This window comes from Streptomyces sp. Act143, from assembly GCF_003143935.1.
GTDB lineage: Bacteria > Actinomycetota > Actinomycetes > Streptomycetales > Streptomycetaceae > Streptomyces.
Genome location: NZ_QFRX01000001.1, coordinates 3,423,481 through 3,481,151 on the forward strand (window position 1 = coordinate 3,423,481; position 57,671 = coordinate 3,481,151).

Sequence of the window (57,671 nt, forward strand, 5' to 3'; positions counted from 1 at the left end):
GACGAAGACCGTGCGGCCCTCCACCGTGCCCCAGCCGGTGATGACACCGTCGGTGTACGGCTTCTTGGCCTCCAGACCGAAGCCGACCGCACGGTGCCGGCGCAGCTGCTCGACCTCCTGGAACGACCCCGGGTCGAGGAGGAGTTCGATGCGCTCCCGGGCGGTCAGCTTGCCCTTGGCATGCTGCGCCTCGGTCGCCTTCTCACTCGGTCCGGCCAGTGCCTGGGCGCGGATCTCGTGCAGCTCGGCCACTCGTCCGCGTGCGTCCGTCGGCTCACCCGGCGCGTCATCCAAAACGGTCATGTAGTGACCTTACGAAGCACGGCAAGGAAAGCGGGCCGTCGACTCCGTACAGTCTCCGGCCCGTTTTCCTGGTACCCCTGAACAGAACCTGAGCGGCATGCAGCCGTTCCGACTGCTCAGGGGGCGTCCCGCTTGTAGGGGTCGCACAAAGCGCTCAGCCGAGAGCCACCTCACATTCGTGTGTGGCGCATGCCCTCCCCGGAGTGACGCGCAGGCGCAGCCGGCGGCCCGTGCCGAGGATCTCGACCGAGTCGTCGGCCCGCAGGACGTTCTGTACGGGGTGGTCCCAGGTGATCTCCAGCGGCTCGCCCGTGCGCGGCGGCTCGCTCACGCAGAGGGTAGCGGCGCGGCCCCGGCGGCGGACGAGCACGCTCGCGCCCGCGGAGGCGGTGAGCGGTCCCGCCGTACCGGCCCGCCAGAAGACGGCCGCCGTCAGGCCGAGGGAGGGGACACGGACCGCTTGCCGGGTGCTGTCGTTGGCGAGGACCGACAGCCAGTGCCGGTCGACGGCGCGCAGGGCGGTCTCGTGCCGGCCGGCGCCCGGCAGCAGGAGATAGAGGTACGTGGCGTCGACCGGGTCGGTGCCGTGGTCGAGCCAGAGGGTCTGCCAGCGCCGGGTGGCCCGTTCCGTCGTGCTGGTGGTGTTGATGTCGGACCAGGCGCCGGTGCGGTCCTCGCGGAGGGCGCGGAGTTCGCCGTACGGCACGACGTAGCCGCCGTGGCCTTCGAGGTGGGCCCAGCCGTGGCCGCGTACGAAGGTCTGGGTGCCGTTCTCGCCGAGGTTGCGGTTGTCGACGACCGTCTCCACCGGCACGCCGTCGGCGCAGGTGATGCCGGCGCCCAGGCAGATCACGGCGTCGTCGACGCAGAACCAGGACTTGCGGGCCTGGAGGGTGGAGCCGAGGCCCTTCAGGTGCTGGCCGATCGCGGCGTACTCGCCGTCGGTCGCGCCCCCGACCCAGCGCACGTCGGGTCTGGGTTCGCCCCATTCGCCGCCGGCCTTGTCGGGCAGTCGGCGGGTGGAGACCGTCGTACCGGGGAGGCGGTACCAGTCGACGGTCGGCCAGTACCAGTCGGTGTACTGGCCGCCGTTGCCCGCGGCCCACCAGGAGAGCATGCCGGCGCCCGTGTGCCAGCCGCGCGGGTTCTCGCCGTTGCCGCACTCGTAGTGGGCGATGCGGTCGCTGGCCATGGCGATGTTCGCGACGAAGCGGGGGCGGCGGTGGACGGCGCGGTCCATGGCGGCGAAGAGGTGGTGGCCGACGGGGGCGGGGACGGCGGGCACCGGTGACTCCGCCACGGCCCGGAGCCGGGCCAGGTCCGCCACGTCGAACTGACGTGCCGTCAGGACGGGTGTCACGGTGTCCCGTTCGATCCAGTCCTTGACCCGGCCGTACCAGCGCTGTCGCTCCGCCGGGCTCGCGCCGGCCGCGAGGAGGGTGATCGCGGCGATGATGCCCTGGCCGTGGAAGTGGTCGCTGCGCATCACGTGCCGGTCGTCGCTCTTGAGGTGACCCCGGCTGATCGCGCGGCCGTTGACGCTGTCCATCATCAACCCGTCGTGGATCAGCGGCGCGTAGGCATGCTCGACGCTGTCGAGGACGATCTGCCGGTTCGGGTCGGTCACCTCCCACTCCGATCCCGCGAGGAGGGCGAAGAGGCGCCCCAGGCCGTCGAGGAGGACCTGGCCGTAGGTCCCCGAGTAGGCGACCCAGGTGTGCTGGACGAAGGAGCCGTCGGCGTAGGGGCCGTCGCCTCGGGTGACGTACGGGAAGACCGGCGAGAGCGCGTCGCGGGCGAGCGCGAGGCGGTCGGGGGCGCGGCCGAGGATGCCGCGCAGGGCGACGGACCGGCACAGGTCGACGCGGTTGGCGCCGGTCGAGATGCCGGAGTAGTCGGTGAGCACGGCGTCGGGGATGAAGTGGTCGACGGCGGCGCAGGCCGCGGCGCGCCGGTCCTCGGTGAGGTGGTCGTGGAGGGCCAGGGCGGTGTCCATCAGCAGGCGGGGGCTGCCGATCTGCCATTCCCACCAGTTGCCGTAGCGGGTGGTGGCCGGGCTGTAGACGGTGGCGGAGAGGTGGTCGAGGCCGTGCACGACGTCCGCGAGGAGGGTTTCGTCGCCGGTGGAGCCGGTGCCGGGCTGGAGGCAGGCCTGCGCCATGGTCCACAGGCGGCTGTAGCTCTGGGTGATGCCCGAGGGCGGGTCGTAGGGGCGGTCGGGCCAGAGGGAGGTGGCGGTGGGGGCCATGGCGGCGCGGAAGGCGCGGGCCAGTTCGCCGGTCTCGGCGAGGCGGGAGGCGTAGGGCTCGGCGGTGGGGTCGTAGCCGGTGCCGAGGGCGATGCCGAGCCAGCGGAGGCGGAGCGCGGTGTAGGGGTCGGCCTCGACGGCGGCCACCCGGCTCAGCGAGGTGTCGGTGGCGACGAGGGTCGCCGCGAGTAACAGGGCTCTGCGGGTGAGTCTCCTGGAGGCGCCGTGACGTGGGTTCATGCCCTGGGCATCTACCACCTCGGCGTCACCACGCCAACACATTGCGGATGATGTTGAAACTTGAATGGAATAGGTCTACCGTCATCCGTGTTGGGTAGTTCAACGTTCAACTTACTCACTCCGAAGGAGCACACCATGGCGACCACCGACCTGACCGCCCTGACCGGTGACTACACGATCGACACGGCCCACTCCACGATCGGCTTCACCGTCCGCCACGCCATGGTCACCAACGTCAAGGGGAAGTTCGGCGACTTCAGCGGCTCGCTGCACCTCGACGGCGGCGACCCGTCCGCGTCGTCGGCCTCCATCGACGTCAAGATGGAGAGCATCGACACCGGCTCCCCCGACCGTGACGGCCACCTCAAGAGCGCGGACTTCTTCAAGATCGACGAGTTTCCGACCATGACCTTCCGCTCCACCAAGGCGGAGTCCCTGGGCGGCGACGACTACCGCATCACCGGCGACCTGACCATCCTCGGCACCACCAAGCCGCTCAGCATCGACCTGGAGTTCAACGGCGCCGCGAAGGACCCGTTCGGCAACGAGCGCGTCGGCTTCGAGGGCAAGGCCGAGATCCTGCGCTCGGAGTGGGGGCTGACGTGGAACGCCGCGCTGGAGACGGGTGGCGTGCTGGTCTCCGACAAGATCAAGCTGCACTTCGACATCTCGGCGATCAAGAACGCGTGAGGTTGCCGCGGCGGCGCCGGTGAGTCCTCGGGACTCGCCGGCGCTTCGCGCTGTGCTGCCGTCGATCCCTCCGCGGGCGCCCCCGGGACGCGCGGCCCGGGCGTGGCCGGATCGCACCCCTTGCCCCGGGCCTCACAGCGTTCTCATAATCCACCGACAGATTTGACTTGCCCATGTCACTCAATGGGCACTTCTTTGCTGTGCTGCCTGGCATGTGCACGTCACTTCTGTGATCCGAGCACTTCCACCCCCCACGGAAGGCATCACGTTGAAGAGACTCCTCACGGCCCTCAAGAGATGCGCGGCCCTCGGTGCCGCCGCCCTCGCGATCGCCAGTCTCCAGCCCGTCTCGGCCGCGCAGGCGGCCCCCGCGCCCGTCGTCGGCGGAACCCGGGCCGCGCAGGGCGAGTTCCCGTTCATGGTCCGGCTCTCCATGGGCTGCGGCGGGGCGCTCTACACCCAGCAGATCGTGCTGACCGCCGCGCACTGTGTGAGCGGCTCCGGGAACAACACGAGCATCACCGCGACCGCCGGGGTCGTCGACCTCCAGTCGACCAGCGGGCGGGTGCAGGTGCGGTCCACGAAGGTGCTCCAGGCACCGGGCTACAACGGCACCGGCAAGGACTGGGCGCTCATCAAGCTCGCGCAGCCGATCAGTCTGCCGACGCTGAGGATCGCCACGAACACGCAGTACAACGCCGGTGACTTCACCGTTGCCGGGTGGGGTGCGGCGCGCGAGGGCGGGGCCCAGCAGCGGTATCTGCTGAAGGCCACGGTGCCATTCGTTAGCGACGCCACCTGCAAGGCGTACGGCGGGTCCTACGGCGACCTGGTCGCGAGCGAGGAGATCTGCGCCGGGTTCGCGTCCGGCGGCGTCGACACCTGCCAGGGCGACTCCGGTGGGCCCATGTTCCGCAAGGACGACGCCGGGGCCTGGATCCAGGTCGGGATCGTCAGCTGGGGCGAGGGGTGTGCGCGGCCCAACGCGCCCGGCGTGTACACCGAGGTGTCCACGTTCGCCTCGGCGATAGCGTCGGCCGCGTCGACTCTCTGACGGCGGCTGCTTCCCGTACGGCCTGACACGGGCCCGGCGTGTGGTGCGCCGGGCCCGTTTCGGCGCGGGAAGGCAGTGACCGGACCTGGGTCGAGAGGCGAGGCCCCCGTCCCGTCCTCAGAACCCGCCCCCGAAGTCCCCTCCCCCGCCCCCTCCGAAGTCGCCCCCGCCGCCGAAGTCCCCGCCCCCGAAGCCCCCGCTGAAGTCGTCCGAGTCGAAGTTCGCGCCCGAGATGTCGCCGCCCTCGTAGCCGCCGTAGGCGTCCGTGCCGAAGTCGCCGTAGCCCGTGCCGTAGTCGGTCGCGTAGGCGGGGGTCGCCATCATGCTGCCCAGGACCGTGCCGACGAGGAGGCCGGGGAGGATGCCGCCGCCGAAGTAGCCGCCCGCCCAGGGGCCGTACGCCGGGCCCGCGTCCCAGTAGGGGCGGCGGCCCGCGTCCGTGTCGACCTCGCGCATCACCGGGTCGCGGCCGTCGGCGAGGCGGGTGGCGTCGGCGGCGCAGACCGGGACCTCGCGCGGGGTGCCGGACGGGGGCGTCCAGGTGGCGTCCGTGACCGAGGGGCCGTGGCGGGGGTCGAAGAAGCAGGGGACCCGTCGTTCCGGGAGCGGTCGGCCCTCCCGGCGGGCCGCCAGTTGGGCGAGGGAGAAGCGGCCGTCCTCCAGGGCCTGGGTGACCGCCCGCACCTCTTCCGGCCTGCGCACCTCCGCCATCAGGCGCTTCGCCTCCTCGTAGGCGTCCAGGGCGCGCTCGTAGTCCGCGCGCATCGCGTCGTCCGCGCCCTGCTCGGCGGGGTGGAAGTCGAGGCGGTCGAGTTCCTCGCCGAAGGCGGTGATGTCCTCGTCGACCACCACCCGCAGCTTCTCCAGCGCCGCCCGCTGCTCCTCCGCGTGGCGCCGCCGGTTGCGGCGGACCAGGGCGTACCCGCCCGCCCCGCCGGCCACCAGCACCGCGCCCACCGTGATCAGCGCGGCCGTCGGGACGCCTCCGTCGTCCGGGGAGGAGCCCCAGCTCGCCGGGGCCGTCCCGCCCAGATTCGCCAGCGCCCGGCCCGTGAAGTCGTTCAGCTGGGTCGTGGTGTCCTGCTCGCCCTGGACGCTCGTCACCAGGTTGCGCACCGCGGAGCGGGAGAGGACGGCGGAGTCGGCGCGCGCGTCGAAACGGTCGCCGAGGCGGATCGCGTACAGGCCGGTCACGCCGGTGGCGGTGCGCAGGTTCCGGAACAGGTCCTGCGTCGGGTAGCCCGCCGGCAGGACCGCCACGAAGAGCGGCTTGTCCGCGTCCTCGATCTGCCGGGTGAGTGCGGCGGCCGCCTCCGACGGCAGTTGTCCGGATGCCGCCGGATCGACGTAGACCGGGCTCTCGCGCAGCGCCTCGGCGATCGTCGAGACGCTGGTCGCCGCGGAGGCGGACGGAGCGGCCGGCCACAGCGTGGTCAGGACCGCCAGCACCAGGGCTGCCAGCAGTCCCGGGAGGCTTCGGGTCCGTGCGGCGGACTTCATACTTCGAAGCTACCCGAAGCCTCCCGTAACGGCCTCAGCCCGCCGTCGCCCGAAATGCCTCGGCCAGCTTCTCCACCGCCTTTCCGTACCGCCCGGTCAGCAGCAGGTGGTCCGCCTCCGCGAAGGGCTTCGCCAGCGCCGCCGTCACCGGCCGCTGCTGCACGATCAGCCGCGCCCTGGTCACCAGGTCCCGGCCCGCCTCGTCCGCCCCGGCCTTCTCGGCCACGGCCGCCGCGACGGCGAGGGCCTTCAACGTCGTCGCGCCGCCCTCGGGGACCCTGGTCAGGGTCGTCAGACCCCAGCCGTACGGGAACTGCGGGTCGTACGTCGCGTCCCCCACGTTGATCGGCAGCTGCGCCTCCGACTTCGGCCAGGTGACGGGGAGTTGCCCGGTGAAGGGCCGCCTGCCGTAGAGCACGTCGGCGACTCCGGCGCCCTCGGTGCCGGGCAGCCAGGACGCCACCAGGGCGTCGATCGCGCCGAGCCGGTCGCCGATGAGCTGCGGGCGTCCCGAGACGAGCAGCACCGCGCACTTCATGGCCGCGCACACCTTGTCGACCGCCGCCTTGTCGGCCGCGGACAGCTCCAGGTCGTGGCCGTTGCCGACGTCACCGACACCCTCGGCGTACGGGGTCTCCCCGACGACGACCACGCCGACGTCGTAGCCGGTCGTGGGCGCGGAGGCGTCCTTGGAGTACGTCACGTCTCCCCCGGCCTCGCGCAGGCCCTCCAGGATCGTGGTGCCGGGGACGATGTCGCCGGAGGAGCCCTGCCAGGTGACGGTCCAGCCGCCGGACTGGTTGCCGATGTCGTCGGCGTCGGAGCCGGCGACGTACACCTTCTGGGACTTCTTCAGGGGCAGCACGCCGCCCGCGTTCTTCAGCAGCACCTGCGATTCGGCCACCGCCTGCCGGGCCACGGCGCGGTGTTCCGGGGAACCGATCCGCGCGGCGCCGCTCGTGTCGGCGTACGGCTTCTCGAAGAGGCCGAGCCTGAACTTCTGGGTGAGGATGCGGGAGACGGCGTCGTCGATCCGTGCCTCGCTCACCCGGCCGGCCTGCGTCTCGGCGACGAGCGCGGTGCGGAAGTCGCGGTAGGCGTACGGGGCCATGACCATGTCGATGCCGGCGTTGACCGAGGTGCGGACGTCCGAGGTGTAGTCGCCGGGGATCTGGTTGATGCCGTCCCAGTCGCTGATGACGAAGCCGTCGAACCCCATACGTGATTTGAGAATGCCGTTGATCATGTCGCCGCGGGCGTGCATCTTGACGGGGCCGAGGCCGTCGCCCACCACGTCGAGGGAGGAGTACGACGGCATGACCGTGCCGACGCCGCGGTCCACGGCGGTCTGGTAGGGGGCGAGATGGATCGCCTCCAGTTGCTGCCGGGTGACCGTGGTGACGCCCTGGTCGATGGTGTAGGTGCCGGTGGTGGAGGAGCCGTAGGCGGTGCCGCCGTCGCCGACGAAGTGCTTGGCGGTGGCGAGGACCTTGTCGTCGTCCTTCAAGTCCGCGCCGTTCCGGGCGCCTTGGAGGCCCTGGATGATCGTCTCCATCGAGTCGACGAGGGCCGGGTCCTCGCCGAAGGACTCGTAGGAGCGGCCCCAGCGTTCGTCGCGGGTGACGCAGAGGCAGGGGGCGAAGTCCCAGGGGATGCCGGTGGCGCGGACCTCGGCGGCGGTCACCGCGCCGGTGCGCTGGGCGAGTCGGGGGTCGCGAGTGGCGCCGAGGCCGATGTTGTGGGGCATGACGGTGGCGCCGACCAGGTTGTTGTGGCCGTGGACGGCGTCGACGCCGTAGATGAGGGGGATCTGGAAACGGGTCGCCTGCGCCCGGAGCTGGAAGGAGTCGATCATCTTCGCCCAGGCCTCGGGGGTGTTGGGCGTGGGGGTGGAGCCGCCGCCGGAGAGGAGTGAGCCGAGGGCGTAGGCGGCGATGTCGCCGCCGGTCCCGACGGCTCCGCGCTCGGCCTGGGTCATCTGGCCGGCCTTCTCCTCCAGGGACATCCGCGAGAGGAGGTCGGCGACGCGCCGCTGCACGGGCAACCTGCTGTCGAGGTACGGCAGTCCGTGGGCGTCGATGACGATCTGCGGGGTCTCGGCGGGGGGCTTGGCGCCGGTGACGGTGAGCTTGAGCGGGATGGTCTCGGCGGCCTCGGCGTCCCGGTCCTTCGCCGTCCGGACCTCGATCCTCCGTGTCGTGCCGGATGCGGTGCCCGCGGGGAAGGTGAACTCGCCCTCGACAGGCGTGTAGTCGCCGGTCGAGGCGCTGCCGCCCACGGTCGCGTAGGCGACGGTCACGGGCTCGTCGAGGGGGGCGGAACCGGTGGTGGCGACGGTGACCGCGACGGAGGCCGTCTTGCCCTCCTGCACGGGGTACACGGCGGCGTCGGTGAGGACGTTCGCGCGCAGGGATTGATCGGCCTTGCCGTACAACTCGACGCCGTCCATGGCGAACCGGCCGGGTGTGCCGACGGGCAGGGTGACGGCGTACCCCCAGGTCTCGGTGAGGCCGAGGACGTGGTCGATGCCGCCGACGGGCTGGTAGTCGGTGCGGTACACGAAGTCGGTGAAGGGGATCTCGATCTGTTTCCAGCCGCTGAAGTCGTCGGTGAAGGAGGTCGTCCAGAGCTCGGAGGCCTCGCCGTTGGCGCCGCCGTCCTTCAGTTCGAAGGCGATCTTCTTGCCGTTGTCCTGGCCTTCCCACCAGAAACGGATGCCTTTGTGGGCCGACCAGTCGTGGGCGGGCTCGGCGAAGGCGAAGTCGTGGGTGAAGCCGCCGTAGCCGCTGATGTCGTAGGTGCCGGAGAGGACCTTGCCGCCCTCGGGGGCGTCGTCCCGCGCGTCGAGTCGGAGAGCCGGCGGGTCGTCGGTGTCGCCGCCCCAGGTGAAGAGGCCGCCCTCCGGCGGGTTCGCGAAGGGGACTTCGCCCTCGAAGCGGTCGACGGGGACCGGGGCGGGATCGTCGGCGGCCTGTGCGACCACGGCCGGCAACAGGGCCGCCAGCAAAGTGGCGGAGGTGAGCAGGGCGGTTCTTCGCATGGAGCTTCCCCCTTGGCTCGCGTGGGTCTCATCGTCCACTCATGACTTACCTCACGCCGTGAGTTAAATGGTGCCCCGCGAGCCCGTCAAGGCATCGCGTCAGCCATTCGGGCTCCCGGGGCGCACCTTCAACTCTCGCCCTCACCAGGCATGTTGTACGACCGCAACGAGACCGGTGCCGAACGGTGGTGGTGCGGGCGCATGCCGGATGATGTCGTCGGTACGACGGTGGAGGGGGCGGGGCGTGCGACGTGTGGAGGTCACAGTGGCGGGTGCGGTGGCCGGGAGGCTGCTGCTGAGCGGGTGCAGTCCGGCGCAGCTGTCGCTGGTCGGCGTCTGGCCGGACACGGACGGCCGGGGCCACCGGGCCGCGAACGGCTGGACGGCACCGGCCGTGCCCGCGCTCGCCGACACGACGTTCCCGCTCTTCACCCCGCCCGGCACCTGGCACCCGGAGACGGTCGGACCGCGGCGGATGCTCTCCGGCGCGGCTGCCACGTGCAGTTCACGGCGTACGAGCACAAGGACTTCGTGGACTACGTCGGGGAGGTCACCTTCCGGGGCGAGGACCTGGCCGCGCCGGCGGCCGGTGAAGTCCGGACGGACGGGCGGGCGATGAGCCGGGAGGACTTCGACGAGCTGGTGGGGGACGGGTGTTGAGGCGGCGGGTGGCAGCTCTGGCGGGTGCCGTGGCGGGGGCGTTGCTGCTCGGTGGGTGCGCGGCCGTCGACCTGCCGTTGGCGGCGGTGCGGGTCGGCGCGGACGGGCGGCCATGGGCGCTGATCCGGCCGTGCGGTGACGACAGCTACCGGGAGCCGGATCTGGAGGGCCGGGCGGGCCGTACCGAGGCGGGTGCCGTCGCCTCGGGGTGGAGCACGGACGGCGAGGCCGAAGGGGACGACGAATTCCCGCTGTTCGCGCCGCCGCCCGCCTGGAAGGCCCGGCCCGTCGGCGCCCAGCGGCTGCTGCCGGACCACACCTACGTCCTGGCCTTCGGCCACTACATCACCGGGGACTCGTACAACGGCATCGTCAGCTTCACCGCCGCCGACCTCACCGCCCTGAAGCCCGGCCAGGTCTGGGCCGACGACCGCCCCATGAGCCTCGGCGAGTTCGAGGAGCTCGCCGAGGACTCGTGCTGAGCGGGGTTACTCGGCGGGGGTGACGCCCGCTCGGAGCAGGCCGTAGGTGTACGCGTCCTCCAGGGCCTGCCAGGACGCGGCGATGACGTTGTCCGCCACGCCCACCGTGGACCACTCGCCGGAGCCGTCCGAGGTGGAGATCAGGACGCGGGTCGTGGACTGGGTGCCGTGGACGCCCTCCAGGATGCGGACCTTGTAGTCGACCAGGTCGAGCTTGGCCAGCTGCGGGTAGATCTTCTCCAGCGCGACGCGCAGGGCGCGGTCGAGGGCGTTGACCGGGCCGTTGCCCTCCGCGGTGGCGACGATGCGCTCGCCCTTGGCGAAGAGCTTGACCGTGGCCTCGTTGGCGTGGCTGCCGTCGGGGCGGTCCTCGACGATCGCGCGCCAGGACTCGACGGCGAAGTACTTCAGCGGCCTGCCCTCGACCTCACCGCGCAGGAGGAGTTCGAAGCTGGCGTCGGCGGCCTCGTAGGTGTAGCCCTTGAGCTCGCGCTCCTTGACCCGCTCCACGACCCGGCCGACCAGCTCGCGGTCGCCGCCGAGGTCGACGCCGAGTTCCTTGCCCTTCAGCTCCACCGAGGCGCGTCCGGCCATGTCGGAGACCAGCATCCGCATGGTGTTGCCGACCAGCTCGGGGTCGATGTGCTGGTACAGGTCGGGGTCGACCTTGATGGCGGAGGCGTGCAGGCCGGCCTTGTGGGCGAAGGCCGAGACGCCGACGTAGGGCTGGTGGGTGGAGGGGGTGAGGTTGACGACCTCGGCGATCGCGTGGGAGATGCGCGTCATCTCGCGCAGCTTGCCCTCCGGCAGCACCTTCTTGCCGTACTTCAGCTCCAGCGCCGCCACCACCGGGAACAGGTTGGCGTTGCCGACCCGCTCGCCGTAGCCGTTGGCCGTGCACTGGACGTGGGTGGCGCCCGCGTCCACGGCAGCCAGCGTGTTGGCCACCGCGCAGCCGGTGTCGTCCTGGGCGTGGATGCCGAGGCGGGCGCCGGTGTCGGCGAGGACGGTCGAGACGACGGCCTGGATCTGGGCGGGGAGCATGCCGCCGTTGGTGTCGCAGAGGATGACGACGGAGGCGCCCGCATCGGAGGCGGCCCGTACGACGGCCTTGGCGTACTCGGGGTTGGCGCGGTAGCCGTCGAAGAAGTGCTCGCAGTCGACGAAGACCCGGCGGCCCTGCGCGACCAGGTACGACACCGTGTCGCGGACCATCTCCAGGTTCTCGTCCAGCGTGGTGCGCAGGGCGAGCTCCACGTGCCGGTCGTGGGACTTGGCGACCAGGGTGATCACCGGGGCGCCCGAGTCCAGCAGCGCCTTGACCTGCGGGTCCTCGCTCGCCTTGGCACCGGCCCGGCGGGTCGCGCCGAAGGCGACCAGTTGCGCGTGCCTGAACTCGATCTCCGCCTGCGCGCGGGCGAAGAACTCGGTGTCCCGCGGGTTGGCGCCGGGCCAGCCGCCCTCGATGAAGCCCACGCCGAAGTCGTCCAGGTGCCGTGCGATGGCCAGCTTGTCCGCGACGGTGAGGTTGATGCCCTCCCGCTGGGCGCCGTCGCGCAGGGTGGTGTCGAAGACGTGGAACTGATCGTCGAGCTCGCTGGTTGCGGTCATGGTCTCAAGGCTCCTGAGGATGAAATCGCGGTCTGTACCGGAATGACCGGCTCCACCGTCCCCACATACTCCCTCGCGCTCTCGCCTCCGGCTGCGGGTGGGCCAGAAAAGCGAAAAACCTCTCGCGGGTGCGAGAGGTCTGCGCGCGGGTCGAGGACGACGGTGTCCGCCCGTACCTGGTCGTACGAGACGGTCACTGCGGACCGGCGCGCCTGCTGCCAATAATCATGGCGAACGAGAGCACGGGGGCAGTCTGGCACAAGTCGCCCCCGCGCTCACCGTCCGTCTCAGGATGCGAACCGTGCGCTGGTCACCGCAGGTGGCGTACGAAGCCGTCGGTGACCCCGTTGGTGTCGTCCGGCACCAGTTGCGTCGAGCCGGACGCGAGGCCGACCTCCTTGCCGCCGCGGGTCACGGAGTAGAGGGTGACGGACTGGTCCTCGACGGTGCCTCCGGTGGCCGACTGGCTGACCAGGCGGACCGAACCGGTGCGCAGGTCGCGCAGATAGACGTTGCCGACGCCGAAGTAGCCCGTGTCCCGGTTCCGCGGGGTCGCCTCGTAGGCGACGTACCGGCCGTCGGGGCTGATCTCGGGGCTCTGGGTGCCGAAGGCGGTCTCCGCGTCGTGGGAGATCCGCCGGATCTTCCCGGTGACCAGGTCACGGACGAAGACGTCCGTCTCCGTGCCGTTTGTGTCGTCCGGGACCAGGTCCGGGGCGCCGGAGCTGAAGGCGACGTACCGGCCGTTCGCGGTGAGTGAGGCATCGACGGCCATGACGGTGGTCGGGGTGCCGTCGGGGGTGACGTTCAGCTGCTGCCGGGTGCCCTCGCGGATGTCGTACGCCCACAGCGCCGAGCCCGGGCCCCGGTACTGGAGCTGGTTGTAGACGATGCGGCTGCCGTCGTCGCTGACGTCGTACAGGACGGACGTCCAGTCGGGGCGGGTGCGCTCGCTGACGCGTTTCACCGTGCCCGTCTCGCGGTCGAGGAGGTAGAGCATCCGGTAGCCGTTGGGGTCGTCGGCCTCCATGCGGTTGGGGCGGGCGGTGAAGGCGATCCAGCGGGCGTCGGCCGACATGGCGGCGCCGCCGGCGTCGACGGAGCGGCCGTCGAGCCCGAAGCTGAGCCGTTCGGTGGTGCCCGTGCGGCGGTCGTGCAGATAGACGTCGTCGACCCACTCCTCGGCGGGCGGCGGGGTGTCCCGGTGGACGAGGTTGCGGGCCTGGGAGGTGAACAGGACGTACCGGCCGTCGCGGCTGATGTCGAAGGAGGTGGACGTGTTGTCGGCCTGGGCGCCGTCCGAGCTGACGTTCACCCGCTCGACGGTGCCCTTGCGCAGGTCGCGGACGAAGACGTCCCGCTGTCCGTTGGTGTCGCCGGGCACCAGGTTGGCGGCCTCCGAGGAGAAGACCGCGAAGCGGCCGTCGGCGCTGAACTCCGGGCCGTAGGTGTAGCTGTCGCCCTGCTCTCCGGTGGGCGACACGGCGAGGCGTTCGGTGTGCGGGGCCCGGGCCGACGCCGGGGCGGACGACGCCGTGGTGGCGGACAGAGTGAGGAGGCCTGCGGCGATGCCGATGGCGAGTGCGGTGCGGGTGCGTGTGCGAGTGCGTGTGCGGGTGCTGGCGTACAAGTGCTTTTCCCCCTGTGCTGGTTCGGTCGGTGCCGGCTCGCGGGTCCTACGGTCGGTGCAGGCGCCGGGCGAAGACGTCCGCCACCCCGTTGGTGTCGTCCGGCACGAGGTTGGTGGCCTCCGAGGAGTAGGCGACCCGGCGCCCGCTCAGCGCGGTGCCGCCCGTCGCCGGGCCGTCCGCCTGGGTGCCGTCGGCGGCGGTGGCGACCCGCTCGATCGCGCCGGTCCGCAGGTCCTTCACGAAGACGTCGGCGACGCCGTTGGTGTCGTCCGGCACGAGGTTCGTGGCCGCGGAGACGAACGCGACCCGGCGGCCGTCCCCGCTCACACACGCCCCGGAACTCGCGCCGTCGCCCTGGGTACCGTCGGCGGCGGTGCTGACCCGTACGGTCGCCTGGAGCTCCCGGTCGAAGGCGAAGACGTCGGTGACCCGGTTGGTGTCGTCCGGCACCAGGGAGCGGACGTGGGAGGCGAAGGCGAAGACACGGGCGCCGGCGCTGAGCGACGAGTCGAACGACCCCTCCTTGTAGACGTACTTGGCGGGGCGGCTGACCTGTTCCGTCGTCCCCGTCACACGGTCGCGCACATACACGTTCCGGGCGTGGGTGTAGTCGTACGCCGGGTCGAGGCGGTCGGCCGACTCGAAGGCCACGTACCGGCCGTCGGCGCTCAGGGCCGCGCCGAGGGAGTCGGCGTCGCCGAGGGTGCCGTCCGTGCGGTACTGCACCAGTTCGTCGCGTCCGGTGCGACGGTCGTGGACGATCACGTCGTCCCGCCCGTTGGTGTCACCGGGCGCGGCGTCCGGGGCCGACGTGGTGTACGCGACGACACGGCCGTCGGCGCTGATGGCAGGCGAGTAGTTCAGCAGGTGGCGCGGCGGCGCGTCCGGGTGGCCGTGGCTGATGCGCTCGGTGCGGTGGGTGCGGCGGTCGACGAGGTAGATGTCGTCGAGGCCGTTGTCGTCGTCCTTCGTGAGCGCGGCGGCGGTGGCGACCACCACGCGGCGGCCGTCGCCGCTGAGCGCCACGTCCGTCGCCGGCCCCACGCCCACGCGTTCGGTGCGGCCGGTGCGCAGGTCGTGGACGAAGGCGTCGGCGACGCCGTCGGTGTCCCCCGGGACGAGGTCGGTGGCGGCGGACACGAAGGCGACGTACCGGCCGTCCGCGCTGAGCACGGGGCGGCCGGAGGCACCGTCGGCCTGACGGCCGTGGGTGTCCACGCTGACCCGTTCGGTGCGCTGCGCGGTGTGCGGGCCGGCGTGGGCCGGTAAGACGGTCACGGCGAGCGCGGCCACGACGGCGGCGCTCAGGGCGGTGCGGCGTGCGAGACGCATGGAAGATCCCCCCGGAATTCCCCTGCTGTGCTGCGGTTTCCCGCGCTTTCCCCTGCCTGCGAGGGAGTTCGGCGCGCACGGCGGACGAAGACCTCGCGGATGTCGTGGGTCTCGCCCTGCGCATGTCCCCCGTTGACACGGTTTCCCCCCGGCCCTGTGCCGAGGGCTCTCCACGAGGCAAGCGCATCACGAGGCCCAGGGCAATCCCCCGAATTGCGTACAACCCGGACGTGGGCTCAGGCGTCCGCGAGGAGCGCCTCGTCCAGGAACTCCCGTACGTGGCCGAGAACCTGCGCCCGGTCGGTGCCGCGCAGGCCGATCGCCACGTGGATGGAGAAGCCGTCGAGGAGCGCCCGCAGCCGGGCCGCGAAGCGGTCCGCGTCGACCGGCCTGAACTCGCCCCTCGACACCCCCTCCGCCAGCAGGGCCACCAGGTCGCGGTGCCAGGCGCCCTCGATGGCGGCCTGCCGGTCGCGGGCGTCGTCGGCGGCGTTCTGCGAGCGGTTCCAGACCTCCAGCCACAGGGTCCAGTGGGGGTCGCGGTGGCCGTCGGGGACGTACAGGTCGACGTACGCATCGAGCCGTTCCCGCGCGGGCCCGGTCCGTGCCAGCAGCCGGCCGCGCTCGGCGCCGAGCCGGCCCTCGCTCCACTCCAGGGTCTGCAGCAGCAGCTCGTCCTTGGAGCGGAAGTAGTAGAGGAGGTGGCCGCTGCTCATGCCGACCTCGCGGCCGAGCGCGGCCATGGTGAGCTTCTCCAGACCGCGGTCGGCGATCATCTCCATGGCCGCGGTGAGGATGCGCTCGCGCGGCGGGGCCGGGGTGCGGCGGGGGGTGGTCATGGGGCGGCCACCGGTACCGCGGCGGGCGGGAGCTGAGTCAGCACGTTCACCCGTACGTTCTACCTGACGCCCCGCTTCGGCTGCTGCTGGGTGATGCAGTGGATGCCGCCGCCGCCCGCGAAGATCGCCCGCGCGTCGACGAGGGTGACCGTCCGCTCGGGGAAGAGGCGGCGGAAGATGCCGGCGGCGCGTTCGTCGTTCGGGTCGTCGAAGCCGCACAGGACCACGCCGCCGTTGCAGAGGTAGTGGTTGATGTACGAGTAGTCGACCCAGTCGCCGTCCCCGTCCGTCAGCACCGTGGGCGCGGGGATCTCGACGACCTCCAGGCGGCGCCCCTTCGCGTCGGTCTCCCCGCGCAGGATCTCCAGGTACTCCCGCGAGCGGGCGTGGTCCGGGTGGGCCGGGTCGCGCTGGCTGTGCACGACCACGACGCCGGGCCGGGCGAAGGCCGCGACGATGTCGACGTGCCCCTGGGTGCCGTACGTGCCGTAGTCGCCGGCCAGTCCGTGCGGGAGCCAGATGGCCTTGGTGGTGCCGAGCCGGGCGTGGATCTCCGTCTCGACCTGCTCGCGGGTCCAGCCGGGGTTGCGCCCGGCGCCGAGCTGGACGGTCTCGGTGAGCAGGACCGTGCCCTCGCCGTCCACGTGGATCGCGCCGCCCTCGTTGACGAGGGGCGAGGGGTACGACGGGACGCCCGCGAGGTCGGCGACCTGTCCGGCGATCTTGGCGTCGTGCTCCCAGCGGGCCCACTCCTGCCCGCCCCAGCCGTTGAACGTCCAGTCCACGGCCGCGAGTTGCCCCTGCCCGCCGGTCACGAACGTCGGCCCGATGTCCCGCATCCACGCGTCGTCGAGTTCGCGCTCCACCAGCTCGACGTCCGGGCCGAGCAGTTCACGGGCCACCGCACCCTGCCCCGGCCCGTGCACCATCGTCACCGGCTCGAAGCGGCGCACGGCACGGGCGACGGACGCCCAGGCGGAACGGGCCTCGGCCAGCTCCTCGTCGTTCGTGAACGTCGGGTTGGGGCCGGGCCAGGCCATCCAGGTGCGCTCGTGCGGTTCCCACTCGGCGGGCATGCGGAAGTCGGTCATGAAGGAGTCCTAGAGGAAGTAAAGGCGGTTGAGGGACACGGACTCGGCGGGTTCCGAGTGCAGCGGCTCGCCGTCGAGGGTGACCAGGCCGGTGCGCTGGTCGACGTCGACCGCTCCGGTACGGGAGTTGCGGCGCAGGTCGGCCGGACCGATGCCGCGGGTGCCGCGGACGGCGACCCTGCGGCGGCGGGTCGGCATCGAGTCGTTGCCCTGGTCGACGGCGGCCTGCGCGACGAAGGCGACCGAGAGGTCGGCGGGGGTGGCGCCGTACGCCCCGAACTGCGGTCCGAGGACCAGCGGTTCGCAGGTGTCGGTGGCCGCGTTCGGGTCGCCGACGACCCCGTACGCCGGGAACCCGGCCTTCAGGACCAGCTGCGGCTTGGCGCCGAAGTACTCCGGCCGCCAGAGCACGATGTCGGCCAGCTTGCCGGCCTCGATGGACCCGACCTCGTGCGAAAGGCCGTGGGCGATGGCGGGGTTGATGGTCAGCTTGGCCATGTAGCGCAGCACGCGCTCGTTGTCGTGGTCGTCGTTCCCGGCGCCGAACTCGGCCTTCATCTTGCCGGCCATGGCGAAGGTGCGGCGGACGGTCTCGCCCGCGCGCCCCATGCCCTGGGCGTCGGAGGAGGTGATGCCGATCGCGCCCAGGTCGTGCAGCACGTCCTCGGCACCCATGGTCCCGGCGCGGATGCGGTCGCGGGCCATGGCCGCGTCGCCGGGCAGGTCGGTCTTCAGGTCGTGGACGGAGACGATCATGCCGTAGTGCTCGGCGACGGCGTCCCGGCCGAAGGGCAGGGTCGGGTTGGTGGAGGAGCCGATGACGTTCGGCACGCCCGCCATCTTCAGCACGTTCGGGACGTGTCCGCCGCCGCAGCCCTCGATGTGGAAGGCGTGGATGGTGCGGCCCTCCAGCACCCTCAGGGTGTCCTCGACCGACAGGCACTCGTTCAACCCGTCGCTGTGCAGGGCGACTTGGACGTCGTGCTCCTCGGCGACCCGCAGGGCCGTGTCCAGTGCCCGGGTGTGGGCGCCCATGTCCTCGTGCACCTTGAAGCCCGAGGCGCCGCCTTCCGCGAGGGCCTCGATCAGGGGCGCCTCGTGCGAGGACGAACCCCGGCCCAGGAAACCGATGTTGACCGGCCAGGCGTCGAAGGCGTTGAACGCGTGCCGCAGCGCCCAGGGCGAGTTGACGCCGACGCCCCACACCGGCCCGAACTCCTGCCCGATGACGGTGGTCACCCCGGACGCCAGCGAGGCCTCCATGATCCGCGGCGACAGCAGGTGGACGTGGGTGTCGACGGCGCCGGCGGTGGCGATGAGCCCCTCGCCGGACACGATGGACGTGCCGGTGCCGACGACGACGTCGACGCCGTCGAGGGTGTCGGGGTTGCCGGCCCGTCCGATCGAGCAGATCCGCCCCTCGCGGATGCCGATCGACACCTTGCGGATGCCCAGCACCGCGTCGATCACGACGACGTTGCTGATCACGACGTCGCAGGTCGCGCGGACGGCGGCGGCCTTGAGGTGCAGTCCGTCACGGGCGGTCTTGCCGAAGCCGGCGAGGAATTCGTCGCCGTGGCGCTGGGAGTCGGCCTCGACGCGGATCACCAGCCCCGAGTCGCCGAGCCGGACCCGGTCGCCGGCCCGGGGGCCGTGGGTGGCGGCGTACTCGTGCGGGGTGAGGCGCCGGGCCTCGGCCGGGTGGCCTCCGGGACGGCTCATCGGTCGGTCTCCTCGGTGCGTACTCCCAGATATCCGCAGGCGGCGGCCCTGCGCAGCGCTTCCTCGCGGGCGCCGGGCGCGTCCAGCGGCCCGTCCACGAGCCCGGCGAACCCGATCGCGACCCGGGCGCCCCCGATCGGCACCAGCCCGACCTCCAGCGACTCCCCCGGCCCGAACCGCACGGAGGAGCCGGCGGGGACGGCGAGCCGCAGGCCGTAGGCGGCGCCCCGGTCGAAGTCCAGCCGCGGGTTGGCCTCGAAGAAGTGGAAATGGGAGGTCACGGAGACCGGGACGGTCGCGGTGTTGGTGACGGTGAGCCGCACGACCGCGTCCGGGTCGGCATGCTCGGGCCCGGGCAGCAGCGCACCCGGCGCCTGATCGCCGAGGGTGCCGCCCCCGATGGGGTCGGAGACGACCGCGAGCCGCGAACCGTCGTCGAAGACGGCCTCGACATGCACTTCGGTGACGACGTCCGCGACGCCGGGCAGCACGTCGTCCGGCCCGAGGACGGACCGGGCGCGCTCGACGGCCTGGGCGAGCCGGGCGCCGTCCCGGGCGGCCTCGCACACGGTGTCCGCGATGAGCGCGGTGGCCTCCGGCACATTGAGCCGCAGCCCGCGGGACCGGCGGGCGCGGGCGAGCTCGGCGGCTCCGAAGAGCAGCAGCCGGTCGCGTTCGGTGGGGGTCAGCCGCATGTCACTCCTTCGATTTAGAGCACCACTCTAAACCTTGAATCGCTGGAGCCCAAGGGTTGACGACCGTCACCCGTACACATCACATTGAACGTCACTCAAACCCCTGGGAGACGAACCATGCCGATGGAACAGCGCGGAGTCGACACCATCCCCGACGAGGAACGCACCAGCGGGCCGCGGGACCTCGTCTCGATCCTGCTCGGCTCGAACCTGTGCCTGGGCGTGATCGTCTTCGGCTGGCTGCCGCCGTCCTTCGGCCTCGACTGGTGGTCGTCGGTGAGCTCGATCGTGGCCGGCACGGTGGTCGGCACCCTGCTGACGGCCCCGCTCGCCCTGGTCTCGCTGCGCACCGCCACCAACCTCTCCACCTCCTCCGGCGCCCAGTTCGGCGTCCGCGGCCGGCTGGTCGGCTCGGTGGTGGGCCTGCTCCTCGCCCTCGGCTACACCGCGCTGACGGTGTGGATCGGCGGCGATGTGATGGTGGGCGTACTGGGGCGTCTGGTCGGGCTGCCGGCGAACGGATGGTCGTACGGCGTGGTCTACGGCCTGCTCGCGGCGGCGACCGTGGCGGGCGCGGTGTACGGCTACCGGGTGCTGCTCACGATGTCGCGGGTGCTGGCGATCGGCATGACGGCCCTGCTGGCCCTGGGGATCGCGGCCTACGCCCCCGACTTCACGACGGACGCGCTGCCCGAGGCGGGCGGCTATCTGCTGGGCGGCTACTGGCCCACCTGGCTCCTGGCGGCCGTGGCCGCGGGCCTGTCCGGACCGATCGCCTTCATCACCCTCCTCGGCGACTACACCCGGTACATCTCCCCCGCCCGCCACTCCGACCGCCGTGTCCTGCACGCCACCTGGCTCGGTCTGCTGCTGGGCCTGCTGGTGCCGCAGCTCTTCGGCACGTTCACGGCCTACGGGGCCCGTGCGGCGCTGGACTACGCCGGGCCGCTGGTCGACGCCTCCCCCGGCTGGTACCTCATCCCCCTCCTGCTGGCCGCCTCCGCGGGCTCGGTCGGCAACGCGGGTCTGATGCTGTACTCCATGGGCCTCGACCTGGACGCGATCCTGCCGCGCGCCTCCCGGGCCCGGGCCACCTACACGGTCGCGGTGGTGGCGACGGCTTGCGTCTTCGTCGGCCACTACGCCTCCAGCGCCCAGGACGCGATGACGTCCTTCGTGCTCCTGCTGACGGCGATCGGCACGCCCTGGGCGGTCATCACCCTCATCGGCTTCGCGCGCTGCCGGGGCGGGTACGACGCGGACGCCCTCCAGGTCTTCAACCGGCGCGCGCGGGGCGGCGTCTACTGGTTCCGGGGCGGCTGGAACATCCCGGCCACGGTGTCGTGGGCGCTGGGCGCGGTGGTCGGGCTGCTGGCGGTGTCGCTGCCGTCGTACGAGGGTCCGCTGCTGTCGCTGACGGGCGGGGTGGACTGCAGCTTCCTGCTGTCGGGCGCGGTGGGCGGACTCGGCTACGTCCTGCTGACCGGCCGCAGCCCCGCTCAGGCGCCGCTGTCGTCACCGGACGGGACGGAGACCCAGCGGGCCTCGGCGGCGTCGTAGCGCAGCGTGTCGTACCGGAACTGCGAGAGGTCGAGGGAGCGCAGTTTGCGGTACGCCTCCTCGTCGGCCTCGGGACCGAGGACGACACGGATGCCGGTGGCCGTGTCCTGGAGGACGAAGGGGGGCGCCGACGGCGCCTGCGGGGTACGGCGGGTCAGCTCGCGCAGCCTGCGGTACGTGTCGTCGGCGAGCCTGCCGCCGAAGCCGCCCAGGAAGGCGTGCAGGGGCAGGGCGACGAGGAACAGCCAGTCGAGGGCGTCGGTGCCGCGGCGGGCGGGCCAGGCGCGGACGCGGACGTGGACGCCGGGGGCGGTGAAGGCGTCGACAAGGGGCTGTTCGGCGGCGGGCGGGGTACCGGAGGTGACGTAGATGTCGATCTGCGCGTCGGGGGCTTCGTCGTCAGGCACGGCGCTCCTTCGGAACGGGGATCAGCCAGGCCTTGCCGCCGCCGACGGTGGCCAGCCGGGTCCCGTCGGGGCTGTAGGCGATCTGGAGCAGGGACACGTCGCCGAAGTCCCCGTCCAGTTCGAGGACGGTACGGCGGGTGGACAGGTCGAGCAGCGTGACCGTCGAGCCCCACACCATCGCGAGGGTGTCGCCGTGGGGGCCGAAGGCCACCCCCCGGACGCGGTCGGGGAGTTCGAGGCGCATGCGGCAGTCGCCGGTCGCCGCGTCCCACACCCGGGCGGTGTGGTCCAGGGCACCGGTCACCAGGCGGGTGCCGTCGGGACTGAAGTCGACGGCGAACACCATGGGGTGGTAGTCGACGCACAGCACCTGCTCGGCGGTGCCGGTGTCCCATACCCGCAGGGAGGAGTGACCGGCCGTGGCGATCCGGGTCCCGTCGCGGGTGGCGGCGAGGGCGTAGACGGCGTCCTCGTGGTCGAGGGTGCTCTGTCTGGTGGGTTCCGGCAGGGACCACAGGCCGACGGTGTGGTGATCCGCCACGGCGAGCAGCCGGCTGCGGCAGAACGCCAGCGCCGTCACGTCATGCCGGCCCGCGATGAACCGGGAGAGCCGGGCCGGATCGTTTCTGTCGCGCAGGACGACCTCGGTGGCGTCCGCCAAGGCGAGCCGTCCGGTGCCGGGCTCGAACGCGACGGCCCGGACCCGCCTGCTGTCCGCGGGCCTTTCCCGACCCCCCTTCGGCTTCCGGTACCTGGACGTGATCAGGTTGGCCATCGCGACGTACAGCACCGCGGGGGAGGGCGGCACGACGTCGGGCTGCCGGGCCGGGAGGTCGAACACCCGGGACTGCCCGTGCGTCCCGCCCACCGCCACGCGGGTGCCGTCCGGGGCGAAGGCGACCGACCAGGCGGCCATGGGCGTCGCCAGCTCGGCCACCCGGCGGTTCTCCGGCCGCGCCGCCGACGCCTTCTCCGCACCGGGCGGGGCGGACGCGCGCGGCGCCTCCTCCCGCGCCGCATGCGCTCTTCGTCGCGCCTCCCCCACCACCCCGTCGGGATCGGCGTCCTCCGGCACCAGCTCCGCCAGCCGCTCCCCGGCCGCCAGCACCGCCGCCCACTGCCCCGCGGCGTACAGGGCCCGCGCCTCCGACCGCAGCGACGCGGCCTCGCTCTGTCTGCGAGCCGTCTCCAGGCGCTCCCGGGCGTCCCGGTACCCCGGCTCCTCCGCGAGGACGGCTGTCAGATGGGCCACCGCGTCGTCCCAGTGCCCGGCGTCGGCGGCGCCCACGGCTGCCGTGTACAGATGCTCCAACCGGCGCCCCCGCAACGCCTCTTCGAGCTTCGCGGCCGCGTTCTCGTAGCCCGGGTCCGCGGCCAGCACGGCCCGGAAGGCCGTCACCGCGTCGTCCCAGCGCCGCGTGTAGAGCGCCGCCAGACCCTGCACGTACAGGTCACCGGCCTGAGTCGGCCGTGCCGCCGGCGCCGTCCGCTCGTGGTCGATGGCGAAGAGCGTCCCGTCGAGCGAGCGCATGTACAGCACCGGCGTGCCCCACTCCAGTGTCCCGGGCAGCGCCAGCCGTATCGACTGGCGGGCGTCGGTCACCGCCGCGTCGACGGAACGTCCCTGCGCGAGCTCCTCGTAGAAGCTCTGGCTGAACTCGACCGCCGCCTGGTCGGAGATGGGGTACTGCATCACCAGCGCGGCTGCCAGCCCGGCCCGCATGAGTGCGCCGCCGACGCTGGAGAACGGGTCCGCCGCGCTGGCCCGGCCGGTCTCGCAGGCGTTGAGGACGACGAGGCGCAGCGACGGATGCCCCTGGAGGACCATCGCCAGGTTCTCGGCGCCGAGGTGGTAGGTGCCGCCGTTGCCGTCGTCCAGTGCCAGAGCGCCCTCCCCGGCCGCCCGGTCGAAGCTTCCGTGGCCGATGAAGTGCAGGACGTGCCAGGGCCCGCGTCCGGGACGCAGGGCTCCCTTCAGCTCACGCCATCGCCCGCCGTCGACCCAGGCGAGCTCGATGAGCCCCGCCCGCCGCAGTCCTGCCAGCGCCGCGGCGAGCCGACGCCGCTCCGCGTCCACGGCCAGCGGCTCCTGGTCTCCGGGGCGGGCGATCATGCACAGCACGCGCAGCGGCGGTTCGACCCTCAACGGCCTTTGTGGAAGCGACACCTGAGGGCGTCTGACGAGCGGGGTCGTGGTGCAGAGATAGCCGCTGTGCGCGGGGTCGAACAGGAACTCCCAGGGGAGGGCGGCCAGTTCCGGGGGCTGGACGCGCAGCACCATGCGCAGTCGCGCCTCCGCGCGTGCCGCCGTGTGCCGGGCCGCGGTGAGCAGGGCCCGCCCGTCGCCCGCGGTGAGGGTCTCGAAGAGGGCGCGGCCGAGGAGCTGCACGGGCTGTTCGTCGGGGCTCGCGCTGCGGCGGACCCGCGCCGAGGAGGCGAGGACGGCGTCGGGGATGCGCTCGCTCAGGGTCCGCAGCTCGTCCGGGGAGAGCGGCAGGCGGGTGCGGGCGGTGGTCTCGGCTCCGTCCGGACCACGCAGCGTCACGGTGTAGACACCGTGCTCCGCGGCCGCGATCTCGGCCTCGAAATCGAGGACATCCATGGACGCCCCACCCCCCGCCGGACGCTCCTGACACCATCCCACACGGCCCCGGGGCCCGCTCCTGCCTTGCAGAAACGGGCCCCGGGTGAATGCCGCGAGGGGCTCAGCCCAGCTTGTGCATCCAGCCGTGCCGGTCCTCGGCGGTGCCGCGCTGGATGTCGAGGAGCGCCTGGCGGAGCCGCTGCGTCACCTCGCCGGGCTCCCCCGCGCCCTGCGTCCACTCGGCGCCGGTGCGCTTGACCGTGCCGACCGGGGTGATGACGGCGGCGGTGCCGCAGGCGAAGACCTCGGTCAGGGTGCCGTTCGCGGAGTCGGCCTGCCACTGGTCGACGGAGACGCGCCCCTCCTCGGCCTCGTAGCCGAGGTCGCGGGCGACGGCGAGCAGGGAGTCACGCGTGACGCCCTCCAGGATGGAGCCGGTCAGGGTCGGCGTGATGATCTTGTTGCCGTACACGAAGTACAGGTTCATGCCGCCGAGTTCCTCGACCCACTTGCGCTCGACCGCGTCGAGGTAGCAGACCTGGGCGCAGCCCTGCTCGGCGGCCTCGGCCTGGGCGAGGAGCGAGGCGGCGTAGTTGCCGCCCGTCTTCGCGTCGCCCATGCCGCCGGGGACGGCGCGGACGTGGTCCTCGGAGACCCAGATCGACACCGGCTTGACGCCACCGGGGAAGTAGGCGCCGGCGGGCGAGGCGATGACCAGGAACAGGTACTCGTTGGCGGGCTTCACGCCCAGGCCGACCTCGGTCGCGATCATGAACGGGCGGAGGTAGAGGGACTCCTCGCCGCCGTGCGCCGGGACCCATGCCTCGTCCTGCTTCACCAGCGCGTCGCACGCCTCGATGAACGTCTCGACCGGCAGCTCCGGCATGCCGAGCCGGCGGGCGGAGGCCTGGAAGCGCTGGGCGTTCTTCTCGGGGCGGAAGGTGGCGACGGTGCCGTCGGGCTGGCGGTAGGCCTTCAGGCCCTCGAAGATCTCCTGCGCGTAGTGCAGGACCATCGTCGCCGGGTCGAGGGAGAGCGGCGCGTACGGCACGAGCTGCCCGTCGTGCCAGCCGCGGCCCTCCGTCCACTTGATGACGACCATGTGGTCGGTGAAGTGGCGGCCGAACCCGGGGCCGGCCAGGATCGCGGCGCGTTCCGCGTCGGAGAGTGGCGAGGCCGAGGGCTTGAGCTCGATCGTGGGCGTCGTCATGAGTGGTTGTCCTTCACCGGTTGTGTAGTGACACGGGCCGCGCTCACGCCCTTTTACTGTCAGTGACCAGTGCTAGGACGTCCGAGCATTCCCTCATTCCGCGGCTCCGCGTTCGATTATCGCGCGCGGGGGGCCGAGGAAGAAAACGGCGTGAATGCGACCCAGGGGATGATGGTGGCACCCGGCGGGGACATGTGGAAGCCGCCGGGTGCGGTTGCGACCCGGCGGCTTCGAAGTGGTGCAGGTGCTTCGAGTGGCGGCGGGGTCAGCCGGCTACTCGTACGGCCAGCGCGTCGCCGATCTCCGACGTGGAGCGGGCGGGCTTGCCGGCGCGCTCGCCGAGGTCGGCCGAGACGGCCTCCTCGATGCGGGCGGCCTCGGCCTCGTAGCCGAGGTGACGCAGCAGGAGCGCGACGGACAGGACCGTGGCGGTGGGGTCGGCCTTGCCCTGGCCGGCGATGTCGGGGGCCGAGCCGTGGACGGGCTCGAACATCGACGGGAACTCGCGGGAGGGGTTGATGTTGCCGCTCGCCGCGACGCCGATGCCGCCGGAGACGGCCGCGGCGAGGTCGGTGATGATGTCGCCGAAGAGGTTGTCGGTGACGATCACGTCGAACCGGGCCGGGTCGGTGACCAGGTAGATGGTGGCCGCGTCGACGTGGATGTAGTCGGTGGTGACCTCGGGGAACTCCTCGGCCACCTGGTTGAAGATGTTCGTCCACAGGTGGCCCGCGAAGGACAGCACGTTGTTCTTGTGGACCAGCGTGAGCTTCTTGCGCGGACGGGCCTGGGCGCGGGCGAAGGCGTCGCGCACGACACGCTCGACACCGAAGGCCGTGTTCACGGAGACCTCGGTGGCGACCTCGTGCGGGGTGCCCTTGCGGATGGTGCCGCCGTTGCCGGTGTACGGGCCCTCGGTGCCCTCGCGGACGACGACGAAGTCGATCGCCGGCTCGCCCTTCAGGGGCGTGTCGACACCCGGGAGGAGCTTCGACGGACGCAGGTTGACGTGGTGGTCGAAGAGGAAGCGGAGCTTCAGCAGGAAGCCGCGCTCCAGGACACCGGACGGGACCGACGGGTCGCCGATGGCGCCGAGGAGGATGGCGTCGTGCTGCTTGAGCGCCTCCGCGTCGGCGTCGGTGAGGGTCTCACCGGTGGCGTGGTAGCGCCGGGCGCCGAAGTCGTACTCCTTCGTCTCCAGCTTCACATCCTGCGGAAGGACGGCGGAGAGGACCTTCAGACCTTCGGCCACGACCTCCTGGCCGATGCCGTCACCGGGAATCACTGCGAGATTGATGCTGCGAGACATGTACGGCACCCTACTCCCGCGTCCCATGGGATGACACGACATGTCCGCCATGCGGACACCGTCGGGAGCGGGCGGCCGGCCCGGGCGTCAGCCCTTCTCCCTCCGTTCACCCGTATGTATGGCGCACGTTGGGGTTCGCTGGGAACTTCACCGGCATGGACCTTCCCGACGTAGGCATCCCGCCGCAGCTCGCACGCCGGATGAGCATGGCGGAACAGCACGAGTACCTGCGCACGAGGCTGACCCGGCGGCGCACGCTGGTGACGGCGGGCGCGGTGGCGGGCGGCCTGCTGACCGGCTGCTCGGCCGACGGGAAGGGCACGTCGGCCCGTACGACCGCCTCGGCGTCCGCCACCACCCGGGCGCCCGGCTCGGCCGTCGTCCCCTTCGGCCGCCACCTCGCCTTCGGCGCCGACCCGAAGACCCGGATGCGGATCTCCTGGCAGGTGCCGGCGGCGGTCCGCAAGCCGTACGTCCGGATCGGCACCCGCCCCGACGACCTGGGCCGGAAGACCGCGGCGGAGGTGCGCGCCCTGCACACCCCCGGCGTCACCGGCGTCCGCCTCGCCCTGGACCAGTACTACGTGCACGCGGCCCTGGACGACCTGCTCCCCGGCACCACGTACTACTACGGCGTCGGCCACGACGGTCACGACCCGGCCGCGCCCGAGCACCGCTCGACGATCGCCTCGTTCCGCACGGCACCCAGCCGTCCGGAGAAGTTCGTGTTCACGGCCTTCGGCGACCAGGGCGTGAGCAAGGCCGCGACCGCGAACGACCACATCCTGCTGAAGCAGGACCCGGCCTTCCACCTCCACGCGGGCGACATCTGCTACGCCGACGTCAACGGCCGGGGCGAGAAAACGGACGGCTACGACCCCGGGTACTGGGACCTGTTCCTGAAGCAGAACGAGGAGGTCGCGCGGTCGGTGCCGTGGATGGTGACGACCGGGAACCACGACATGGAGGCCTGGTACTACCCCGACGGCTACGGCGGCCAGCTCGCCCGCTGGTCGCTGCCGGACAGCGGCTTCGACCCCCGCCGGGCGCCGGGGGTGTACTCCTTCGTCTACGGCAACGTCGGCTTCGTGGCGCTGGACGCCAACGACGTGTCGTACGAGATCCCCGCCAACCTCGGCTACACGGGCGGCAGGCAGACGGCCTGGCTGGACGACAGGCTCGGGGAACTGCGCAAGGCGGTCGACTTCGTGGTCGTCTTCTTCCACCACTGCGCGTACTCGACCTCGTCGCACGCCTCGGACGGCGGGGTGCGCGAGGAGTGGCTGCCGCTGTTCGACAAGCACCAGGTGGACCTGGTGATCAACGGGCACAACCACGTCTACGAGCGGACCGACGCCGTCAAGGACGGCGAGGTGGGTCGCCGGGTGCCGATCGGGGCGTCGACCGACCCGACACGGGACGGCACGGTGTACGTCACCGCGGGCGGCGGCGGCAAGGAGCTGTACGGCTTCCCGGCGGGGGTGACGGAGAGCTACGAGGGCCATGTACGCGACCTCGACTCCGTCGACACCTTCCAGTGGACGACGTCACGGTCCTCGAAGGCGGAGACCGTGGAGTGGTCGCGGGTGCGCTACCGGGGCTTCTCCTTCCTCAAGGTGGAGGCGGAGAGCGGCGGCGCGCCGCGGCTGAAGGTGTCGGCGCTCGCGCAGAACGGCGACCGGATCGACCATTTCGAGGTGCGGCGCGGCGCGTGAGTCCGCGCCGCACCCCGGCGGGTGCGGCTCCCGGCGGTGGGGTGTCTCAGTGGCCGGTCGAGCCGCCGTTGTCACGGCGGTCGAGGGCGCGCTGGAGGGCGGCCGCGGCGTTCTTGCGGTCGGACTCGCTCGTGCGGGAGATGTGACGGACTCGACGGCGGGCGGTCGTCTCGGCCATGAGGGATCGACTCCTTCGGATGCATGGAGGCAACAAGGGGGTTGCGAGACGCCGGAAGGGGCGGGGAGCGGTGGCCGCAGGGGTTGCCTGCACGGGGCCCGGCTCACGACCGCCATTCGCTTGATCGAGCGAGACGTTCGGCTCCTACAAAGCTAAGGGAGGAGGCCGTGCCTGTCTCCACAATTACTCGGACTTCCTACTATCTGAGACGGTGGATTGAGTCACACGCCTCTGACCTGGGGTTTTGATCAAAACATCAACGATCACACCTAACCCCTCACAAGCACTTGACCGGTTGGGGCGGTGCATGCTGAACTTGGCTAACCACTAAAGAGCAGTTAAGGGGTTAGCCATGGCCCGTGTCACCGCCACCGCCCACCGGACGACCACCGTCCGCGGCCTCGACATCCACTACCGCGAGGCCGGCCCGGCGGACGCCCCCGTCCTGCTCCTGCTGCACGGCTTCCCCACCAGCTCGCACATGTTCCGCGGCCTGATCCCCCTCCTCGCCGACCGCTACCGCCTCATCGCCCCCGACCACATCGGCTTCGGCCGCTCGGCCGCGCCGGACGCCGCCGCCTTCCCGTACACCTTCGCCGAACTCGCCGACATCACCGACGAGTTCACACAGCAGCTGGGCATCGAGCGGTACGCGCTCTACATCCAGGACTACGGCGCCCCCATCGGCCTGCGTCTCGCCCTCGCCCACCCCGAGCGCGTCACGGCGATCGTCACCCAGAACGGCAACGCCTACGAGGAGGGGCTGGGGAAGGAGGCCTGGGCACCGGTGCTGGCGCTCATCGCCGGGCGGACGCCGGAGACCGAGGCGCCGGTGCGGGAGATCAGCTCACCGGACGGCATCAAGTGGCAGTACCTGCACGGCGTACCGGAGGAGTACCGGGACCTCGTCGCCCCGGCAGCCTACGAGCACGACGCCGCCCTGATGGCCCGTCCCGGCCAGCCGGAGATCCAGCTCGACCTGATCTCCGACTACGGCTCGAACTTCGCGCTCTACCCGGCCTTCCAGGAGTACTTCCGCGCCAGTCAGGTCCCGCTCCTCGCCACCTGGGGCGCCCACGACGAGATCTTCGTCCCGGCCGGGGCCCTCGCCTACCAGCGGGACCTGCCGAAGGCCGAGATCCACCTGCTCCCGACGGGCCACTTCGCCCTGGAGACGCACGCGGCGCAGATCGCGGCCCTCGTCCGGGACTTCCTGGGCCGCCACCTGCCGGTCTCGCCGGCTGCCTGAACGCGGCGGAGGGGCCGGACAACCGCCCGGCCCCTCCTGTCCTGCGATCCGACGTCAGCCCATGTGCGGGTACGTGTAGTCGGTCGGCGGGACCAGCGTCTCCTTGATGGCGCGGGTCAGGGTCCAGCGCATCAGGTTCTGCGGGGCGCCGGCCTTGTCGTTGGTGCCGGAGGCGCGGCCGCCGCCGAAGGGCTGCTGGCCGACGACGGCGCCCGTGGACTTGTCGTTGATGTAGAAGTTGCCGGCCGCGTAGCGGAGCTTCTCCATCGTGTACGCCGCCGCCGCGCGGTCACCCGCGATGACCGAGCCGGTCAGGGCGTAGTCGGAGACCGACTCCATCTGGGTCAGCATCTCGTCGTACTTCTCGTCCTCGTAGACGTGCACGGCGAGGAACGGGCCGAAGTACTCGGTGGTGAACACCTCGTTCTCCGGGTCGGTGCACTCCACGACGGTCGGGCGGACGAACCAGCCCACCGAGTCGTCGTACGAACCGCCCGCGACGATCGTGCAGGTCGGGTCGGCCTTGGCGCGGTCGATGGCCGCCTTGTTCTTGGCGAACGCGCGCTCGTCGATGACCGCGCCGATGAAGTTCGACAGGTCGGTGACGTCACCCATGGTCAGGTAGTCGACCTCGGCCGCGAACTCCTCCTTGAAGCCGGAGTTCCAGATCGACGCCGGGATGTAGGCGCGGGAGGTGGCGCTGCACTTCTGGCCCTGGTACTCGAAGGCACCACGGGTCAGGGCGGTCTTGAGGATCGCCTTGTCGGCGCTCGGGTGGGCGACGACGAAGTCCTTGCCGCCGGTCTCGCCGACCAGACGCGGGTAGGAGCGGTACTTCTCGATGTTGTTGCCGACCGTCTTCCACAGGTACTGGAAGGTCTTGGTGGAGCCGGTGAAGTGGATGCCCGCGAGGTCGCGGTGCTCCAGCGCCACCTTGCTGACCTCGATGCCGTCGCCCGTGACCAGGTTGATGACGCCCTTGGGCAGGCCCGCCTCCTCCAGGAGCTGCATCAGCAGCACGGCGGCGTGGGTCTGGGTCGGGGACGGCTTCCAGACGACGACGTTGCCCATGAGCGCGGGCGCGGTCGGCAGGTTGCCCGCGATCGCCGTGAAGTTGAACGGCGTGATCGCGTAGACGAAGCCTTCGAGCGGGCGGTGGTCGAGGCGGTTCCAGACGCCCGGGGAGTTGGCCGGGGGCTGCTCGGCGAGGATCTGCCGGGCGTAGGCGACGTTGAAGCGCCAGAAGTCGACCAGCTCGCAGGGGGTGTCGATCTCGGCCTGCTGCGCGGTCTTGGACTGGCCGAGCATCGTCGAGGCGGCCAGCGTCTCGCGCCAGGGGCCGGCGAGGAGTTCGGCGGCGCGCAGGATGATCGCGGCACGGTCGTCGAAGGACAGCGCGCGCCAGGCGGGCGCGGCGGCGAGCGCCGCGTCGATCGCGTCCTGGGCGTCGGCCTGCGTGGCGTTGCGGTAAGTGCCCAGCACCGCCTTGTGGTTGTGCGGCTGCACGACCTGGAAGGCGTCGCCGCCGCCCATCCGCTTCTCGCCTCCGATGGTCATCGGCAGGTCGATCGGGTTCTCGGCCAGCTCCTTGAGCTTGGCCTCCAGGCGGGCGCGCTCGGGCGAGCCGGGGGCGTAGCCGTGCACCGGCTCGTTGACGGGGGTGGGGACCTGGGTCACAGCGTCCATGGGTTCCGTAACTCCTTGTACGTGAGCGGGTGTTCGGTCAGCCCTTGGTGAGGATCGAGCGGACGAAGAAGAGGAGGTTCGCCGGCTTCTCCGCCAGCCTGCGCATGAAGTAGCCGTACCAGTCGGTGCCGTAGGCGGTGTAGACGCGCATGCGGTGGCCCTCCGCGGCGAGGCGCAGGTGCTCGTCGCTGCGGATGCCGTACAGCATCTGGAACTCGTACTCGTCGAGCTTGCGGCCGGCCTTGCGGGCGAGTTCCTGGGCGATGGAGATCAGGCGCGGGTCGTGGGAGCCGATCATCGGGTACCCGTCGCCCTCCATGAGGGTCTTCAGGACGCGGACGTACGCCTTGTCGATCTCGTGCTTCTGCTGGTAGGCGACCTCGGCGGGTTCCTTGTAGGCGCCCTTGACCAGGCGGACGCGGCTGCCGGCCTCGGCGAGGCGGCGGGCGTCGGCCTCGGTGCGGAAGAGGTAGGCCTGGATGACACAGCCGGTCTGCGGGAAGTCCTTCCGCAGCTCCTCGTGGATGGCGAACATCGAGTCGAGGGTGGTGTGGTCCTCGGCGTCCAGCGTCACGGTCGTGCCGATGGCGGCGGCGGCCTCGACGACGGGACGGACGTTGGCGAGGGCCAGCTCGTGGCCGCCCTCCAGGGCCTGCCCGAACATCGACAGCTTCACGGACATCTCGGCGCGGGTGCCGAGCTCCAGCTCCTTGAGCCGGTCGACGAGCGCCAGGTAGGCGTCGCGGGCGGCCTCGGCCTGCGCGGGGGTGGTGATGTCCTCGCCGACGACGTCCATCGTCAGCTCCAGGCCCTTGCCGGTGAGGTCCTTGACGATCGGCACGATCTCGTCCACGGTCTCGCCGGGGATGAAGCGGTCGACGACCTGCTTAGTCACCGGCATCGCCGAAATCAGACGTCGCATCCTGTCGCTGCGCGACGCGGCGAGAATCACGGGACCCAGCACGGGGCACCTCCACAAACCAGCAGGAACATGCCGGAACCCAACAACTCGGGAACGGCACGGAGAACCACCGTGAAACCTAAGGATCCCTCCGATCGTCGGCCATCGACAGCTGTCACGCATCCGTGCCGCAGATCTCAGACAGATGTATGAAGGGCCCGATCTTTTGCGGCAGAATGCCCGAGTGACGTCGGCTTACAGAAGTGACTACCAGGAGCTGGTCGACGAGATCTCCGAGCTCCTCGGCGTCCCCGCGACCCTGGAGAACCGCGACTTCGAGCTGATCGCCTTCGGGGCCTACGACAGCGAGGGCGACCTCGATCCGTCGGCCCTGGACCCGGTCCGCACCCGCTCGATCCTGACCCGGCGCTCGACGGCGGCGGTCCGCACCTGGTTCGAGGGCTTCGGCATCACCCGCGCGACCGGCCCGGTCCGCATCCCGCCGACCCCGGAGGCGGGGGTGTACCGCGGACGGATCTGTCTCCCGGTACGCCATCGGGGTGTCGTCCTGGGGTACGTCTGGCTGCTGGAGTCCGACCCCGGCCCCACCGACGCCCAGCTGACCGCCGCCATGGAGGTGACCGTCCGGATCGGCGCGCTGCTGGCGGACGAGGCGCAGCACGGCGCGGACCTCAGCCGGGAGCTGCGGGCGGCGCTGACCGCCGGGCGGGGCTGGCAGGGCGACATGGCGGTGGCGGCACTGCGCACGGCCCTGGGCCCGCGCGGCGACGGCCCGCACGCGGTGGTGTGCGTCGCGCCGTGGCCGTCCGCCGACCCGGACGACGCCCCGTCGGCCCGTACGGTCCCGCACGCGACGGCGCTGTGCACGGTCCCGTGGGGCACGGCCGCGCAGAGCCTCGCGGTGCTGGTCCGGCTGCGGTCACCGGAGGTGCGCATCCCGGCGCTGACGGCGGCGCAGCGGCTGCTCGGCGACACCGATGCCGCGCGGGCCGCCGGTGTCGGCGAACCGCGCGCGAGCCTCACCGATCTGCCGGCGGCCTGGCAGGAGGCGTCGGCCGCCGCCCGCGCGGCCCTCGCCGAACCGGCCCTCGGCCCGGTGGCGGAGTGGTCGCTCATCGGCCCGTACCGGCTGCTGACCGCGCTGCCCCCGGACGCGGCCCACGACCCCGCCGTACGCCCGCTCCTCTCCCCCGCCCACCGCGAACTCGCCCGCACGGCCGAGACCTACCTCGACTGCGCGGGCCAGGCCGGGCGCACGGCGGCCGAGCTGGGCATCCACCGGCAGACCCTCTACTACCGCCTCTCGCGCGTGGAGCAGCTGACGGGCCTGGACCTGGACGACGGGGAGGACCGGCTGCTGCTGCACATGGCCCTGAAGGGGGCGCGCCTCTAGGCGGGCGGTCAGGGCGAGGGCGGCCGGAGCCGCACGCAGCAGTGGCCGGGCTCGGGTGCCAGACACGCCTCGTAGCCGTTCCCGGCGGAGCCGTCTTCCTCCAGCCCTTGCAGCACGCCGCGCATCAGATGCAGGTTCATGCCGCACACGGTCTGTGTGTGGTCGCGTGCCAGGGCGTGGAAGGGGCAGTTGCCGAGGACGACGGTCGCTCCGTCGCGCCGGGGTTCGAAGCCGTACCGCTCCAGCAGCCCGAACACGCCGTCGCCGCCGTCCTCTTCGGCCAGCCATGTGCCCAGCTCGTGAGCCTTGCGGTGCAGGACGGTCCGGGTCGGCTCGCCGGTGGCCTCGGACTCCTCCAGGGCCTGGGCGAGGAGCCGGCCGGCCAGTTCGTAGTGCCGCTCGGGCAGGTTGACGGTGACCTGCCGGGCGGAGCGCTTGTAGAGCTTGGCGGGGCGGCCCGCACCGGGGCCGGAGCGTCCGGTGCGCCGTTCGTAGACCACGTCGAGCAGTGATTCCTCGGCCAGTCGGTCGAGATGGAAGGCCGCGGTCTGCCGGGCGAGCCCCAGGGCGGCCGCGGCCTCGTCCCGTCCGACCGGTCCGGCGGCGCGCACGACATGGTCGTACAGCCTCCGGCGGGTGGGTTCGTCGAGCGCGGCGACGGCGGAGACGTCGGGGTCGGGTGCTGCTGCCTTCGGAGCGGTCACGGACACAAGTGTAAAAGCAGCGGCGGTTGACTAAAGAGGGCTGGAGCGCTTCTATAACTAGCGAGAGTTGTTGATAGAAGGAGAGTCGCCATGACCTCAGCCCCTGCGACCACCCCGCATCCCCGGGAATCCCTCACCGACCCCGGCTACCAGGCGTTCGCCATCCTGCGCGTCGGGTTCACGGTGGCGCCGATCCTGTTCGGCCTGGACAAGTTCGCCAACCTGCTCGTCGACTGGCCCGGCTATCTCGCGCCGTGGATCGACGACATCACTCCGGGCAGCGCCCAGCAGGCCATGTACGCGGTGGGCGCCATCGAGATCGTCGCGGGCCTCGTCGTCGCCGTCGCGCCCCGCTTCGGCGGCTGGCTGGTGGCCGGATGGCTGGCCGGGATCATCGTCGACCTGCTGACCATCCCGGACTACTACGACATCGCCCTGCGCGACTTCGGCCTGCTGCTCGGCGCGGTCGCCCTCGCCCGGCTGGCGGAGCGGTATCGCCGCACGTCCGACTGAGGCGGCGGGGGGCCGGAAATCGGGGGCGGGGGCCGCGAGCCGGGGCAATTATTGAAAATGATTGTCATCATGCTACGGTCGGCGCACACCACCTCTTGACCGCCCCTTTACCCGGAGGGTCCCGTGCGCCTGCCCGCTCGCCGCCTGCTCCCCGTCACCGCCCTCACGGCGACGTCCGCGCTGCTCACCGGATGCTTCTCCGGGGCGGGGTCCGCCGCGGAGGGCGACGGCAAGCGCGTCCGCGTCGCGATGATGCAGCCCCCGCGCTCGGGGCTCTCCCCGCTCTCCGACGACGCCTTCAAGCTGTCCCGCTGGTCGACGGCCGAGACGCTGGTGAAGCTCGACGCCGACGGGGACGCCACACCCGCCCTCGCCACCGAGTGGCAGCAGTCCGGCCGCACCTGGACCTTCGAGATACGCGACGGCGTCACCTTCCACGACGGGAGCGAGCTCAACGCCGAAGCCGTCGTCCGGTCGCTCGGCAAGGCCGCGGGCGCCGCCCCCAAGCCCCGCATCCTCGACGGCGTCGAGCTGACCGTGCAGGCGGTGGACCACGACACCGTCACCGTCACCACCGCCGACGAGGACCCCCTCGTCCCGCAGCGGCTCAGCTCGCCCCAGCTGTCGATCCTCGCGGCGAAGGCCTACCGCGGGAAGACCGTGAACCCCGTCGGCGCCGGCACCGGCCCCTTCGAGCTCACCCGGGTGAACGGCACCTCCTCGGCCGCCCTCGACCGCTACGACGGCTACTGGGGCGAGCAGGCCAAGTCCCCCGGGATCGACGTGAAGTTCGTCCCCGACGGCACCGCCCGCGCCGCCGCCCTGCGCAGCGGCGAGGCCGACATCGTCGAGGCCGTCCCGGTCTCGCAGGCCGCGCTCCTCGACGAGGAGCTGATCACCGAGGTGCCGATGCCGCGCACCAACACCCTCTACCTCAACACCTCCGCCGGCCCCTTCCGGGACGCCGCCCTGCGCGCCGCCGCCCGCGAGGCGATCGACGCCGAGTCGATCGTGGCGGGCGTGTACGAGGGACGCGCCGATGTCGCCGAGGGGCTGCTGGGGCCGGCGCTGCCGTGGGCCGCCGAGCTGCGGTCGGCCGTGCAGCGCCCCGCCGCCTCGAAGGCGGACGGGCGGACCGTCACCATCGGCACCTTCACCGACCGGGCCGAACTGCCGGAGGTCGCGGCCACGCTGCAACAGCAGCTCCAGAAGGCCGGCTTCAGGGTGAAGCTGGAGATCCGCGAGTACGCCAACATCGAGACCGACGCGCTCGCCGGGGAGTTCGACGCGTTCATCCTGTCCCGCGCCACCGTCCTGGACTCCGGCGACCCGGCCGCCTACCTCTACAGCGACTTCGCCTCCGACGGCTCCTTCAACCTCTCCCAGCTCGCCGACGCCCGGGTGGACGCGGCGCTGCGGAAGGCCGCCGGGACCGGCACGGGAGAGGCCCGGCGCAAGGCGGTCGCCGCCGCCGAGGCCGCCGTCCTCGCGACCGACGCCGCGATACCGATGCTCCACGAGCGGGTCATCCAGGGCGACGCCGCCGGAGTCGTCGGCGCCGCGCACGACCCGCGCGAGCGCGAACTGGTCACCGCGGACACCTACGTCAAGTGAGCTCCTGGACAAGGGCGTTGCCCGGCGCGGCGGGCGTGACGCGCGCCCTCTGCCTGCTCACGGTCGTCGCCGCCGTCGGTCTCCTCCCCTGGCTCTCCGGCAAGGACCCCGCCCTCACCGTCCTGCGGGCCCGGTCTGCCGAACAGGAGCCGACGAAGGAGGCGCTGGACGCCGTACGGCGGGATCTCGGGCTGGACGCCGGTCCCCTGGCGCTGCTGGGGAGGTGGGCGTCCGGGCTGGTGCGCGGGGACCTCGGTACGTCGTGGGTGTCGGGGACCGGGGTGCTGCCGTCGGTCGGGGCCGGGCTTCAGGTGTCGCTGGCGTTGATGGGGGCCGCCTTCGCGGTGGCCGTGCTGCTGGCCGGTGTGCTGGTCGCGCCGGTGCTGGTGCGGGGCCGGCGGTCGGCCGGGGCGTTCGCGGCGATGCTCGCGGCCGTGCCCGAGTTCCTGCTGGCCACCGTCGCGCTGCTGGTGTGCGGGGTGTGGCTGGGGTGGCTGCCGACGTCCGGATGGCAGGGGCCGGAGTACCTGGTGCTGCCCGCGCTCGCCCTCGGGGTGCCGGCCGGCGGGCTGCTCGGGCGGCTGGTCGCGGACGCGCTGCCCGGGGTGCTGGACGAGCGGTGGGTGGAGCTGTGGCGGGGGGCCGGGGTGAGCCGGCGGATCATTGCGGGCGCCGCGCTGAGGCGCGTACTGCCGCCGCTCGTCCCGCAGTTCGGGATGGCCGCGGTCGGGCTGACGGGCGGTGCGGTGGCCGTGGAGACCGTGTTCGCCGTGCCCGGTATCGGGCGTACGGCGCTCGGCGCGGCCAAGTCGCAGGACCTGCCGCTGCTCCAGGGATCGGTGCTGGCGCTGTTGACGCTCGGTTTGGTCATCGGGGCGCTGGCGGCGTTCACACGGCGTCGGCTGCTGGGCCCCGCCCTGCGTGACGCCGCGCTCGCCCTGCCTCCGGCCCGCCCGGTCCGTACACACCCGGCGATCCCGTTGACCCTGTTCACAATCCTCGCCGTGGCCATCGGCTGGGGCCTGCTGCGCGACCCGTACGCCGTCCACACCGCCGACCGGCTCGCCGCGCCCTCCTGGTCCCACCCCCTCGGCACCGACGGACTCGGCCGCGACGTCCTCGCCCGGCTCGGACACGGCGCCGCCCCCACCGTCGGCACGGCCGCCGCCGTCTGCGTGCTGAGCCTCCTCGTCGCGCTCGCCCTCGGCTTCCTGCCAGGCGTCGCCGCGGGCGCGGCCGACATCGCCAACGCCCTCCCGCCGGTCATCGTCGGCATCCTGGTCGCCGCGACCGCGGGCCCCGGCACCGGCGGCGCGGCCCTCGCGGTCGCCCTGATCTCCTGGCCGCCACTGGCCGCGCACGCGGCGGCCCTGGTCCAGGAGGTACGGGCGTCCGCCTTCCTCACCGCTCAACGGGCCATCGGCGCACCCCCGTTGTGGATCCTCACCCGGCACGTCCTGCCGTCGGTCGCCGCCCCGGTGGCCCGGCACGCCCTCCTCCGCCTGCCCGGCATCGCCCTCGCCCTGGCCTCCCTGGGCTTCCTCGGCCTCGGCGCCCAGCCGCCCGCCCCGGAGTGGGGCCTGCTCCTGGACGAGTCCCGCGCCTACGTCGAACGCGCCCCCTGGGCCGCGCTCGCCCCCGCGGCGGCCCTGGCCCTGCTGGCGGGCCTCGCGGTGTCGGGGGCGGCGTACGCGCAGGGGCGCCGAGCGCCTCGTGGCGACGACACAGGGAAGGTGCCCCTTGCTGCCGCCTGAACCTCTGCTCTCCGTACGGGACCTGCGCATCGCCTTCGGCGGCGTCGAGGTCGTCCGCGGACTCTCCTTCGACGTCCACGCGGCCGAAGTCCTCGCGCTCGTGGGCGAGTCGGGGGCGGGCAAGTCCCTGACCGCGAGGGCCCTGCTCGGGATGCTCCCGGCGGGGGCCGCTCGAACCGGCTCCGTGCACCCGGACCTGTCGGGCGCCCGCGGCCGCCGTATCGCCCTCGTCCCGCAGGACGCCCTGTCCGCCCTCTCCCCCGTGCACCCCGTGGGCGAGCAACTCGCCGCCGCAGTACGGTCGGTGACCCGCGTCTCCCGTGCGGAGGCCAGGGTGAGGGCGGTGGCCGCGCTCGACCGGGTGGGCATCCCGGACGCCGCGCGCCGGGCCCGGTCGTATCCGCACGAGTTCTCCGGCGGCATGCGGCAGCGCGCGGTCGTCGCGATGGCCACGATCAACGAACCGGACGTCCTGATCGCCGACGAGCCCACCACGGCGCTCGACGAGGAGCGCCGGGACCAGGTGCTGGGGCTCCTCACCGAGCAGCGGGAAGCCGTCGGCGCGGCGCTCGTGCTGGTCACGCACGACCTGGACGCGGTACGGCGGTTCGCGGACCGCGCGCTGATCATGTACGCGGGGCGGATGACCGAACTCGGGCCGGTCCGGGACGTGTTGGACCGCCCGTTGGCCCCCTACACAGCGGGCCTGCTGGCTTGCCTGCCACAGCCGCACCATCCGCGGGCCCGCCGCCTGCCCACCCTTGCCGGCACACCCCCGACGCCGGACGCGCTTCCGCCGGGCTGCGCCTTCGCGCCTCGCTGCGCGCACGCCACGGAGCTGTGCGGCCGCGAGGAACCGCGGCCGGAGCGGGTGGACGGCCGGGAAGTCGCCTGCCACCACCGGGAGAAGGTATGAGCACCCCGCTGCTCGACGTCCGCGACCTCGTCGTCCGCTACGGCACGGTGACGGCCGTCGACCACGTCTCCTTCTCCCTGGAGGCGGGCGAGACCCTGGCCGTCGAAGGCCCCTCCGGCTGCGGCAAGTCGTCGACAGCCATGGCCGTGCTGCAACTGCGCCGCCCGGACAGCGGCGAAGTGCGCTTCGAGGGGCGGGAGTTGTCGGGGCTCACCGAACGCGAACTCCGCCCGCTCCGCCCCCGTATGCAGCCTGTTTTCCAGGACCCGTACGGCTCGTTGAACCCTCGCCACCGCATCCGGGACGCGGTGGCGGAGCCGCTGCGCCCCCGGGGCCTGCGCCCCACCCGCACCCAGGTCGCCGAACTCCTCGGCCGCGTCGGCCTGGACCCGTCGTACGGCGACCGGCGCCCGCACGAACTCTCCGGCGGCCAGTGCCAACGCGCCGGGATCGCCCGCGCGCTGGCCGCCGGCCCGCGCCTGCTGGTGCTGGACGAACCGGTGTCGGCACTGGACCCCTCGGTCCGCGCCGGGATGCTGAACCTGCTCGCCGACCTCCAGGACGAGCTGGGCCTGGCGTACCTGTTCATCTGCCATGACCGCGCGGTCGTACGGCACTTCGCGGACCGGGTGCTGACGATGCGGGACGGGCGGATCAGCTCGCGTTGACGCCGGCGATCACGCGCCGCAGGCCCTCGGTGAGCTGGTCGGCGTCGGTCGCAGTGTCCGGGTTGAAGACCCACTGGACCATGAGGCCCTGGAGCAGCGTCTGGTAGAAGCGGCCCTCGGAGTCGACGGTCTCCTTGTCCTGCTCCTCCTCCGGGAGGCCGTTGAACAGGGGCAGCAGCCCCGACCTGCCCTGCTCCTCCGCCTCGACGAGCATCCGCCGGATCTCCGCCAGCCGCTCCCCCTGCATGACCACCTCGAAGCTGAGCATCCAGATCGCCCGCGATTCGCCGACGGCGCCGACGATGTTCGTCCACACCTCGTGGAAGCGCTCCAGGGAGCCCGGTGCCGTGTGCGTCGCACCGCCCGCTCCCCAGCCGGGCTCGAAGCGGTGTCCCATGCCCTCGATGAGGGAGACGTACGCCTGCACCAGCAGGGCGTCCTTCGAGCCGTAGTGGTAGCCGATCGAGGCGAGGTTGGTCCCCGACTCCTTGACGATGTCGCGCGCCGTCGTGCGCGTGAAGCCCTTGGCCAGCAGGCAGCGCTTGGCGCCTTCGAGCAGATCCTCACGGTGTCCCATGCCGTCATCCTAGCCCGGACTTATACAACCGTCCTATACGAGCGACTTACACAAGCGTTCTAGACAAGCGTTTAAGACGCGCGTACATTCCTCGGCATGACAACGAACCCGCCCCGTGCCGGACGCCGCGAATGGACCGCCCTCGGCGTGCTGATGCTTCCGCTGCTCCTGGTCTCGATGGACGTCTCCGTCCTCTACTTCGCGATCCCCTCGATCAGCGCGGACCTGGAACCGTCCGGCACCCAGCAGCTGTGGATCTTCGACATCTACGCGTTCGTGCTGGCGGGCCTGTTGATGACGATGGGCTCGCTGGGCGACCGCATCGGCCACCGCCGGCTCCTGCTGCTCGGCGCCACCGCCTTCGGCGCCGCCTCCCTGCTCGCGGCCTACGCCGACAGCGCCGAGACCCTGATCGCGGCCCGCGCGGTCCTCGGCATCGGCGGCGCGACCCTGATGCCGTCGACGATGGCGCTGCTGCGCACGATGTTCACCGACCCCGGCCAGCGCGCGAAGGCGATCGGCCTGTGGTCCGGCGTGATGACGGCCGGCATCGCGCTGGGCTCGGTGATGAGCGGGGTGCTGGTCGAGTACTTCTGGTGGGGCTCGGTCTTCCTGGTCAACCTGCCCGCGATGGCCCTGCTGCTGGCACTCGGGCCGATCCTGCTCCCGGAGTCCCGCAACCCGGCCCCCGGCCGCTTCGACTGGCTGAGCGTGCCGCTGTCCATGGCCGCCGTGCTCCCCGTGATCTACGGCCTGAAGGAGATCCCCTCCGAGGGCTGGAACGTCCGCTACGTCGTCTCGATCACCGTCGGCCTGCTCTTCGCGGCCCTGTTCGTCCGCCGCCAGCGCACCACGGCCGCACCGATGATCGACCCGGCCCTGTTCCGTGGTCGTGGCTTCGCCCCCGCCGTCGCCCTGAACCTCGTCTCGGCGTTCGGGATCATGGGGTCGGCGTACTTCACCACGCAGTATCTGCAGTCGGTGCTGGACAAGAGCGCGCTGGAGGCGGCCCTGTGGGCGCTGCTGCCGTCGGTGCCGATCGGTGCGGCGGCGCCGGTCGCGACGAGCCTGGTCCAGAAGGGCGTCGCCCGCGCCCGGGTCGTCACCGCGGGCTTCGTCATCGCCGCGGCCGGGTTCGTCGTCCTGTCCTTCGCCGGTACGGACTCGCTGTGGCTGGTGCTGACCGCGTGCGCGGTCCTCGCCGTCGGCGGTGTCGTCGTGATGTCCCAGATCATGGACCTGGCGATGGGCGCCGCCCCGGCCGAGCGGGCGGGCTCCGCGTCCTCCCTGATGGAGACCGGCTCCGAGTTCGGTGGCGCGCTGGGAATGGCGCTGCTCGGCTCCATCGGTACGGCGGTCTACCGCCACGAGATGCCGGCCTCGGCCCCGGACGTGGCCCGGGAGACGCTGGGCGGGGCGCTGGCGGTGGCCGATCGGGTGCCGGGTCTCGCGACGGTGGCCCGGGAGGCGTTCACCAGCGGGATGCAGGGAGCGGCGATCGGAGGAGCCGTGTTCCTGACGGCGGCCGCGGTACTGGCGGCGGTGATGCTGCGGGGCGTCAAGGTGCGGGAACCGGGGCAGGAAGCGGAACCGGGGCAGGAAGCGGAACCGGAGACAGTGTCCGCCTGACGGCAGAAAGGCGGGGCGCGCCGAGGTCGAACCTCGGCACGCCCCGCCTTCTTACGTGGTCCCTCAGACCAGGTTCACCGCGCGGGCCGACGTGGCGCCGATCTCCGCCTCGACCTCGGCCAGCACCCCGGAGGGCACCGTGTCGTCGACGGTCAGCACGGCCAGCGCCTCGCCGCCCACCGCCGCACGGGCGACCTGCATGCCGGCGATGTTGATCCCGGCCTCGCCGAAAATGCGGCCCACGGTGCCGACGACACCCGGACGGTCCTCGTAGCGCAGGACGACCATGTGGTCGGCGAGGGCGAGATCCACGTCGTACTCGCCGACGGCCACGATCTTCTGCAGGTGCTTCGGTCCGGCCAGCGTGCCGGAGACCGCCACCTCCTCGCCGCTGCCGAGCGTGCCGCGCACGGTCACCACGTTGCGGTGGTCGGACGACTCCGAGCTGGTCGTCAGCCGCACCTCGACGCCGCGCTCCTGGGCGAACAGCGGGGCGTTGACGTAGGAGACCGTCTCGTCGACGACGTCCTCGAAGACACCCTTGAGGGCGGACAGCTCCAGCACCTTCACGTCGTGCTGGGTGATCTCGCCGTAGACCTCGACGTCCAGGCGGACGGCGACCTCACCGGCGAGCGCGGTGAAGATCCGGCCGAGGCGCTCGGCGAGCGGCAGACCCGGCTTGACGTCCTCGGCGATGACACCGCCCTGGACGTTGACCGCGTCGGGCACGAGCTCACCGGCGAGCGCGAGCCGCACCGAGCGGGCGACCGCGATACCGGCCTTCTCCTGGGCCTCGTCGGTGGAGGCACCGAGGTGCGGGGTGCAGACGACCTGGTCGAGCTCGAAGAGCGGGGAGTCCGTGCAGGGCTCCTTCGCGTACACGTCGAGACCGGCGCCGGCGACCCGGCCCTCCTTCAGCGCCGAGAACAGCGCCTCCTCGTCGACGATGCCGCCGCGCGCGGCGTTGACGATCCGCACGCTCGGCTTGACCTTGTGCAGGGCCTCGTCGCCGATGAGACCGAGGGTCTCGGGGGTCTTGGGCAGGTGGACGGTGATGAAGTCGGAGACCTCGAGGAGCTCGTCCAGGGACAGCACCTTGACGCCCATCTGCGCGGCCCGCGCGGGCTGCACGTAGGGGTCGTAGGCGACGACCTTCATGCCGAAGGCGGACATGCGCTGCGCGACGAGCGCGCCGATGCGGCCGAGGCCGACGACACCGAGGGTCTTCTCGGCGAGCTCGACGCCCGTGTACTTGCTGCGCTTCCACTCGCCGTTCTTCAGGGCGGTGTTGGCCTGCGGGATGTGGCGCGCGGTGGCCAGCAGCAGACCGCAGGCCAGCTCGGCGGCGGTCACGATGTTGGAGGTCGGGGCGTTGACGACCATCACGCCGGCCTTGGTGGCGGCGGAGACGTCCACGTTGTCCAGGCCGACGCCGGCTCGTGCGACGACCTTCAGGCGACGGCTCGCGGCAATGGCCTCGGCGTCCACCTTGGTGGCGGAGCGGATCAGGATCGCGTCGACCTCGGCGATGGCGGGCAGCAGCTCGGCGCGGTCCGCGCCGTTGCAGTGCCGGATCTCGAAGTCGGGGCCAAGCGCGTCGACGGTCGCGGGCGACAGCTCTTCAGCGATGAGTACGACGGGTTTCGAGCTCACGTGAGTCCTCACATGTCCAATGCGGACGGCCGTCCCGACGGCCGCAGGCGGTGGAGGGTTGCTAGCCGCGTGGAAGACGCACGACGCTGTGGGCCTGACGCGTATGTAGTGCAGCAGTGTAGTGGCGTCGCGAACGTCGTTTTACGCCGCTGCGGAAGGATCACCCGTCCGTGGTCGGACAGGTTGGACAACGGGGCCGGAGCATGCCGCTCCGGCCCCGTCGTTCGAGGACTTACGCCTCCTCGTCCACCCAGCTCATCAGCTTGCGCAGCTGCTTGCCGGTGGTCTCCAGGAGGTGCTCGGAGTCCTGGGTCTTGTACTCGTTGTACTTCTTCAGACCGCCGTGGTACTCGGCCATCCACTCACGCGCGAAGGTGCCGTCCTGGATCTCGGCCAGGACCTTCTTCATCTCGGCCTTGGTGGCGTCGGTGATGATGCGCGGACCGGTGACGTAGTCGCCCCACTCGGCGGTCTCGGAGACCGACCAGCGCATCTTCTCCAGGCCACCCTCGTACATGAGGTCGACGATGAGCTTCAGCTCGTGCAGGCACTCGAAGTAGGCGATCTCCGGCTGGTAGCCCGCCTCGACGAGGGTCTCGAAGCCGGCCTTCACCAGGGCGGAGGTACCACCGCACAGGACGGCCTGCTCACCGAACAGGTCGGTCTCGGTCTCCTCGGTGAAGGTCGTCTTGATGACGCCCGCGCGGGTGCCACCGATGCCCTTGGCGTACGACAGGGCCAGCGCGAAGCCGTTGCCGGTCGCGTCCTGCTCGACGGCCACGATGCAGGGGACGCCGCGACCCTCCTCGTACTGGCGGCGCACCAGGTGACCCGGGCCCTTGGGGGCGACCATGCACACGTCGACGCCCGCCGGGGGCTTGATGAAGCCGAAGCGGATGTTCAGGCCGTGGCCGAAGAACAGCGCGTCGCCGTCCTTCAGGTTCGGGGCGATCGACTCCTCGTAGACCTGGGCCTGGATCGGGTCCGGGACCAGGATCATGATGACGTCGGCCTCGGCGGCAGCCTCCGACGGGGTCACCACGCGCAGGCCCTGCTCCTCGGCCTTGGCCTTGGACTTGGAGCCCTCGTGCAGACCGACACGGACGTCGACACCCGAGTCACGGAGCGACAGCGCGTGGGCGTGGCCCTGGCTGCCGTAACCGATGACCGCGACCTTGCGGCCCTGGATGATGGACAGGTCGGCGTCGGCGTCGTAGAACAGCTCGGCCACTTTGGGTTCTCTCCTTGAGTGCAGGTGTTGCGTCCCACCGTATGACGGCGGGGTGAAGTGAAGTTTCGGGGTCTCGCTATACGGGCGGCCGACGACGGCCGCCCGTATGGGCGTCAGGCGGAACGGTCGAGCGCGCGCAGCGACCGGTCCGTGATCGACCGCGCACCGCGGCCGATCGCGATGGTGCCGGACTGGACGAGCTCCTTGATGCCGAAGGGCTCCAGCATCTTGAGCATGGCCTCCAGCTTGTCGCTGGAGCCGGTGGCCTCGATGGTGACGGCCTCCGGGGAGACGTCGACGGTCTTGGCGCGGAACAGCTGGACGATCTCGACGATCTGCGAGCGCGTCTCGTTGTCGGCGCGCACCTTCACCAGAACGAGTTCACGCTGAACGGCGTTCGACGGCTCCAGCTCGACGATCTTGAGGACCTCGACGAGCTTGTTGAGCTGCTTGGTGACCTGCTCCAGCGGCAGCGCCTCGACACTCACCACGATGGTGATGCGGGAGATGTCGGCGTGCTCGGTGACCCCGACGGCGAGGGAGTCGATGTTGAAGCCGCGGCGGGAGAACAGCGCGGCGATCCGGGCGAGGATGCCCGGCTTGTTCTCCACCAGGACGGAGAGCGTGTGCTTGGACATGATCTTTTACGTCTCTCTCGCTCAGTCGTCTTCGTTGTCGCCGAAGTCGGGGCGGACGTCCCGGGCGGCCATGATCTCGTCGTTGGAGGTGCCGGCGGCGACCATCGGCCACACCATGGCGTCCTCGTGGACGATGAAGTCGATGACGACCGGGCGGTCGTTGATGGAGTTCGCCTCTTCGATGACCTTGTCGAGGTCGGCCGGGTCCTCGCAGCGGATCGCGTAGCAGCCCATGGCCTCCGACAGCTTCACGAAGTCGGGGACGCGGGTGCCGCGGGCGTCCGGGTTGACGTCGTCCGGGCCGCTGTGGAGCACGGTGTTGGAGTACCGCTGGTTGTAGAAGAGGGTCTGCCACTGGCGGACCATCCCCAGGGCGCCGTTGTTGATGACGGCGACCTTGATCGGGATGTTGTTCAGGGCGCAGGTGGTGAGTTCCTGGTTGGTCATCTGGAAGCAGCCGTCGCCGTCGATCGCCCAGACCGTCCGGTCCGGCCGGCCGGCCTTGGCGCCCATCGCCGCCGGGACCGCGTAGCCCATGGTGCCGGCGCCGCCGGAGTTCAGCCAGGTCGCGGGCTTCTCGTACTCGATGTAGTGCGCGGCCCACATCTGGTGCTGGCCGACACCCGCCGCGAAGATCGTTCCCTCCGGGGCGAGCTGCCCGATGCGCTCGATGACCTGCTGCGGGGAGAGCTGGCCGTTGTCCGGCTGCTCGTAGCCCAGCGGGTACGTCTCGCGCCAGCGGTTGAGGTCCTTCCACCAGGCGGTGTAGTCGCCCCGGTGGCCCTCGCTGTGCTCCTTCTGCACGGCCTGGACCAGGTCGGCGATGACCTCGCGGGCGTCACCGACGATCGGCACGTCCGCGGCGCGGTTCTTGCCGATCTCCGCGGGGTCGATGTCGGCGTGGACGATCTTGGCGTGCGGGGCGAAGCTGTCCAGCTTGCCGGTGACGCGGTCGTCGAAGCGGGCTCCGAGGGCGACGATCAGGTCGGCCTTCTGCAGCGCGGTGACGGCGGTGACCGCACCGTGCATGCCCGGCATTCCCACGTGCAGCGGGTGGCTGTCGGGGAATGCGCCGAGCGCCATCAGGGTGGTGGTGACGGGCGCTCCGGTGAGCTCTGCGAGGACCTTCAGCTCGGCGGTGGCCTGGGCCTTGATGACGCCGCCGCCGACGTAGAGGACGGGCCGCTTGGCGGCGGTGATGAGCTTGGCCGCCTCGCGGATCTGCTTGGCGTGCGGCTTGGTCACCGGGCGGTAGCCGGGGAGGTCCATGACCGGCGGCCAGGAGAACGTGGTCTGGGCCTGGAGGATGTCCTTGGGGATGTCCACCAGCACCGGGCCGGGGCGGCCGGTGGAGGCGATGTGGAACGCCTGCGCGATGGTCCGCGGGATGTCCTCGGCCTTGGTGACCAGGAAGCTGTGCTTGGTGATCGGCATCGTGATGCCGACGATGTCCGCCTCCTGGAAGGCGTCCGTGCCGATCGACTTGGAGACCACCTGACCGGTGATCGCCACCAGCGGCACCGAGTCCATGTTCGCGTCCGCGATCGGGGTGACCAGGTTGGTCGCGCCCGGACCCGAGGTCGCCATGCAGACGCCGACCTTGCCGGTGGCCTGCGCGTAACCGGTGGCCGCGTGACCGGCGCCCTGCTCGTGGCGGACCAGGACGTGGCGCACCCGGGTGGAGTCCATCATCGGGTCGTACGCCGGCAGGATCGTGCCGCCGGGGATACCGAATACCGTGTCGACACCGACCTCCTCGAGAGAGCGGATGAGGGACTTCGCACCCGTGACGTGCTCGGGTGCGGACTGCTGTCCTCCGGATCGGGGCCGCGGCTGCGGATGGTGGGCCCCGGTGGCCTGCTCGGTCATCGTCATTCTCTTCTCGATGCTGAGGGTTTTTGCGAGGTTCGTGCGGTGTGGGCGGTTTTACGTTCGGTGCTGGTGCAACAAAAAACCCCTCGTGCCGGAAGGCAAGCGAGGGGAGCGCGCCGGGAGTGGTCGCTGAGCGGTCGAGGCTCAGCTTCAGCCGACGCGCTTTCCAAGTACGAGAATTCGGGTGCGCATGGCACTGACCCTCCCCCCGGCGCGCACCACGTGTCAAGTGGGTGGGACGGGAGTCTCATTATGTGAGCGAAGGGCACTTCCGCCTCCGAGGACTGCGGTTCCGCCCTTGAGGACGGCCGTCACGCCACTGGTGACTCCACTTGTGTACACCCCCGCACCGCCGCCCGCGAACGCCGGCTCGATCGGTCCGTGCGGCACCGGAAAGTGGCCGGAAGTGAGCGCCCGGCGCAGCCGGTACTCGTCCAGCGGGCCGGAGAACGCCATCCCCTGACCGTGTGTACAGCCCATCGCCCGCAGCGCCACGACCTGCTCCGGCAGATCCACGCCGTCGGCCACGGACTGGAGCCCCAGATCACCGGCGATCCTGAGCAGTCCGCTGGTGATCTTGTGCAGCCGCGCGGACTCCACGACCCCGTCGACCAGGCTGCGGTCCAGCTTCAGGATGTCCACGGGCAGTCTGCGCAGCGCCGTGATCGCCGCGTATCCGCTGCCGAAGCCGTCCAGCGCGATCCGGACACCGAGCCGGCGCAGCGCCGCCAACCGGCGCTCCAGCTCGTCCAGGGAGACCCGGGGGTCGGTCTCGGACAGCTCGATCACCAGGGACCCGGACGGCAGCCCGTGCCGGGTCAGCAGGGCCTCGATCGAGCCGGGCGGCAGCGAGCGGTCCAGCAGCCGGCGGGCGCTCATCCGGACCGTCACCGGCACGGACACCCCGGTCCCGGTCCGCTCGGCGGCCTGCTCGACGGCCTCCTCGAGGATCCAGCGGCCGAGTTCCTGCGTCTTGTCGCTGTCCTCGGCCACCCGCAGGAACTCGGCGGGCGTGAACAGGACACCCTGCGAGGAACGCCAGCGCGCCTGGGCGGCGACCGAGGTGATCCGGCCGTCCTCCAGACACACCACCGGCTGGTGCAGCAGCGCGAACTCGCCGTCGTGCAGCGCGGCGCGCAGGCGGGTGGCGAGTTCCGCCTTGCGTACGACGTCCTGCTGCATCTGGGGCGCGTACAGCTCGACGCGTCCCTTTCCGGCCGACTTGGCGCGGTACATCGCCAGGTCGGCGTTGCGCAGGATCTCGCCCGCACCCAGGCCCGGCTCGGAGAAGGCGACGCCGATGGAGGCGGCGACCCGGACATCGTTGCCGTCGATGAGGTAGGGCTGGGAGAGCGTGATCCTGAGCCGGTCGGCCAGTTCCAGGATGTGGCGTTCGCGGGCGGAGCGGTCACGGGTGCCGTCGCCGACGATCAGGGCCGCGAACTCGTCGCCGCCGAGCCTGGACGCGGTGTCGCCGTGCCGGACCGCGTCCTGGAGTCTGCGGGCGGCCTGGACGAGCAGCTCGTCCCCGGCCTGGTGCCCGATCGTGTCGTTGACGGCCTTGAAGCCGTCGAGGTCGATGAAGAGGACGGCCGTGCCGCGGTCGGAGGCGCGGCGGCCGGAAAGCGCCTGCTGGACGCGCTTGGTGAACAGGGCGCGGTTGGGCAGGTCGGTGAGCGGGTCGTGCTCGGCGTTGTGCTGGAGCTGCGCCTGGAGGCGCACTCTCTCGGTCACGTCCCGGCTGTTGAAGATGAGGCCGCCGTGGTGGCGGTTGACGGTGGACTCGACGTTGAGCCAGCCGCCGTCGCCGGACTTGAAGCGGCACTCGATGCGGGTGGTGGGTTCCTCCAGCGGGCTGGCGGCGAGGAAGCGGCGCACCTCGTGCACCACGCAGCCCAGGTCCTCCGGGTGGATGAGGTTGGCCAGTTCCGTACCCACCAGGTCCTCGGCGGAGCGTCCGTAGACCCCGGCGGCGGCCGGGGAGACGTACCGGAGGATGCCGTTGGGTGCGGCGATCATGATGACGTCGCTGGAGCCCTGCACCAGGGAGCGGAAGTGGCTCTCCTTCTGGGCCAGTTCCTGGGTGAGGGTGATGTTGTCGAGCAGCATGATGCCCTGGCGCACCACGAGGGCGAGCACGACGGTGCCGCAGGTGAGCAGCACCACGCGGTCGACGCTGCGGCCGTTGAGCACGTTGTAGAGGATGCCCAGCGTGCAGACGGCGGCGGCGAGGTAGGGCGTGAGGGCGGCCAGGGAGCCGGCGATGGGCCGGGCGGCCGGATACCGGCTGTGATCACCCCCCTGCGGGGACGGGTGGTGGTGGATGCCGCCACGCGGCCTCGGCAGGTGTTCGTGCACCACGCGCGTGTGCGGCTCGTCGTCCCCGTGCCCGTGCCGGGGCGTGGCCCAGGGGGCGTAGGCGAGGAGCAGCGAGCCGGCGAACCAGCCCGCGTCCAGCAGCTGCCCCGAGCGGTAGTCGTTGTGCAGCAGCGGCGAGGTGAACAGGGCGTCGCACATCACGGTCAGGGCGAGCGCGCCGATCGCGGTGTTGACCGCGGAGCGGTTCATCGCCGAGCGCCGGAAGTGCAGCGCGAGCACCATGCTGACCAGGGCGATGTCGAGCAGCGGATAGGCGAGGGACAGCGCGGTGTGGGCCACGCTGGGCCCCTCGGACTTGGCCGCCTGGGCGAGCGCGAGGCTCCACGACAGCGTGAGCAGCGAGCCGCCGATCAGCCAGGCGTCGAGCGCGAGACAGACCCAACCGGCTTTCGTCACCGGCCGTTTGGCGAGGACCAGCAGGCCCACGATGGCGGGCGGCGCGAAGCACAGGAAGAACCCGTCGGCATAGCTCGGGCTCGGCACGGGCCGCTCCAGGACGACCTCGTACCACCCCCAGACCAGGTTGCCGAGGCAGGCCATGGCCGAGGAGAGCGCGAAGAGCAGCCAGGCCGGCCGAAAGCGGATACGGCGTCGACGGGCGTAGAGGAAGCAGGACACGGCGGCGATGCCCGCCGCGGCGCTCAGCCCGAAGTCACCCATGATCAGGGCGAGTTCGTCAGAACCCCAGCCGAGTGCGGAACCGATGGCGTATCCCGCGCAGATCAGGGCCAGGACGAGTTGATGGACCAGGCTCGCCCCGCCGTCGGCGGACGGCGGACGGGACAGCAGCGCCCCTGGCGAAGGCCGGTCGCGCAGCGCTCCGTTGAGGGTGGTCGTGGGAGGCGGCGGCGAGCTCACCGGACCCTCCAGGTCCGCTGCGCCCCCGGGTCCAGCGGCTCCCGGGTCGCTGGGTGCGCATGCCTTTTGCGGCCGCTGTGCCTGCGGTGGTGATGGCTGTGACGGCAGCTGTGGCTGCCGTGGTGACCGCGTCTGTGCGCGGCCGTGTGCCAGGGTCGCCGCCGGCTGCCCCGCCGCGTCGGATCGTTCGTCCATAGGCCGTGCATCGCCCGTCGCCCCCCTCACAGTCTGCAATGTCCATCCCCGGCGCCGAACGGTGCGCGGCGCAGCCCCTGTCGGGACGATACACCAGTCTCGTCACTCAGGGACATAGTTCCTCTACGCTCCGTGACGACCAGCGGCGTTGTGGGCACGGACCGCGTCCGTAAGGTTGCGGAGGGTGCCGGAAGCGGATTACGTGCTTGCTGTTCCGCGGTCCTGGGCGCCCGCGGGGCCCGCCGCGGCATCGCCGGAACCCGTCGTAAGGATCACGTTGCGCAAGGGCTCCCGGTTCACGAAACGCCCCAACTGATCCACCAGCAACCGTTTTGCGCGCGGCAGGAAGGCGGAGGTGGGCCCGCCGACGTGCGGGCTGATGAGCACACCCGGCGCCTGCCAGAGCGGGTGCCCCTGGGGCAGGGGCTCGGGGTCCACCACGTCCAGGGCGGCGGTGATGCGGCCGCTCTCCAGTTCGGCGAGGAGCGCCTTGGTGTCGACGACGCCACCGCGCGCGACGTTCACGAGGAGGGCGCCGTCCTTCATCCGGGCCAGGAACTCGTCGTTCACCAGGCCACGGGTGGAGTCGTTCAGAGGCGTGGAGAGGATGACGACATCCGCCTCGGGCAGCAGAACGGGCAGGTCGGCGAGCGGGCGCACCGGTCCGCGCTCCGTGGTGCGCGCGGAGCGCGCGACGCGCACCACCCGCGCGAGCTCGAACGGCACGAGCCGGTCCTCGATGGCGGCGCCGATGGACCCGTACCCGACGATGAGCACGCTCTTGTCGGCCAGCGCGGGGTGGAAGTCGCCCTGCCAGTGCTCCTGTTGCTGGGCCCGCACGAACCCCGGGATGCCGCGCAGTGAGGCGAGGGTGAGGGTGAGGGCGAGCTCCGCCGTGCTCGCCTCGTGCACTCCGCGCGCGTTGCACAGCCGTACGCCGGGGGCGATGTCGGACAGCTGTGCCATGACGTCGTCGACGCCGGCGGTGAGCGTCTGCACGAGCTGGAGGTTCCGCATCTCCTTCAGCGGGCGCACCTTGACGGCCTGCCGCTTCATGTACGGCACGACGTAGACGACGCACTCGGCCGGGTCCCCGGGGAACTCCTGCTCACCCTCCTCACCCCCGTCCCAGAAAAGGTAGTTGGGGCCCTCGGGGAGCCCGGCGATCTCGTCCGGCGGGATGGGAAGCCACACGTCAGCGGTCATGGTCACGAGGCTATGTCAGGTACGCGAGGACGCAGAGGTTAGGTTGTGGGGTGCCGGAAGAGGAGGGTCACGAGCAGGTGGAGCGCAGGACGATCGGCGCGGGGGCACTCGCGGTGGGGGCCGTCGGACTCGGCTGTATGCCGATGAGCTGGGCGTACAGCGGGTCACGGCAACGGGGCGAGGAGTCGCTGCGGGCCGTGCACACAGCGCTCGACGCGGGCACGACGCTCCTGGACACGGCCGACATGTACGGCCCGTTCACCAATGAGCTGCTGGTGGGGCGGGTGTTGAAGGAGCGGCGCGGGGACGCGTTCGTGTCGACCAAGGTCGGCCTGCTGGTGGGCGAGCAGCACATCGTGGCCAACGGCCGCCCGGGGTATGTGAAGCGGGCCTGTGACGCGTCCTTGCGGCGCCTGCAGACGGACGTCATCGACCTCTACCAGCTGCACCGCGCGGACCCCGAGGTCCCGGTCGAGGAGACCTGGGGCGCGATGGCGGAGCTGGTGCGGGCGGGAAAGGTGCGGGCGCTGGGTCTGTGCGCGATGGGAGCGCGCGGCGGCCGCCGCTCCGGCGCCCGCTTGTACGACGCGACGATCAGGCAGTTGCAACGGGTGCAGCAGGTCTTCCCGGTGAGCGCGGTGGAGGCGGAGCTGTCGGTGTGGTCACCGGAGGCGCTGGAGTCCCTGCTGCCGTGGTGCGCGGCCCGGGGCGTCGGGTTCCTCGCGGCGATGCCCCTGGGCAACGGCTTCCTGACGGGCACCCTCACCCCCGGTGAGGGCTTCGAACCGGACGACCTGCGCGCCCGTCACCCCCGCTTCACCGCGGAGATGATGGCCGCCAACCAGCCGATCATCGCCACCCTCCGCCGTATTGCGACCCGACACGGCGACAACGTCACGCCGGCCCAGGTCGCACTGGCATGGGTACTGACCCGGGGCAGCCACGTGGTACCGGTACCGGGCACCAAGCACGAGCGGTGGGCGAGGGAGAACGCCGGCGCGGCGGACCTGCACCTGTCGTCCCAGGACCTGACGGAGCTGGCGGAGCTGCCGGGGGCACAGGGGTCGTGGGACTGAGCTCCTGAGGCGGAGGCGGAGGCGTGGGCGGGGCGCCGGGGCGGAGCGGGCTTGTGGGGCGGGGAGATCTCGGGGTGTGAGGGAAGGCTGCACGGGTCCCGGGCCACCGCCGGATAGTCGGCCTCCGCTCCTCCCACACCCCCGGCCACCACCAAACAGCCGGCCTCCGCTCCACCAACACCCTTGCCCCCGGACAGTCGGCCTCCGCTCCTCCAAAACCCCCGGCCACCGCCACCCACCAGATCGCCGGAACCAGGTCGTGGGTGCCCTCGTGCATCGGGTCGTGGAGATCGGGAACTCGCGAGGCGCGAGCGGTGTATGAAAAGTAGAACCCGCCGCGTCGAAGGGACCAGATCGTGCAACGTCGAGTTGTGACGGCCGTGTTGGCCGCGACCACGCTCCTGCTGACGGCCGGCTGCTCCTCGGACGACGGCAGCGGGGGCGCCGCCGACGGCGGTACGCCACCGGGCAGCACGGCGTCGGGCGGCTCGTCCTCCCCCACCCGGCAGGCCGCCGAGGAGACACCGCCCGCACAGGGCTCGGCGAAGGTGCTGCGCACGGTCGCCACCGGCCTGGACACCCCGTGGGGCGTGGCCCCGCTGCCCGACGGGGACCTGCTGGTCGCCTCCCGGGACAAGGGCACCGTCACCCGGGTCGACACGGAGACCGGCAAGAAGACGGTGCTGGGCGAGGTCCCGGGGGTCTCCCCGGCGGGCGAGGGAGGTCTCCTGGGCCTGGCCCTCTCCCCCGACTACGCCTCGGACCACATGGTGTACGCCTACTTCACCTCGGCCTCGGACAACCGCGTCGTCCGCATGCTCTACGAGGAGGCGAAGCCCTCCGGCGAGCAGCTGGGCGCCCCGGACACGGTCTTCAAGGGCATCCCCAAGGGTGTCATCCACAACGGCGGCCGGATCGCGTTCGGCCCCGACAAGATGCTCTACGCGGGCACGGGCGAGAGCGGGAACACCGGTCTGTCCCAGGACAAGAAGTCCCTCGGCGGCAAGATCCTGCGCCTGACCCCGGAGGGCGAGCCGGCGCCGGGCAACCCGTTCCCCGGTTCCCCGGTGTATTCGTACGGCCACCGCAATGTGCAGGGTCTCGCCTGGGACGCCAAGCAGCGGCTGTTCGCCTCGGAGTTCGGCCAGGACACCTGGGACGAGCTCAACGCGATCAAGCCGGGCGACAACTACGGCTGGCCCGAGGCCGAGGGCAAGTCGGACGACGCCGGCTTCCACAACCCGGTGGCTCAGTGGGCCACGGACGAGGCCTCCCCCAGCGGCATCGCCTACGCGGAGGGCTCGATATGGATGGCGGGCCTCCGGGGCGAGCGCCTGTGGCGCATCCCGCTGAAGGGTACGGAGGCCTCAGCCGACCCGCAGTCCTTCCTGAAGGGCGAGTACGGCCGGCTGCGCACCGTGGTGTCTGCGGGCGGCGACAAACTGTGGCTGGTCACCAGCAACACGGACGGGCGGGGCGACCCGAAGGACGGGGACGACCGGATCCTGGAGATACAGGTGAGCTGACCGGCGAGAACCCTCAGCCCTCCTCCGGCACCCCTGCCTCCGGCACCACCTCCGAGGTCTCGACCGCCTCGGCCGCCTCCGGCCGGCGTACGACGACCTTTCCGGAGGAGAGATCTATCGGCCCGTGTCCTGGGTCGCCGTCACCGACATCCACCCGAGTCAGTTCCAGTCGGTTCTGTTCGTCCCGAGTGTGTTTGCGACCGGGCGCGAACAGTTCCTCGAAGGGGTTGAACACGGGACCTCCCTGGGTCGGTGTCACCTACAGCGTAAGACGTCACCTCGCCGACCGACTCGGGAGCCGCTCGGCGGAGAACAGCCCCAGCCGGTGGGCCACCGCGGCCGCCTCGCCCCGCCCCGAGACGCCGAGCTTGGCCAGGATGTTCGACACATGGACGCTGGCCGTCTTCGGGGAGATGAACAGTTCCTCGGCTATCTGACGGTTGGTGCGGCCGGCGGAGACCAGGCGCAGGACGTCGCGTTCCCGGTCGGTGAGGCCGAGCGTCTCGGCCTGGTCCGCGGGCGCCGGGGACTGCTTCGGGACGCGGCTCAGCCCGAGGCGGGCGCGCTGGGCGAGCCGTGCGATCGAGTCGGCCAGCGGGCGGGCGCCGAGATGGTCGGCGACGGCGTGGGCGAGGCGGAGCAGTTCGGTGGCGCGGTCGCGCTCGTCCTCGCCGCCGACGGCGAGGAGGGGCTCGGCGAGGCGGTGGCGGACGCGGGCCAGGTCGTAGGGGCGGTCCAGCATCTCGAAGGCGGCGGTGACCTCGGACCAGGCGTCGGGGTCGCTGTGGCCCTCGGCGCGCCGCAGTTCCGCCCGGACCCAGTGCTCGTAGGCGTGCCAGACGGGCACGTTGACGGCGAGGGTCTTGGCGGCCTTGCGGATGCCTTGGACGATCTCGGCGCGGCCGGCCTCGGCGGCGGGCAGGCCGAGCGCATCGGCCTCCGCGGTGGCGGCGGTCAGGAGCAGGGGCCAGGCGTAGCGCTGGGTGTCGGGCGGGAAGCCCTCGTCCAGGGCCCGGCGGAGTTCGACGCGGGCGTCCAGGAGGCGGCCTTCGCCCGCGGTGACACCGATGGTGAGGCGAGCGAGGGGGATTTCATGCTGGGGTGCCCGGTCATGGGTGCCGAAGTGGGCGCGGGCGGAGGCGAGTTGCGCGGCACATTCGGCCAGGTCACCTCGGGCGAGGGCGAGTTCGGCGCGGAGGGTGGCGCGGAAGCCGCGGGGTTTCGCGCTCTGGCCGACATGCTCCGACTTACCGGCCGCCTCAGCGGCCTCGTCCCAGCGGCCCAGGCTGACGAGGGACTCGGCGAGGTTGCCCCAGACCCAGGCCTCGCTGTCGGGAAGCCCGTACCTCCGGGTGTGGGCGACGCCCTCCTCCAGGATGGGCACGGCTTCGGCGGAGCGGCCGACGGCCTCCAGGGCGTCGGGCAAGTTGACGTAGACACGGGCCGCGATGGCGGTCATGCCGTTCTCGGTGGTCTGCCGTCGGACCTCGTACATCTCCTGCAGACCGGCTTCGAGGTCACCGGCATGGACGATGAGGCTGCCGAGCGTGAGCCGGGCGCTCATCTCGGTCTCGCGGGCGCCGACCATGCGTGCGTACTCCACGGCGCGTTCGGCGGCCGTGAAGGCCTCGGGTCCGGGGACGTGCACCATGGACCAGTTGGCGACCTGGGAGAGCACGTCGGCGTGCACCTCCGAGGGCGGCAGCCCCTTCACCAGCTCCTGGGCGGTGGCGAGTTCCTGCCACCCGTCGCCCCGGGCCAGCGCCTGCACCAGCCGGGAACGCTGCCCCCAGAACCAGGCGGCGCGCACCGGGTCGTCGTCGTCCTCCAGCAGGCTGAGGGCCCGCTTGGTGATCTTCAGGGCGCGCTCCCGCTCTCCGGAGAGCCGGCCGGCGACGGCGGCCTCGGCCATGAGGTCGAGGTAGCGGAGCGGGGTGGTGGCCGGGTCGCAGCCGCAGGGCGGGAAGGCCTCGGTGTAGTCGACGGGGCGCAGGGCGTCCCGGACCTCCTCGGGGGCGCTGTCCCACAGCTCCATCGCGCGTTCCAGGAGCCGGAGTTGTTCGGAGAAGGCGTGTCGGCGGCGGGCGGTGACGGAGGCGTCCAGGACGGCGGGCAGGGCCTTCGCGGCGTCGTGGGCGTGGTACCAGTAGCTGGCCAGGCGCATGACGCGGGCGTCGGCCGCGACCAGGGTGGGGTCGGCCTCCAGGGCCTCGGCGTAGCGGCGGTTGAGGCGGGAGCGTTCGCCGGGCAGCAGGTCGTCGCTGACGGCCTCGCGGACCAGGGAGTGCCGGAAGCGGTAGCCGTCGCCGTCGGGGGCGGCGCTGAGGATGCTGGCGTTGACGGCGGCGCGCAGGGCCTCGATGAGGTCGTCCTCGGCGAGCCGGGCGACGGCGGCGATCAGCCGGTACTCGACGGTGGAGCCGCCCTCGGCGACGATCCGGGCGACCCGCTGGGCGCTCTCCGGCAGCCCCTCGACCCGTACGAGGAGCAGGTCGCGGAGGGAGTCGGTGAGGCCGGTGCAGCAGCCCTCGTGGGCGGCGACGGCGAGTTCCTCGACGAAGAAGGCGTTGCCGTCGGAGCGTTCGAAAATCTCGTCGACCTGGGCCGGGTCGGGTTCGGCGGCGAGGATGCCGGCGATCTGGCGGCTGACCTCGGCGCGGTTGAAGCGGCCGAGTTCGAGGCGGCGGACGGTGCGCAGCCGGTCGAGTTCGGCGAGCAGGGGGCGCAGCGGGTGCCGGCGGTGGATGTCGTCGGCGCGGTAGGTGGCGACGACGACGAGGCGGCCGGCGCGCAGGGTGCGGAAGAGATAGGCGAGGAGGTGGCGGGTGGAGGCGTCGGCCCAGTGGAGGTCCTCCAGCGCGACGACGACCGTGCGGTCGGCGGCGACGCGTTCCAGGATGCGGGCGGTGAGTTCGAAGAGGCGGGCCATGCTCTGCTCGTCGTGGCGTCCGGCGGGGGCCTCGCCCAGTTCGGGCAGGAGCCTCGCCAGTTCCTCCTCCTGGCCGGCGGCCGCGGCGGCGAGTTCCTCGGGCAATGCGCGGCGCAGGGCGCGCAGGGCGGTGGAGAAGGGGGCGAAGGGCAGCCCGTCGGCGCCGATCTCGACGCAGCCGCCGAGCGCGACGACCGCGCCCTGGCCGCAGGCGGCGGTTGCGAACTCCTCGACGAGACGCGTCTTGCCGACCCCGGCCTCACCGCCGATCAGCAGTGCCTGGGGCTCCCCGGCGGCGGCACGGGCGAGCGCGTCGCTCAAGATGCCGAGCTCGTCTGCGCGGCCGACGAACACGGGACTGACGGACCTGGTCTCCACGGGC

General features: G+C 71.8%; 44 protein-coding genes (1 of these 44 running past the window's edge). 16 read left to right on the forward strand and 28 right to left on the reverse strand.

All coding sequences use genetic code 11. The features are described from left to right. On the reverse strand, positions 1-303 hold a 303-nt coding region (locus DI272_RS15145; RefSeq protein ID WP_309221659.1), incomplete at its 3' end, for a carboxyl transferase domain-containing protein. A 154-nt stretch (positions 304-457) separates the two neighbouring features. Continuing rightward, positions 458-2,791 (reverse strand): polysaccharide lyase 8 family protein, encoded by a 2,334-nt coding sequence (locus DI272_RS15150; RefSeq protein WP_109495879.1) that lies wholly within the window; start codon positions 2,789-2,791, stop codon positions 458-460. Positions 2,792-2,926: 135 nt separating this feature from the next. On the opposite strand from DI272_RS15150, the gene DI272_RS15155 reads away from it, so the two are divergent. Together DI272_RS15155 and DI272_RS15160 are read left to right on the forward strand one after the other, a co-directional pair. Next, on the forward strand, positions 2,927-3,481 hold the full coding sequence (locus DI272_RS15155; RefSeq protein WP_109495880.1) for a YceI family protein: 555 nt from the start codon (positions 2,927-2,929) through the stop codon (positions 3,479-3,481). 268 nt (positions 3,482-3,749) lie between these two features. Then, positions 3,750-4,535, forward strand: a complete 786-nt coding sequence (locus DI272_RS15160) for a serine protease (RefSeq protein WP_109495881.1) — start codon at positions 3,750-3,752, stop codon at positions 4,533-4,535. Positions 4,536-4,652: 117 nt separating this feature from the next. On the opposite strand, the gene DI272_RS15165 is transcribed toward DI272_RS15160, so the two are convergent. Then, entirely contained in the window at positions 4,653-6,035 is a 1,383-nt protein-coding gene (locus tag DI272_RS15165; protein ID WP_109495882.1) for a hypothetical protein, read from the reverse strand. Between the two features lie 34 nt (positions 6,036-6,069). Then, positions 6,070-9,075 (reverse strand): glycoside hydrolase family 3 N-terminal domain-containing protein, encoded by a 3,006-nt coding sequence (locus tag DI272_RS15170; RefSeq protein ID WP_109495883.1) that lies wholly within the window; start codon positions 9,073-9,075, stop codon positions 6,070-6,072. Positions 9,076-9,573: 498 nt separating this feature from the next. Here DI272_RS15170 and DI272_RS44495 point away from each other — a divergent pair, with 498 nt between their 5' ends. Together DI272_RS44495 and DI272_RS15180 are read left to right on the forward strand one after the other, a co-directional pair. Further along, entirely contained in the window at positions 9,574-9,735 is a 162-nt protein-coding gene (locus tag DI272_RS44495; RefSeq protein WP_181387190.1) for a hypothetical protein, read from the forward strand. Between the two features lie 8 nt (positions 9,736-9,743). Beyond that, positions 9,744-10,217 carry a hypothetical protein gene (locus tag DI272_RS15180; protein WP_258314569.1) on the forward strand — a complete coding sequence of 158 codons (474 nt, stop codon included), beginning with the start codon at positions 9,744-9,746 and terminating at the stop codon, positions 10,215-10,217. A gap of 6 nt (positions 10,218-10,223) precedes the next feature. On the opposite strand, the gene cimA is transcribed toward DI272_RS15180, so the two are convergent. The 7 genes from cimA to ureA form a co-directional block, all read right to left on the reverse strand. Beyond that, positions 10,224-11,828, reverse strand: coding sequence for a citramalate synthase (gene cimA / locus DI272_RS15185; protein WP_109495885.1), 1,605 nt, complete (start codon positions 11,826-11,828; stop codon positions 10,224-10,226). Positions 11,829-12,138: 310 nt separating this feature from the next. After that, entirely contained in the window at positions 12,139-13,458 is a 1,320-nt protein-coding gene (locus DI272_RS15195; protein ID WP_109495887.1) for a PD40 domain-containing protein, read from the reverse strand. Between the two features lie 46 nt (positions 13,459-13,504). Next, positions 13,505-14,791, reverse strand: a complete 1,287-nt coding sequence (locus tag DI272_RS15200; protein ID WP_109495888.1) for a PD40 domain-containing protein — start codon at positions 14,789-14,791, stop codon at positions 13,505-13,507. A gap of 236 nt (positions 14,792-15,027) precedes the next feature. Beyond that, positions 15,028-15,630 carry a TetR/AcrR family transcriptional regulator gene (locus DI272_RS15205; RefSeq protein WP_109495889.1) on the reverse strand — a complete coding sequence of 201 codons (603 nt, stop codon included), beginning with the start codon at positions 15,628-15,630 and terminating at the stop codon, positions 15,028-15,030. A gap of 59 nt (positions 15,631-15,689) precedes the next feature. Then, positions 15,690-16,721 (reverse strand): agmatine/peptidylarginine deiminase, encoded by a 1,032-nt coding sequence (locus DI272_RS15210; RefSeq protein WP_109495890.1) that lies wholly within the window; start codon positions 16,719-16,721, stop codon positions 15,690-15,692. Positions 16,722-16,730: 9 nt separating this feature from the next. Next, positions 16,731-18,443, reverse strand: coding sequence for an urease subunit alpha (locus DI272_RS15215; protein WP_109495891.1), 1,713 nt, complete (start codon positions 18,441-18,443; stop codon positions 16,731-16,733). Next, complete coding sequence (ureA, locus tag DI272_RS15220) at positions 18,440-19,138, reverse strand: urease subunit gamma (protein ID WP_109495892.1); 699 nt, start codon at positions 19,136-19,138, stop codon at positions 18,440-18,442. Before ureA ends, DI272_RS15215 begins: the two co-directional genes overlap by 4 nt. 117 nt (positions 19,139-19,255) lie before the next feature. Here ureA and DI272_RS15225 point away from each other — a divergent pair, with 117 nt between their 5' ends. After that, entirely contained in the window at positions 19,256-20,698 is a 1,443-nt protein-coding gene (locus tag DI272_RS15225; protein WP_109495893.1) for a cytosine permease, read from the forward strand. On the opposite strand, the gene DI272_RS15230 is transcribed toward DI272_RS15225, so the two are convergent. The 4 genes from DI272_RS15230 to DI272_RS15245 form a co-directional block, all read right to left on the reverse strand. After that, the gene (locus tag DI272_RS15230; protein ID WP_109495894.1) at positions 20,638-21,105 is read right to left on the reverse strand and encodes a hypothetical protein; all 468 of its coding nucleotides are present in this window, start codon (positions 21,103-21,105) and stop codon (positions 20,638-20,640) included. The genes DI272_RS15225 and DI272_RS15230 overlap by 61 nt on opposite strands. Continuing rightward, the gene (locus tag DI272_RS15235) at positions 21,098-23,707 is read right to left on the reverse strand and encodes a CHAT domain-containing protein (RefSeq protein WP_109495895.1); all 2,610 of its coding nucleotides are present in this window, start codon (positions 23,705-23,707) and stop codon (positions 21,098-21,100) included. The genes DI272_RS15230 and DI272_RS15235 overlap by 8 nt, the downstream gene beginning before the upstream one ends. Before the next feature lie 103 nt (positions 23,708-23,810). Then, a complete protein-coding gene (locus DI272_RS15240; RefSeq protein ID WP_109495896.1) occupies positions 23,811-24,899 on the reverse strand; it encodes a branched-chain amino acid aminotransferase in 1,089 nt (362 codons plus the stop codon). 265 nt (positions 24,900-25,164) lie between these two features. Then, positions 25,165-26,208 (reverse strand): 3-isopropylmalate dehydrogenase, encoded by a 1,044-nt coding sequence (locus DI272_RS15245; RefSeq protein WP_109500850.1) that lies wholly within the window; start codon positions 26,206-26,208, stop codon positions 25,165-25,167. Positions 26,209-26,363: 155 nt separating this feature from the next. Between DI272_RS15245 and DI272_RS15250 the strand changes: the two genes are divergently transcribed. Continuing rightward, on the forward strand, positions 26,364-27,923 hold the full coding sequence (locus DI272_RS15250; protein ID WP_109495897.1) for a metallophosphoesterase family protein: 1,560 nt from the start codon (positions 26,364-26,366) through the stop codon (positions 27,921-27,923). A gap of 46 nt (positions 27,924-27,969) precedes the next feature. On the opposite strand, the gene DI272_RS45295 is transcribed toward DI272_RS15250, so the two are convergent. Then, entirely contained in the window at positions 27,970-28,101 is a 132-nt protein-coding gene (locus tag DI272_RS45295; RefSeq protein ID WP_107056436.1) for a hypothetical protein, read from the reverse strand. 352 nt (positions 28,102-28,453) lie between these two features. Between DI272_RS45295 and DI272_RS15260 the strand changes: the two genes are divergently transcribed. Next, a complete protein-coding gene (locus DI272_RS15260; protein WP_109495898.1) occupies positions 28,454-29,350 on the forward strand; it encodes an alpha/beta fold hydrolase in 897 nt (298 codons plus the stop codon). Between the two features lie 54 nt (positions 29,351-29,404). On the opposite strand, the gene pruA is transcribed toward DI272_RS15260, so the two are convergent. Together pruA and DI272_RS15270 are read right to left on the reverse strand one after the other, a co-directional pair. After that, the gene (pruA, locus tag DI272_RS15265; protein ID WP_109495899.1) at positions 29,405-31,036 is read right to left on the reverse strand and encodes an L-glutamate gamma-semialdehyde dehydrogenase; all 1,632 of its coding nucleotides are present in this window, start codon (positions 31,034-31,036) and stop codon (positions 29,405-29,407) included. Positions 31,037-31,073: 37 nt separating this feature from the next. Then, on the reverse strand, positions 31,074-32,000 hold the full coding sequence (locus tag DI272_RS15270) for a proline dehydrogenase family protein (RefSeq protein WP_109495900.1): 927 nt from the start codon (positions 31,998-32,000) through the stop codon (positions 31,074-31,076). A 142-nt stretch (positions 32,001-32,142) separates the two neighbouring features. On the opposite strand from DI272_RS15270, the gene DI272_RS15275 reads away from it, so the two are divergent. After that, positions 32,143-33,351, forward strand: coding sequence for a CdaR family transcriptional regulator (locus DI272_RS15275; protein WP_181387191.1), 1,209 nt, complete (start codon positions 32,143-32,145; stop codon positions 33,349-33,351). An 8-nt stretch (positions 33,352-33,359) separates the two neighbouring features. On the opposite strand, the gene DI272_RS15280 is transcribed toward DI272_RS15275, so the two are convergent. Beyond that, the gene (locus DI272_RS15280; protein ID WP_181387192.1) at positions 33,360-34,061 is read right to left on the reverse strand and encodes a metalloregulator ArsR/SmtB family transcription factor; all 702 of its coding nucleotides are present in this window, start codon (positions 34,059-34,061) and stop codon (positions 33,360-33,362) included. Positions 34,062-34,145: 84 nt separating this feature from the next. Between DI272_RS15280 and DI272_RS15285 the strand changes: the two genes are divergently transcribed. From DI272_RS15285 to DI272_RS15305, 5 genes are all read left to right on the forward strand, one after another. Beyond that, positions 34,146-34,568 (forward strand): DoxX family membrane protein, encoded by a 423-nt coding sequence (locus DI272_RS15285; protein ID WP_109495903.1) that lies wholly within the window; start codon positions 34,146-34,148, stop codon positions 34,566-34,568. Between the two features lie 123 nt (positions 34,569-34,691). Beyond that, on the forward strand, positions 34,692-36,182 hold the full coding sequence (locus tag DI272_RS15290) for an ABC transporter substrate-binding protein (RefSeq protein ID WP_109495904.1): 1,491 nt from the start codon (positions 34,692-34,694) through the stop codon (positions 36,180-36,182). Next, a complete protein-coding gene (locus DI272_RS15295) occupies positions 36,179-37,936 on the forward strand; it encodes an ABC transporter permease subunit (protein ID WP_258314570.1) in 1,758 nt (585 codons plus the stop codon). The genes DI272_RS15290 and DI272_RS15295 overlap by 4 nt, the downstream gene beginning before the upstream one ends. Then, positions 37,923-38,852 (forward strand): ABC transporter ATP-binding protein, encoded by a 930-nt coding sequence (locus DI272_RS15300; protein WP_375138040.1) that lies wholly within the window; start codon positions 37,923-37,925, stop codon positions 38,850-38,852. Before DI272_RS15295 ends, DI272_RS15300 begins: the two co-directional genes overlap by 14 nt. Continuing rightward, complete coding sequence (locus DI272_RS15305) at positions 38,849-39,520, forward strand: dipeptide/oligopeptide/nickel ABC transporter ATP-binding protein (protein ID WP_109495906.1); 672 nt, start codon at positions 38,849-38,851, stop codon at positions 39,518-39,520. The genes DI272_RS15300 and DI272_RS15305 overlap by 4 nt, the downstream gene beginning before the upstream one ends. Here DI272_RS15305 and DI272_RS15310 read toward each other — a convergent pair. After that, positions 39,507-40,097 carry a TetR/AcrR family transcriptional regulator gene (locus tag DI272_RS15310; protein WP_109495907.1) on the reverse strand — a complete coding sequence of 197 codons (591 nt, stop codon included), beginning with the start codon at positions 40,095-40,097 and terminating at the stop codon, positions 39,507-39,509. The genes DI272_RS15305 and DI272_RS15310 overlap by 14 nt on opposite strands. A 96-nt stretch (positions 40,098-40,193) precedes the next feature. On the opposite strand from DI272_RS15310, the gene DI272_RS15315 reads away from it, so the two are divergent. Then, positions 40,194-41,726, forward strand: coding sequence for an MFS transporter (locus DI272_RS15315; RefSeq protein ID WP_109495908.1), 1,533 nt, complete (start codon positions 40,194-40,196; stop codon positions 41,724-41,726). Between the two features lie 63 nt (positions 41,727-41,789). On the opposite strand, the gene serA is transcribed toward DI272_RS15315, so the two are convergent. The 6 genes from serA to DI272_RS15355 form a co-directional block, all read right to left on the reverse strand. Next, positions 41,790-43,379, reverse strand: a complete 1,590-nt coding sequence (gene serA / locus DI272_RS15320) for a phosphoglycerate dehydrogenase (RefSeq protein ID WP_109495909.1) — start codon at positions 43,377-43,379, stop codon at positions 41,790-41,792. Positions 43,380-43,611: 232 nt separating this feature from the next. Next, positions 43,612-44,610 carry a ketol-acid reductoisomerase gene (ilvC, locus tag DI272_RS15325; protein ID WP_109495910.1) on the reverse strand — a complete coding sequence of 333 codons (999 nt, stop codon included), beginning with the start codon at positions 44,608-44,610 and terminating at the stop codon, positions 43,612-43,614. A gap of 113 nt (positions 44,611-44,723) precedes the next feature. Next, entirely contained in the window at positions 44,724-45,248 is a 525-nt protein-coding gene (ilvN, locus tag DI272_RS15330) for an acetolactate synthase small subunit (protein ID WP_109495911.1), read from the reverse strand. 21 nt (positions 45,249-45,269) lie between these two features. Beyond that, a complete protein-coding gene (locus DI272_RS15335) occupies positions 45,270-47,117 on the reverse strand; it encodes an acetolactate synthase large subunit (RefSeq protein WP_109495912.1) in 1,848 nt (615 codons plus the stop codon). 228 nt (positions 47,118-47,345) lie between these two features. Then, complete coding sequence (locus tag DI272_RS15350; protein WP_181387193.1) at positions 47,346-50,357, reverse strand: bifunctional diguanylate cyclase/phosphodiesterase; 3,012 nt, start codon at positions 50,355-50,357, stop codon at positions 47,346-47,348. A 393-nt stretch (positions 50,358-50,750) separates the two neighbouring features. Next, entirely contained in the window at positions 50,751-51,758 is a 1,008-nt protein-coding gene (locus tag DI272_RS15355; RefSeq protein WP_181387194.1) for a 2-hydroxyacid dehydrogenase, read from the reverse strand. Between the two features lie 77 nt (positions 51,759-51,835). Between DI272_RS15355 and DI272_RS15360 the strand changes: the two genes are divergently transcribed. Together DI272_RS15360 and DI272_RS15365 are read left to right on the forward strand one after the other, a co-directional pair. Continuing rightward, entirely contained in the window at positions 51,836-52,834 is a 999-nt protein-coding gene (locus tag DI272_RS15360; protein WP_109500852.1) for an aldo/keto reductase, read from the forward strand. Between the two features lie 371 nt (positions 52,835-53,205). After that, entirely contained in the window at positions 53,206-54,360 is a 1,155-nt protein-coding gene (locus DI272_RS15365; RefSeq protein WP_181387533.1) for a sorbosone dehydrogenase family protein, read from the forward strand. 13 nt (positions 54,361-54,373) lie between these two features. Here DI272_RS15365 and DI272_RS15370 read toward each other — a convergent pair whose 3' ends face one another. Next, entirely contained in the window at positions 54,374-54,595 is a 222-nt protein-coding gene (locus tag DI272_RS15370; RefSeq protein WP_109495918.1) for a DUF6191 domain-containing protein, read from the reverse strand. 39 nt (positions 54,596-54,634) lie between these two features. Further along, a protein-coding gene (locus DI272_RS15375; RefSeq protein ID WP_109500853.1) for an AAA family ATPase crosses the window boundary here: on the reverse strand, positions 54,635-57,671 show its 3' portion. 8 nt of this gene lie beyond the right edge of the window; only the last 3,037 of its 3,045 coding nucleotides appear in the window; its start codon lies off the right edge, out of view; it ends in the stop codon at positions 54,635-54,637.

Coding starts and splice junctions, on each gene's coding strand:
- DI272_RS15155 (WP_109495880.1), top strand. CDS start 2,927: ATGGCGACCACCGACCTGACCGCCCTGACCGGTGACTACACGATCGAC.
- DI272_RS15235 (WP_109495895.1), bottom strand. CDS start 23,707: ATGGATGTCCTCGATTTCGAGGCCGAGATCGCGGCCGCGGAGCACGGT.
- DI272_RS15250 (WP_109495897.1), top strand. CDS start 26,364: ATGGACCTTCCCGACGTAGGCATCCCGCCGCAGCTCGCACGCCGGATG.
- pruA (WP_109495899.1), bottom strand. CDS start 31,036: ATGGACGCTGTGACCCAGGTCCCCACCCCCGTCAACGAGCCGGTGCAC.
- DI272_RS15150 (WP_109495879.1), bottom strand. CDS start 2,791: ATGAACCCACGTCACGGCGCCTCCAGGAGACTCACCCGCAGAGCCCTG.
- DI272_RS15285 (WP_109495903.1), top strand. CDS start 34,146: ATGACCTCAGCCCCTGCGACCACCCCGCATCCCCGGGAATCCCTCACC.
- DI272_RS15275 (WP_181387191.1), top strand. CDS start 32,143: ATGTATGAAGGGCCCGATCTTTTGCGGCAGAATGCCCGAGTGACGTCG.
- DI272_RS15210 (WP_109495890.1), bottom strand. CDS start 16,721: ATGACCGACTTCCGCATGCCCGCCGAGTGGGAACCGCACGAGCGCACC.
- cimA (WP_109495885.1), bottom strand. CDS start 11,828: ATGACCGCAACCAGCGAGCTCGACGATCAGTTCCACGTCTTCGACACC.
- DI272_RS15335 (WP_109495912.1), bottom strand. CDS start 47,117: ATGACCGAGCAGGCCACCGGGGCCCACCATCCGCAGCCGCGGCCCCGA.
- DI272_RS15200 (WP_109495888.1), bottom strand. CDS start 14,791: ATGCGTCTCGCACGCCGCACCGCCCTGAGCGCCGCCGTCGTGGCCGCG.
- ureA (WP_109495892.1), bottom strand. CDS start 19,138: ATGCGGCTGACCCCCACCGAACGCGACCGGCTGCTGCTCTTCGGAGCC.
- DI272_RS15260 (WP_109495898.1), top strand. CDS start 28,454: ATGGCCCGTGTCACCGCCACCGCCCACCGGACGACCACCGTCCGCGGC.
- DI272_RS15170 (WP_109495883.1), bottom strand. CDS start 9,075: ATGCGAAGAACCGCCCTGCTCACCTCCGCCACTTTGCTGGCGGCCCTG.
- DI272_RS15205 (WP_109495889.1), bottom strand. CDS start 15,630: ATGACCACCCCCCGCCGCACCCCGGCCCCGCCGCGCGAGCGCATCCTC.
- DI272_RS15305 (WP_109495906.1), top strand. CDS start 38,849: ATGAGCACCCCGCTGCTCGACGTCCGCGACCTCGTCGTCCGCTACGGC.
- DI272_RS45295 (WP_107056436.1), bottom strand. CDS start 28,101: ATGGCCGAGACGACCGCCCGCCGTCGAGTCCGTCACATCTCCCGCACG.
- DI272_RS15245 (WP_109500850.1), bottom strand. CDS start 26,208: ATGTCTCGCAGCATCAATCTCGCAGTGATTCCCGGTGACGGCATCGGC.
- DI272_RS15315 (WP_109495908.1), top strand. CDS start 40,194: ATGACAACGAACCCGCCCCGTGCCGGACGCCGCGAATGGACCGCCCTC.
- DI272_RS15355 (WP_181387194.1), bottom strand. CDS start 51,758: ATGACCGCTGACGTGTGGCTTCCCATCCCGCCGGACGAGATCGCCGGG.
- DI272_RS15215 (WP_109495891.1), bottom strand. CDS start 18,443: ATGAGCCGTCCCGGAGGCCACCCGGCCGAGGCCCGGCGCCTCACCCCG.
- ilvN (WP_109495911.1), bottom strand. CDS start 45,248: ATGTCCAAGCACACGCTCTCCGTCCTGGTGGAGAACAAGCCGGGCATC.
- DI272_RS15310 (WP_109495907.1), bottom strand. CDS start 40,097: ATGGGACACCGTGAGGATCTGCTCGAAGGCGCCAAGCGCTGCCTGCTG.
- DI272_RS15225 (WP_109495893.1), top strand. CDS start 19,256: ATGCCGATGGAACAGCGCGGAGTCGACACCATCCCCGACGAGGAACGC.
- DI272_RS15240 (WP_109495896.1), bottom strand. CDS start 24,899: ATGACGACGCCCACGATCGAGCTCAAGCCCTCGGCCTCGCCACTCTCC.
- DI272_RS15165 (WP_109495882.1), bottom strand. CDS start 6,035: ATGAAGTCCGCCGCACGGACCCGAAGCCTCCCGGGACTGCTGGCAGCC.